General features: G+C 40.9%; 38 protein-coding genes and 10 tRNA genes. 19 read left to right on the top strand and 29 right to left on the bottom strand.

Translation table 11 applies throughout. From position 1 onward, the window contains the following. Window positions 1-596: 596 nt before the first annotated feature. On the top strand, window positions 597-2,258 hold the full coding sequence (locus H5154_RS18260; protein ID WP_182719191.1) for a tetratricopeptide repeat-containing response regulator: 1,662 nt from the start codon (window positions 597-599) through the stop codon (window positions 2,256-2,258). A gap of 156 nt (window positions 2,259-2,414) precedes the next feature. Here the strand turns inward: H5154_RS18260 and msrB are convergent, their stop codons facing one another. The 14 genes from msrB to H5154_RS18190 all read right to left on the bottom strand — a co-directional run bounded on the left by msrB (window position 2,415) and on the right by H5154_RS18190 (window position 18,718). Next, window positions 2,415-2,855 carry a peptide-methionine (R)-S-oxide reductase MsrB gene (gene msrB / locus H5154_RS18255; protein ID WP_145240697.1) on the bottom strand — a complete coding sequence of 147 codons (441 nt, stop codon included), beginning with the start codon at window positions 2,853-2,855 and terminating at the stop codon, window positions 2,415-2,417. Window positions 2,856-3,168: 313 nt separating this feature from the next. Then, window positions 3,169-3,609: a hypothetical protein gene (locus H5154_RS18250; RefSeq protein ID WP_149980697.1), complete on the bottom strand. Its 441-nt coding sequence runs from the start codon at window positions 3,607-3,609 to the stop codon at window positions 3,169-3,171. A 28-nt stretch (window positions 3,610-3,637) separates the two neighbouring features. Next, the gene (locus H5154_RS18245; RefSeq protein WP_149980698.1) at window positions 3,638-4,141 is read right to left on the bottom strand and encodes a DUF2919 domain-containing protein; all 504 of its coding nucleotides are present in this window, start codon (window positions 4,139-4,141) and stop codon (window positions 3,638-3,640) included. Next, entirely contained in the window at window positions 4,138-4,482 is a 345-nt protein-coding gene (locus H5154_RS18240) for a DUF3392 family protein (RefSeq protein WP_145240691.1), read from the bottom strand. The genes H5154_RS18245 and H5154_RS18240 overlap by 4 nt, the downstream gene beginning before the upstream one ends. Next, a complete protein-coding gene (gene ligA / locus H5154_RS18235) occupies window positions 4,475-6,496 on the bottom strand; it encodes an NAD-dependent DNA ligase LigA (RefSeq protein WP_182719190.1) in 2,022 nt (673 codons plus the stop codon). The genes H5154_RS18240 and ligA overlap by 8 nt, the downstream gene beginning before the upstream one ends. A 93-nt stretch (window positions 6,497-6,589) precedes the next feature. Then, window positions 6,590-7,342: a cell division protein ZipA gene (gene zipA / locus H5154_RS18230; protein ID WP_149980700.1), complete on the bottom strand. Its 753-nt coding sequence runs from the start codon at window positions 7,340-7,342 to the stop codon at window positions 6,590-6,592. Window positions 7,343-7,382: 40 nt separating this feature from the next. After that, a complete protein-coding gene (locus tag H5154_RS18225) occupies window positions 7,383-10,778 on the bottom strand; it encodes a chromosome segregation SMC family protein (RefSeq protein WP_182719189.1) in 3,396 nt (1,131 codons plus the stop codon). Window positions 10,779-10,858: 80 nt separating this feature from the next. Further along, window positions 10,859-11,590 carry an RNA methyltransferase gene (locus tag H5154_RS18220; RefSeq protein WP_149980702.1) on the bottom strand — a complete coding sequence of 244 codons (732 nt, stop codon included), beginning with the start codon at window positions 11,588-11,590 and terminating at the stop codon, window positions 10,859-10,861. Window positions 11,591-11,665: 75 nt separating this feature from the next. Next, window positions 11,666-13,702, bottom strand: a complete 2,037-nt coding sequence (locus H5154_RS18215; RefSeq protein ID WP_182719188.1) for an FUSC family protein — start codon at window positions 13,700-13,702, stop codon at window positions 11,666-11,668. Between the two features lie 9 nt (window positions 13,703-13,711). After that, complete coding sequence (locus H5154_RS18210; RefSeq protein WP_149980704.1) at window positions 13,712-14,572, bottom strand: HlyD family secretion protein; 861 nt, start codon at window positions 14,570-14,572, stop codon at window positions 13,712-13,714. A gap of 5 nt (window positions 14,573-14,577) precedes the next feature. Further along, entirely contained in the window at window positions 14,578-14,781 is a 204-nt protein-coding gene (locus tag H5154_RS18205; protein ID WP_149980705.1) for a DUF1656 domain-containing protein, read from the bottom strand. A gap of 279 nt (window positions 14,782-15,060) precedes the next feature. Then, window positions 15,061-15,984: an agmatinase gene (gene speB, locus H5154_RS18200; RefSeq protein WP_182719187.1), complete on the bottom strand. Its 924-nt coding sequence runs from the start codon at window positions 15,982-15,984 to the stop codon at window positions 15,061-15,063. 1 nt (window position 15,985) lies between these two features. Further along, window positions 15,986-17,899 carry a biosynthetic arginine decarboxylase gene (gene speA / locus H5154_RS18195; RefSeq protein ID WP_145240667.1) on the bottom strand — a complete coding sequence of 638 codons (1,914 nt, stop codon included), beginning with the start codon at window positions 17,897-17,899 and terminating at the stop codon, window positions 15,986-15,988. Window positions 17,900-18,256: 357 nt separating this feature from the next. Continuing rightward, window positions 18,257-18,718: an N-acetyltransferase gene (locus H5154_RS18190; RefSeq protein ID WP_182719186.1), complete on the bottom strand. Its 462-nt coding sequence runs from the start codon at window positions 18,716-18,718 to the stop codon at window positions 18,257-18,259. 297 nt (window positions 18,719-19,015) lie between these two features. On the opposite strand from H5154_RS18190, the gene H5154_RS18185 reads away from it, so the two are divergent. Then, a complete protein-coding gene (locus H5154_RS18185) occupies window positions 19,016-20,407 on the top strand; it encodes a hypothetical protein (RefSeq protein ID WP_182719185.1) in 1,392 nt (463 codons plus the stop codon). On the opposite strand, the gene H5154_RS18180 is transcribed toward H5154_RS18185, so the two are convergent. Both H5154_RS18180 and H5154_RS18175 read right to left on the bottom strand, forming a co-directional pair. Next, window positions 20,398-21,018, bottom strand: coding sequence for a sulfotransferase (locus tag H5154_RS18180; protein ID WP_182719184.1), 621 nt, complete (start codon window positions 21,016-21,018; stop codon window positions 20,398-20,400). The genes H5154_RS18185 and H5154_RS18180 overlap by 10 nt on opposite strands. Before the next feature lie 102 nt (window positions 21,019-21,120). Beyond that, entirely contained in the window at window positions 21,121-21,594 is a 474-nt protein-coding gene (locus H5154_RS18175) for a nuclear transport factor 2 family protein (protein ID WP_259398179.1), read from the bottom strand. A gap of 275 nt (window positions 21,595-21,869) precedes the next feature. Here H5154_RS18175 and cysZ point away from each other — a divergent pair, with 275 nt between their 5' ends. After that, window positions 21,870-22,580 (top strand): sulfate transporter CysZ, encoded by a 711-nt coding sequence (gene cysZ / locus H5154_RS18170; protein WP_220493291.1) that lies wholly within the window; start codon window positions 21,870-21,872, stop codon window positions 22,578-22,580. A gap of 58 nt (window positions 22,581-22,638) precedes the next feature. Here the strand turns inward: cysZ and H5154_RS18165 are convergent, their stop codons facing one another. From H5154_RS18165 to hemA, 13 genes are all read right to left on the bottom strand, one after another. After that, window positions 22,639-22,992 carry a YkgJ family cysteine cluster protein gene (locus H5154_RS18165; protein ID WP_145240659.1) on the bottom strand — a complete coding sequence of 118 codons (354 nt, stop codon included), beginning with the start codon at window positions 22,990-22,992 and terminating at the stop codon, window positions 22,639-22,641. A gap of 176 nt (window positions 22,993-23,168) precedes the next feature. Continuing rightward, complete coding sequence (rlmM, locus tag H5154_RS18160) at window positions 23,169-24,254, bottom strand: 23S rRNA (cytidine(2498)-2'-O)-methyltransferase RlmM (RefSeq protein ID WP_145240657.1); 1,086 nt, start codon at window positions 24,252-24,254, stop codon at window positions 23,169-23,171. Between the two features lie 38 nt (window positions 24,255-24,292). After that, on the bottom strand, window positions 24,293-24,661 hold the full coding sequence (locus H5154_RS18155; protein ID WP_179959144.1) for a DUF423 domain-containing protein: 369 nt from the start codon (window positions 24,659-24,661) through the stop codon (window positions 24,293-24,295). 25 nt (window positions 24,662-24,686) lie between these two features. Beyond that, window positions 24,687-25,325 (bottom strand): alpha/beta family hydrolase, encoded by a 639-nt coding sequence (locus H5154_RS18150; RefSeq protein ID WP_182719181.1) that lies wholly within the window; start codon window positions 25,323-25,325, stop codon window positions 24,687-24,689. A gap of 1 nt (window position 25,326) precedes the next feature. Beyond that, the gene (locus H5154_RS18145; RefSeq protein WP_145240653.1) at window positions 25,327-26,223 is read right to left on the bottom strand and encodes a transcriptional regulator GcvA; all 897 of its coding nucleotides are present in this window, start codon (window positions 26,221-26,223) and stop codon (window positions 25,327-25,329) included. Window positions 26,224-26,342: 119 nt separating this feature from the next. Beyond that, window positions 26,343-27,197 carry a 3-deoxy-8-phosphooctulonate synthase gene (kdsA, locus tag H5154_RS18140; RefSeq protein WP_182719180.1) on the bottom strand — a complete coding sequence of 285 codons (855 nt, stop codon included), beginning with the start codon at window positions 27,195-27,197 and terminating at the stop codon, window positions 26,343-26,345. 9 nt (window positions 27,198-27,206) lie between these two features. Continuing rightward, window positions 27,207-28,460, bottom strand: coding sequence for a DUF819 domain-containing protein (locus tag H5154_RS18135; RefSeq protein ID WP_145240649.1), 1,254 nt, complete (start codon window positions 28,458-28,460; stop codon window positions 27,207-27,209). Window positions 28,461-28,476: 16 nt separating this feature from the next. Further along, a complete protein-coding gene (locus H5154_RS18130) occupies window positions 28,477-29,304 on the bottom strand; it encodes a tetratricopeptide repeat protein (RefSeq protein WP_145240647.1) in 828 nt (275 codons plus the stop codon). Between the two features lie 124 nt (window positions 29,305-29,428). Then, window positions 29,429-29,803, bottom strand: coding sequence for a SirB2 family protein (locus tag H5154_RS18125; protein WP_182719179.1), 375 nt, complete (start codon window positions 29,801-29,803; stop codon window positions 29,429-29,431). Window positions 29,804-29,914: 111 nt separating this feature from the next. Further along, window positions 29,915-31,456: a response regulator gene (locus H5154_RS18120; protein WP_182719178.1), complete on the bottom strand. Its 1,542-nt coding sequence runs from the start codon at window positions 31,454-31,456 to the stop codon at window positions 29,915-29,917. Between the two features lie 50 nt (window positions 31,457-31,506). Then, complete coding sequence (gene prmC / locus H5154_RS18115; RefSeq protein ID WP_182719177.1) at window positions 31,507-32,349, bottom strand: peptide chain release factor N(5)-glutamine methyltransferase; 843 nt, start codon at window positions 32,347-32,349, stop codon at window positions 31,507-31,509. A 2-nt stretch (window positions 32,350-32,351) separates the two neighbouring features. Next, window positions 32,352-33,437, bottom strand: coding sequence for a peptide chain release factor 1 (prfA, locus tag H5154_RS18110; RefSeq protein WP_145240641.1), 1,086 nt, complete (start codon window positions 33,435-33,437; stop codon window positions 32,352-32,354). Between the two features lie 7 nt (window positions 33,438-33,444). Next, the gene (hemA, locus tag H5154_RS18105) at window positions 33,445-34,701 is read right to left on the bottom strand and encodes a glutamyl-tRNA reductase (protein WP_182719176.1); all 1,257 of its coding nucleotides are present in this window, start codon (window positions 34,699-34,701) and stop codon (window positions 33,445-33,447) included. An 83-nt stretch (window positions 34,702-34,784) separates the two neighbouring features. Between hemA and lolB the strand changes: the two genes are divergently transcribed. The 16 genes from lolB (at window position 34,785) to H5154_RS18025 (ending at window position 41,486) form a co-directional block, all read left to right on the top strand. Further along, window positions 34,785-35,372: a lipoprotein insertase outer membrane protein LolB gene (gene lolB, locus H5154_RS18100; protein WP_149980714.1), complete on the top strand. Its 588-nt coding sequence runs from the start codon at window positions 34,785-34,787 to the stop codon at window positions 35,370-35,372. A gap of 1 nt (window position 35,373) precedes the next feature. Next, window positions 35,374-36,231: a 4-(cytidine 5'-diphospho)-2-C-methyl-D-erythritol kinase gene (gene ispE, locus H5154_RS18095; RefSeq protein WP_257325560.1), complete on the top strand. Its 858-nt coding sequence runs from the start codon at window positions 35,374-35,376 to the stop codon at window positions 36,229-36,231. Window positions 36,232-36,331: 100 nt separating this feature from the next. After that, the gene (locus H5154_RS18090; RefSeq protein ID WP_145240635.1) at window positions 36,332-37,279 is read left to right on the top strand and encodes a ribose-phosphate pyrophosphokinase; all 948 of its coding nucleotides are present in this window, start codon (window positions 36,332-36,334) and stop codon (window positions 37,277-37,279) included. 160 nt (window positions 37,280-37,439) lie between these two features. Beyond that, a complete protein-coding gene (locus H5154_RS18085) occupies window positions 37,440-38,045 on the top strand; it encodes a 50S ribosomal protein L25/general stress protein Ctc (protein ID WP_145240633.1) in 606 nt (201 codons plus the stop codon). A 17-nt stretch (window positions 38,046-38,062) separates the two neighbouring features. Beyond that, a complete protein-coding gene (gene pth / locus H5154_RS18080; protein ID WP_145240631.1) occupies window positions 38,063-38,647 on the top strand; it encodes an aminoacyl-tRNA hydrolase in 585 nt (194 codons plus the stop codon). A 34-nt stretch (window positions 38,648-38,681) separates the two neighbouring features. Beyond that, complete coding sequence (gene ychF, locus H5154_RS18075; RefSeq protein ID WP_145240629.1) at window positions 38,682-39,773, top strand: redox-regulated ATPase YchF; 1,092 nt, start codon at window positions 38,682-38,684, stop codon at window positions 39,771-39,773. A 279-nt stretch (window positions 39,774-40,052) separates the two neighbouring features. Further along, window positions 40,053-40,129 (top strand) — tRNA-Met (locus H5154_RS18070). A 63-nt stretch (window positions 40,130-40,192) separates the two neighbouring features. After that, a tRNA-Leu gene (locus H5154_RS18065) sits at window positions 40,193-40,277 on the top strand. Between the two features lie 38 nt (window positions 40,278-40,315). After that, window positions 40,316-40,390, top strand: a tRNA-Gln gene (locus tag H5154_RS18060). A gap of 5 nt (window positions 40,391-40,395) precedes the next feature. Continuing rightward, a tRNA-Met gene (locus H5154_RS18055) sits at window positions 40,396-40,472 on the top strand. 167 nt (window positions 40,473-40,639) lie between these two features. After that, window positions 40,640-40,724 (top strand) — tRNA-Leu (locus H5154_RS18050). Between the two features lie 40 nt (window positions 40,725-40,764). Next, window positions 40,765-40,839: transfer RNA gene (locus tag H5154_RS18045), tRNA-Gln, on the top strand. 165 nt (window positions 40,840-41,004) lie between these two features. Continuing rightward, window positions 41,005-41,089: transfer RNA gene (locus H5154_RS18040), tRNA-Leu, on the top strand. A gap of 40 nt (window positions 41,090-41,129) precedes the next feature. Next, window positions 41,130-41,204, top strand: a tRNA-Gln gene (locus H5154_RS18035). Between the two features lie 84 nt (window positions 41,205-41,288). Continuing rightward, a tRNA-Leu gene (locus H5154_RS18030) sits at window positions 41,289-41,373 on the top strand. Between the two features lie 38 nt (window positions 41,374-41,411). Then, window positions 41,412-41,486: transfer RNA gene (locus H5154_RS18025), tRNA-Gln, on the top strand. Window positions 41,487-41,657: the final 171 nt, after the last annotated feature.

Genomic DNA, 41,657 nt, shown 5'->3' with positions numbered 1-41,657 from the left:
TTCTCGCATTAGGCTCTTTACGTGATAAAGCTAAAAGTTGCTTGGATTTTTCTAAGTTCAATTTAGTAAAAGTAGATAGGTATCAGTGTGCTAATTAGATCACATAATTTGGCAGATTGGTATAAAACCTTTTAATACCCTCAATCAAACCTTACGTTATATTCTTTAATCGATAATTAGCTCAGTTGAAAAAAAAGAGCATCGCCACCCTTTACAAATAATGGCGAGGGTCACTGGTACAAGTCCAGTATCACCCACCACATATAAAACCTCTTAGTAATTCTGTTAAAAATAAAATTCAAAAAGCCTCTAAATACGCTAATTCTTTTCCAAACCTGAAACTCTTTTAATGTGTTCCTCGATGGATAATTAAGTTTGAAAAGCATCAACCTAGGCGCTTTACAAAGCTAGGGTCTCCTATCTCTATAAAAATCCTCAAGCAATAACTAGCGCTACCTAAATTTGGATAATCAAGCTACTTGAAAATTCATAACTGATCAAATAAACGAAGTCTGCGGTATTAAATTTTAAATTCCCTTGTCAGCGACTAGACTGTTTATTATAGTCTCTGATACGTTCATGTGGTCACAAGTCTAATGCCAGCAAAGATTTTTTCTAATGCAAAAATACTTATAGTTGAAGAGCAACCTCTTGCTCAAAGCTATATGAAACAGTCGCTCGAAAAACTTGGCTTTCGACAGCTGCGCTTTGCTGAACATGCAAATTCGGCTAAAGAGCAGTGCACCAGTGAACAGTTTGATCTGATTGTTTGCTCTTTTAATTTAAGTAAGCAGCAAGACGGCTATCAGCTATATGAAGAGTTACGCGTTAAGCGTTTAATAAAAAACTCTACTGGGTTCATTTTTATTTCAGCTGAAACCAGTGGTTCTTTGGTACACAGCGTGCTTGAACTGCAACCCGATGACTTTTTAGTCAAGCCATTCACCATATATGATCTTAAAACACGTATAGAACGAATTTTGCTGCGTAAAAATCATTTACAAGCAATATATAATTTCATTGACGATGGGAATGACTCTAAAGCGCTAAAAGCAATCAATACTGCGCTTGATGAAAAAGGCAATGCTTATAGTGCAATATTATTGCGTTTAAAAGGTGACGCCCTACTTCGCTTAAAACGAGCAGATACCGCAAAAGCTTTCTTTAAATCAGTTCTTGATATTCAAAAATTTACATGGGCAAAGGTAGGTTTAGTTGAAGCATTAATTGCGAATAACGAGCATATTCTTGCGCAAAGAATGCTAAAAACGATGCTGCTACGTCATGAAACACGATTAGTCGCACTCGATTTACTTGGTAAGCTGGAGATTAAATTAAACCAATTTGAATTAGCGCAAGATTTTTTAAGCCAAGCCGTTGATATAGCTCCACGCAATATCGAGCGCCAAAAATCACTTAGCCATGTATCGCTGGTAAATCATGATTATGAAAAAAATTACCTTACACAAAAAGACATCGCCAACTTTGCCAAACATTCGATTCACGATCACCCTGACGTATATTTAAATGCAGCACGGGCGGGTATTGATTTTGCATTAACAACAGATCAAAGCGATCAAATTCAACGTATTTCAAGACAAACCAATAAATACTTAGCTGATTTAAAAAGCCAATTTCCAAATAGTCACAATCAGGCGCAAATAGATGTTTTAAATGCCCGTTTACACTATTTGAAAGATGAGCATCAAAAAGCGAAAATGTTGATTGAGCAGCTCGACGATGACGATAGCCACATTCGCTCTGTAGACGGCGCACTTGATAAAGCAAAGGCATTTCATGAACTGGGGTTTCACCACAAAGCACAGTCATTATTTAACCAAATTATTAGTCATTGTGAACGTCATCCAACAGTGAGTGATGCTGTTTATTTACGTTATATTCAACAACAACAAAGTGAACGCCGTGATATAAAAATGGGCCCTAAAGAGCTGAATAACCATGCAGTTACACAGTTTAACCGTGGTCAATTAAATACCGCTCTTGAAGCATTCACACAAGCATTTAGAGTAATGCCTCGTAATCCAAGTATTGCTTTAAATTTATTGCAGTGTCTATTTGATAGTTCCAAGCAAAATGGCCAAACGTTAAACCTAATGATGGCAAAAAAATGCTATGCGTTACTCAATACGACAACATTAGACAACGAGCAGCAACAACGCTTTAATAAAATAGTACAACAAGCAACGAGTATGGGGCTAACACTTGCTAATCTAGAAGAGCCAGGCAAAACCAAATAGAATAATAAATAGTTTAGATAAGGTGTTGTTTATAAGAATGAGGAATTCAAAATATCGCTGACAAGCGGTGATATGACTTTTAAAATCCAGCCTTACTGGAATCGGATTATGTAAATTCAGTAAGGCATTGGTTATTGTCAATTACGAGCTAATAAATTACACCTTCTTCAATGAGACCGCGTTTATACAATAACGCAGACCACTTGGCATTGGTCCATCTGGGAATACATGACCTAAGTGCGCATCACATACATTACATACAGTTTCTATTCTTTGCATACCATGGGTCTTGTCACCATTGTAAGCAATCGAGTTTAGTTGCGCGGGTTGAGTAAATGATGGCCAGCCAGTGCCGCTATCAAATTTTTCATCACCATCAAATAATAAGTTATCACAACATACACAGGCGTACTTACCAGGTTCAAACAAGGTGCAGCTATCTGAGCTGTGTGGGCGCTCTGTGCCTTTATTACGAGTCACATAAAAGGCTTCTTCGGTTAATTGTTCACGCCATTGCTGCTCGGTTTTTACTACTTTACGGCTCGGCTCTGGATTGCCTTTATTGGCAAAGTTTAGAATATCATTCCAATTCAACATAACTGACCTCATTGAGTAAGATGGGTTAATTTATTGCTATCCACATTATCATGGTATCGCGCTAATAACATTGTCAGCTTGGATTTATCCGCACTGCACAAAATGGTTTTGTAGGGGGTGAAAAATAATTTTGATACTGGCTACGGGAATGTTTAAACTCACTAGCTACGTTTATCTGCACTGTTAAACCAGCCATCTCAACAGACTCAACGCCTATTAGTGAGCTAAATAGCTTCAGTACACCAATGACAGCTTCTTACTAAGCCTATTTGCTGTTGCATACTATATATACCCTGTTGATCACTATTTAGTTTCATACAATGGTAATTAATTTTTTTTCATTTTCAGTCAATAGTGTATTAAAGTATTGTGTTAGCTCTGCTTTAGTTGCCGGTAAGCCTATTGAGCATTGACGCTGTTCGCTGGAGAGAATTAAAAATTGGTCATCATGGCACTGTATTTCCTTGATACTATCAATAAGTAGCCATTGTGGGCCGTGAGTACGGTCAAAAAAACCTGAAAGGGTAAATACCAAAAGGTGCTGTTGTTCGCGTCGAATAAACTTATCTAGGCTATTACGTGCTTTAAATAGTGGTGTTAGCCGATAACAGCATGAGCTAAATACAAATAGCCATACAGCTATTAACAATACAAACCACGCTTGCTGAAATAACATGGTAAATACACTCAACAATAATAACACGATACCGAAACAGCCGACGATCAGCGCCAGTAATTGATTAATTTTACGCATCAAAGACTCCTTGCAACGTTAACCTAAATTACTTACTTGCACTTTTTTCATCGGTTTCAGGATCGGGCCAATCATTAAAAAACACCGTTAAATAACGACTTTTTGCTAAATATAATAATACCCACAATACCGTCACCATTTGCAGCGCTAAAAACATCGAAAACTGATAATAACTATGAGCGGCTTGAATAATCAGCCAGCTTAAATCTATCGCTGCACATGCTAACAATGGCCACCGCATAAAACGCCACACTCGCGCTAACCATGCTGCACTGTCTGCGCTTTTTTGTGGCCTGCGCAAACAAAAAATTACGGCAGGAATAATGGCTATTGCACCAATAGCCAATGCACTGAAAAAGTCAGCTTTAGATCTAAACACTAATGACATTAAATCAAGCTCAGGACGCCTGCTCAGTGCCGCAATGATCCAAATAAAGTAGGCACGAAGTAATACCAGTAAACTCAAATGAAACGCGATTGGAGTGCGATAGGTGCCATATTTGTCCCAATACTCTGGTCCATAACGCTTCATAACTGGTTTTTCCTCTCGGCTACTACGCCAAGTAATATGAATGCTGCCACGGCTGTAACACCTAACCAGCGCACACCAAAGAACATCAGTAACTGGCTTAGTAATGGAGTGACAAATACTACTAACAAGCCAAAACCAAACCCGGTTACCAGTACAAATGCACATACTCTGAGTATAAAGTGGCGCCTTGCTACAAAGCGTTTCGTGGTTTTGATAATCTCATTTGCATACAAAGACACCAAACACACCACCAGTAACAATGCGATATTATATAAGTAAGGCTTTAGCCACTGACCAAAGGTCAGTGCTAAATCCTGAAAAAGCGTAATAATGCTATCCATTATGTTGCGCCAGTAATGCAATTAAATCATCTTCGGTCAGTATTTCAATGCCTAAATCTTGTGCTTTCGTGAGCTTAGAACCGGCTTTTTCACCCGCTATTAACGCATCGGTTTTAGCTGATACACTACCTGAAACTTTCGCCCCTAACTGCTGCAAGCGTGCTTTTGCATCATTTCGATTAAGCTCGTTCAAAGTACCCGTTAACACATAGGTTAAGCCTGCTAACGGTTGTGAGTCTTCACTTGGCGGCGTGAGTTCTGGCCAATGAATACCCTGTTCCAGCAAGGCAGTTACGACATCTAAATTATGTTGCTCAGCAAAAAAACCACGCACATGCTTGGCTACAATTTCCCCAACATCACTAACTTCGACTAACGCTTCAGTTGTTGCCGCAGTTACTTTATCTAGCGTTAAAAAGTGATTAGCTAAATTTTGCGCCGTCGCTTCACCGACTTCACGAATACCTAATGAGTATAAAAACTTAGCCAACGTCGTTTGTTTTGCATCATCAAGTGCTGCTACTAGGTTTTTCGCCGATTTTGGCCCCATGCGCTCAAGCGATTCAAAATGTCCTTGTTTAAGTATGAATAAGTCTGCTGGCGTTTTAATGAGCTCTCTGTCCACCAGCTGTTCAACAATTTTATCGCCAAGGCCATCGATATCGAGTGCTTTGCGTGAAGCAAAGTGTTTGATCGCTTCTTTACGCTGTGCTTGGCACACCAGGCCTCCTGTACAGCGCGCTACGGCTTCGCCTTCAATGCGTTCAATATGGGAGTCACAAATTGGACAAGTAGCCGGAAACTCAATCTCTTTGGCATCTGTTGGACGGCGCTCTAATACCACTTGAGTAATTTGTGGGATCACATCACCAGCACGGCGAATGATCACAGTATCGCCAATTTTTACCCCCAAACGCTCTATTTCATCACGATTGTGTAACGTTGCATTTGAAACCGTGACACCACCAACAAATACCGGCTCTAAACGAGCCACAGGGGTAATTGCGCCAGTGCGCCCTACCTGAAATTCAACATCCAGTAGCTGAGTGATTTCTTCTTGCGCAGGAAACTTATACGCAATCGCCCAACGCGGAGCTCGCGCTACAAAACCTAACCGCTCTTGTAGTGCTTTGTTATTTATTTTGATCACCACACCATCAATTTCATACTTTAAGCTGCTGCGGCGCTCAAGTATATCTTGATAGTAATCCAAAGCAGCTTGCTGGCCTTCGACTAATTTTGTTTCCGGGCAAAGTGGTAACCCCCAGTCAGTTAGCTTAGCCAATTGCTGGTAATGATCACTTGGTAATTCACCATTTGTTACTACGCCAATACTGTAGGCATAAAACATCAAAGGTCGCTTGGCGGTGATTTTTGAATCGAGTTGACGCAAGCTGCCTGCGGCTGCATTACGTGGATTAACAAATACTTTGTCGCCACGCTTTTCGGCTTCAGCATTAAGTTTGTCAAATCCGGCGCTATCCATGAACACTTCACCACGAATTTCAATTTCCTCGGGAAAGTCATCACCACGTAATTTTAGCGGTACATTACGAATCGTTTTAACGTTAGTGGTAATATTTTCGCCGGTGTGCCCGTCGCCACGCGTTGCCGCCTGCACTAACACACCATTACGGTATAAAATCGACACCGCTAAACCGTCAAGTTTTGGTTCACAGCAAAAGGTCAGCTCATTGTTATCCATCAAACGTTCTTTAATGCGGCGATTAAAAGCGCTGAACTCTTCTTCACTAAAAGCGTTATCAAGTGACAACATCGGCACTTGATGAGTGACTTGCTCAAACTTAGCAAGCGCCGCACCGCCTACTTTCTGGGTCGGTGAATCAGTACTCAAGTACTCAGGATTTGCTACCTCAAGCGCACTTAATTGTTGTAATAAACGATCATACTCTGCATCAGGAATGCTTGGGTTATCAAGTACATAATAATTATGATTGTGATCTTCTAACTGCTGACGAAGTTGCGTTATTTGCGCTAACACTAAAGTGGACATACTGACCTCAAAAAACATAAAAAAGCCACTTAAACGAGTTATCGCCAAGTGGCTTATAAAATTCTTAATTAATTAACTGTATATTGCAGGTGATTAAGCTGAAAAGCGTCTCACTTTTTCAACATAATTGCGCACACTATCAACGGTCATTTCTTCTCGTTGTGAGTCTAAAATAACGGCGCCAAATTCATCTGCTAACTTTTTAGCCGCACTGTGCAACATATTAAATGCAGCAAGCCCGTCACCATCACACGGCAAGGTCATAAACAAGCTAATTCCAGCGGTGCTAAATTGTTCCATATTATCTATATCAAAAGTACCAGGGTTGTACATGTTCACTAACCGAAACAGCACTGGACCATGACCAGCAGGATCTAAATGGCGATTAAAAAAGCCTTCTTCAGAGTACTTAAAGCCAAGTGTGTTTACTGCTGGCAATAATTTGCTGCCTTCCATACTCAAGCCTTCAGGCATTTGAATATGCACAATGATAAAATCACTTGCAGCCGGTTGCTCAGCTTCATCCTCTACGCTTGCATCTGTTGCAGTAGTCACATCATCAACCTCAGCGGCAGGTTCGTCATCTGACGCTGCAAAAGAGTGTGGTTGCTTTTCATCAGCACTGAAACTTAAATCCCCAAACTGCGGTTCATCACGCTCAGTATGAGATGCTGGCTCAGCTACGCTTTGACGCTCAGTAGGCGCTTGATCTGCAGGCTCAACCCGCTCATCATTAGTCGCAACGGGTGCATCTTTTTTACGAACTGACCATAGGCCATGTATTAATAATCCACCAATGACAATTACACTGATAATGATTAAAACCCATCTTAATTGTTCGGCCATCCCCTCACCTTTTATTATTTATCTACTCAAATATTAATATTTATGCATGTGCCATTTGCACCGCTTGTTCAATATCTACAGCGACCACACGCGAAACGCCCGGTTCAGCCATTGTTACACCCGTCAACCTGCCAGCCATTTCCATGGCAATTTTATTATGACTGATATAAATAAATTGCACCGATTGTGACATTTCTTCCACTAATCGGCAAAATCGCCCAACATTCGCATCATCCAATGGTGCATCAACTTCATCCAGCATACAGAACGGAGCTGGATTGAGCCTGAATATTGAAAATACCAATGATAATGCGGTCAGCGCTTTTTCTCCACCACTTAAAAGGTGAATTGTTGAATTTTTCTTGCCCGGTGGGCGTGCCATTATACTAACACCACTTTCCAGTAAGTCATCACTGGTTAATTCAAGATATGCACTGCCGCCGCCAAATACTTTAGGAAATAACTGACCAAAATCGTGATTTACTTGATCAAAAGTCATTTTAAAACGCGTTTTGGTTTCGCGATCAATTTTTCCAATTGCACCTTCAAGTGTCGTCAATGCTTTGCTTAAATCCTCGACTTGACGATCTAAATACTGGCTACGCTGCTGCGCTTGTTCAAACTCATCAATCGCCGCTAAGTTCACCGCGCCCAAGTCACTTAAACTTTGTCCTACTTTATTAAGCTGTCCTTGATAAGTGTTTATACTGGCGTTTTCAGGGAGCTGTGCCAATACTTCTTTCAAGTTTTGCTGTAACTCACCCAGAGGTTCAAGAGCTGCCTGTGCTTTAATTAATAAGCTCTGCTCTTCGAGGGCAAGTTGTTGTAATTGTTCTTGTAAAAGTACCAGCTCCCCCTGCGACGCTTTAAGCGTTGTTTGTTTATCTACAAGAGCTGTTTTAGCTTCCGTCAATGCACTTTGCAAATTTTTGAGTTCAATGTCACTTTGTTGATGTTGCTCCAACAATAATATTATTTGCTCTGCGACCTCTTCTAATGGGATCACCAACTCTTCAATTTGCGCGGTTAACTCACTGACAGCTTCACTGGCGGTTTCGCTGGCGGTCGTTGCATGCTGTAATTTAGTGTCACTGAGTTGGCATTCACTGCGCGCTTTTTGCTCACTTAGTGTCGCCTGATGGGCAAGCGTTTTATAGTGTTCAAGCTGAGCGTTTGCCTGTTTATATTGCTCATCAGTGTGTTGCTGCTGCACTTGAGCATCATTAAGCGCAACACTTATTTCATCACGCTGTTTTGCCACACTTGCTATATGTTGCTGTTGTTCAGCCACTTTATTCTCTATGCTCGTGTGTTCAACGTTTAACTGCTGTAGCTTCGCTTGTAATTTATGTTGTTGATTCTGAAACTGCTGTAATTGCTCTTTGAGCATATCGCGACGAGTGCTTCCTGAGGCCACTTGTTGAGCAAGCTGATGTACCGCTGCTTTTAACTCTTCGCTTTGTGCCTTCAATTGCTCACAGACTCGCTGTTGTTCTGTAAGCTTATTGCTTTGTATAGCTAGTTCGTCACTGAGTTGAGATGCTAACTGCGTTGCTTCGGCCAACTGTTTATGTTTGATCAGCAACGAATTTTCTGCACTTTTACTGGCTTGTTGATACCAATTGCGGCCCTGAATATTACCTTGGCGATCAATCACTGCAAGCCAATACTCATCCGCTAAATCATTATGTTCAAAATCATTTTTATACTTAATGCGATGTAATAAATCAGGGTAAACCCCTTGCTCTATAAACACCGCTAATGAGCTTTGCGGTGCGGTGTCGGTAGTTGGCCATACTCCGTTAGGTGTTGCTATAGATGTCACATTTAATTGTTCAAGCCCTTGTAATGCTTGTTCAACCACATGCTCAAATCCAGTACGTACAACTAACTGTGCCAAAACATCGCCACTACCTTGCGCTGGAGTATCTGCGAGTATTGTATTCAAGCCTGCTATTTTGGCTTTATTCTCGTTTTGTTGTTGTGCTAGTGTTTGATGTGCATCTTGGCAGGTGCGTAACACGCTTTGAGCTTGTTGATTATTACTATTTACTTTGTTTAAGGCAGTTTGTTTTGCTGCTAACTCTTGCGTTAGTGACTGCATTAACTGCTGCTGCTGCGCTACTTGTTCAGCAATTGGGTTTTCTGCCAGCTCTATTAATTCGCTTTCTAATGCCGTTTGCTGGTTTTTAATATAGTGCAAATTTTGCAGCTGTTGATCGGCTATATTTTGTTGCTTGCTATATTGCGTATTAATAGCCTGAAACTGTTCATTAACTCGTTGCCAATCAGTAGCACTGCGCTGCTTGGCACTGTGCAACTGTGCCACCGCGTCGGCCATCTCAGTGACTTGTTCTGTACATATTAAAGTATGTTCAATTGCCTCTTGTAACGCATTTTGTAGCTCATCAGTATGGTCTTTTTGTTGTTGTTGCAGCTGCTGATTTTGTAACTGCAACTGTTGCTGTTTGATCAGATTGTGACTAAACGCTTGTTGTTGTTGTTTTAAGTTTATTTGCTGTTGCTCAGCACGAGTCAATTCAGTGTGCGTTTGGTGCTGGGCTTGCTGCGCATCATTGAGTTTTTCAAGTTGCAATTGCACTTGGTTTTCAAGGCTTGCTAGTACATCGTCATGACCTGAATGAGCAGTTTTAAAAAAGCTAATTTGCTCATTCAGCTTGGCCATTGTGTCGGCTTTAGTCACTTGTTGCTGATGTAGCTTTTGCCATTTTAAGACCGCTAGTTGCCCTTTTAAAGTGCGCTCTTGGGTTTTTAACTCGCGGTATTTTTTTGCTTCAACTGACTGTACTGCCAGTTTATCAACTTGTGCTTGCAGCTCTTGGCGAACATCGAGTAAGCGTTCAAGGTTTTCGCGGGTACTTTTGATCCGGGTTTGCGTTTCACGACGGCGCTCTTTGTATTTTGAAACGCCTGCTGCTTCTTCTAAAAACACCCGTAAATCTGCCGGTTTACTCTCAATTAAACGCGAGATCATGCCCTGCTCGATAATCGCATAACTACGCGGACCAAGACCTGTGCCTAAAAATATATCGGTAATATCTCGTTTGCGGCATTTACTGCCATTGAGAAAATACAGCGATTGCCCGTCGCGTGTTACCAAACGTTTAATAGCCACTTGATTTCGATCGGCAAAAGTATTCGGTAAGTGCCCTTGGGTATTATCAAAAATCAACTCAACCGACGCTTGAGAAATAGGTTTGCGATTGGTTGAGCCATTAAAAATAACATCGGTCATGGCATCGCCACGCAGATTTTTAGCAGAGCTTTCGCCAAGCACCCAACGCACAGCATCGATGACATTAGACTTGCCGCAGCCGTTTGGGCCAACGACACAGGTCATTTGATCTGGGAATGGAATTTTAGTGGGCTCTACAAAAGATTTAAAACCCGCTAATTTTATGGTGCTCAAACGCATCTAATTGGTTTACCGATTGTTATTGTTATAGCTTGAGTATTTAATTTAACCGTTCTTGACGATAAAAGTAAGTACAGGGATTAAGCTTGGCGTTTAAAATTATCTAAAATAATACCCGTTGCCATGGCTACATTGAGAGATTCTGCACCACCAAAAGCGGGGATGGTTATTTTATCTGTTACCAATGCTGCGCAAGCTTGACGTATTCCATGAGACTCACTACCCATTAACAAAACACCTTGGCCTGTAAATTGAGTTTTATGCACGCTTTTTCCATCTAAAAAAGCGCCATAAATAGGTAAGTTTAAACCACTTAAGTACGCAGGCAACTCAACTTGACTCACTGAGACTCTAACAAACGAGCCCATAGTGGCGCTAATAGTTTTAGGGTTATAAGCATCGGCACTATCTGTGCTGGTGACAATATGCTTGATCCCATACCAATCAGCTACTCTGATAATGGTACCTAAATTGCCTGGATCAGATACGCCATCAAGGGCTAAGATTAAACCGCTTGCCTGCGGTGCACTCGCTGTTGGCATGTCAACTATCGCAATAGCGGCATTATTACTCACTAAAGTACTTGCTTTAGTTAACACATCTTCATCGGCTTCAATCATGTTTACGTGAGTAAACTGCTGCTGGAACTGCGCAATAAAGGCTGCTGTCGCAAATATATCAATAATTGTTAAACCACTTGCCAATAACTCAAGTACGTTTTTTTCACCTTGCACAAGGTATTGATTATGTTGCTTTCGGTACTTTTTTTGACCTAATGCACGAATTAACTTGAGTTGGTTTTTTGAAATCATAACAGCCCCATAAAATGATGGGCACAGTATAGCAGATTTAACATCGAGTTCTGAACTTGAAAAAACCTCACAGGATCAATTAATGCTGTTTGCGCTGCGTTCAAAAGTCATATTAATACGGATAAACATACCTTTAATGGCTTCAAGCTGATATGTATCACTCACATGTATCATCAGTTCGTTGTAAAGCTCATCACAAGCCATTGTAAACGTATCATCGCACTGGCCTTTTGTAGCCAGCAAAAAGGCTCTAGCCAGTGAGCTTTGCCACCTTTGTAAATATTTAAGCTGATTATCACCCACTGCCTGTTGGCAAATTGAGTGTAAACGCACCGACGCATGACCTAGATTAAGCCCAGTTAAAGCAAGATCGGTAATAGCACGTGATTCTGAGCCTTGATCATAATTGGTTAAACGCAGTAACCGATCAGCCATACGTCGGTTATACCAAAGAGCGGGTGAGCTATGTTGATGAATTTCTGATAAATCTTTATAGGTTGCTTTAAACACGCGATGCACTAACAACTGCACACTCGGACCTGTAAATAGTTGGAAAATCCAAAATAAAATACATACTCCAAGAAAAATAGCCAAAGCTGAGCTGAGCGTATAATTGATTGAAAACGCAAGGCTCATGTCATTGCTGGGCTTAACTAAAATCGTAAATGGAATACAGAACCCTAGCCCGTAAGGTAACGTTTGCTGATCGCCTAGTAGCAATAAGCCAATAAAATATGGCCCAGCTAACACCAACAATAATATTTCAAGTTGCCCACCACTTTGTGATAATAAGTTTAAAGCATAAAAAATAGCCACAAACGAGGCTACCACAACACCAACTAACAATCGCTTCATAACTATTTGTAAAATTGCCAGCGGGATACGAGCCAACATAATCGAAAAAATAACGGGTAAAATCATGATCAATAATGCAGCGGATGATCCAGTATTAACCCAAATAAATGCCCCGATTGAAAATACCAAGCTGGTTCGAAAACCAACAATAATACCTGCTAATGGATCTCGGTATGTCAACATGCTCGGAGCATTAAGCAGTGTTTTATCTCGTTGCTCTAATGCTTTATATGCCCGCAATAAAATTGTTAATTCATTCGCGATATCTAAACTGACATTTAAAATATGTGATTCAAATGGCAGCTCACAGGTTTGTTGCGCCCGGTGATCAGTTAATGCGCGCCGCAACTGTTTTACTTCTTTAGCACAGTATTCAAAACAGTCTGATTTTTCTATTAGCGTAAACATATCTTTTAATTGCTTGATTAACTGAGTAATCTTTGGTGTGATTTGCTCAGGATGATTACGCTGTAAGCGCCCCATTATTTGTACTAAGGCAAGAAGAGATAAAACTTTTTGTGCGATTTGATTGGCAGCCCGTGAACGCCCTGGACCTTTTGGCCCTTCGTAGCGAACTGCACTTGAGTCTTCACTAATACTGCCAAGCGTTGCCATTATGCGATCTATTTGCTGATGACGGTTTTCAGAAGAGCCCGCTTTATCAAGCTCAGTTACCAAATAATGTAACGTTTGATTAATGACAGACTTTGCCTGCGTTTGTAAGAGCTGCTTGACCTTAACAGGCCATAATAGATGGCTCACTAACCCTGCGCATACCGAACCGACTATAATTTCACTTACTCGTGATTGCGCCACCGCGAAGATACTTTCACTACTGACCGTTGCTGGGTTTACCATCACTAACAAAATAATGATAGCAGCCGTTACGCCGGCCATAGCAAATGCGTAAACAAAATTTGCTTGGCGCACCATAGCTGACAATGCAGAGTTTAAACCGAGCCAAAAAGCCAATCCACCCAGCGCTAAATAAGGGTAAGCACTGAGCTGAGTGAGTACTAAAATACCAAATAGGCCACCCACCAAAGTGCCTACAATCTGACAAAGCGCTTTTTCAATAACGAGACCACTTTCAGGGCGGATCTGTAAAAACACCGCAGAAACAAGTGCCCAATAAGGTCGATCTAGATTTAAATAAATGGCAATTGTCAACGACATTGCCATGGCAATCACCCCTTTTAATGCAAACTTGATAGCCTGTTCTTTGGGGCATAGAAGATTATTTAAAACAAGATGCAAAACTAATACCTATTCCGTAGCAAGGTGAATAGTCGCTGTCATACCTGCGCTTAGCTGGATCCCTTCTGGCAAAGCATCTAGCTTAATATCAACTGGAATACGCTGCGATAAACGTACCCAATTAAATGTCTGCTGCACTTGAGGTAAAAGTTGGTTATTACTTTGCGTATTGATATTCGCGATTGCTTTGCCAATACTCACTACCTGACCGGTTAATGGCTTTGTATCGCTCAGTAATTCTATTGTCGCTTTTTGATTGGTGTGGATCAGTGGGATTTTGGTTTCCTCAAAATAGCCTGTTACATAAAATGAATCTGATTGAACAATAGCAAACACAGGCGTGCCCTGTGCAACATAATTGCCTTGGCGTAGATTTAAATTAATAATTTGCCCGGCAACTGGAGCCGTAACTTGCGTGCGAGATAAATTTAATTGCGCCACCGTTTGATCCGCTTTCGCTAAGTCGTAATTTGCTTTGGCAATTTCAGTACTAATGCGGGTCGCTTCTAAGCTTTCCTCACTGATAGCTTGTTGAGTATTTAATGCTTTACGTCGTTCATACTTATGTTTAGCCAGTTCCCAGCTATATAAACTATTGTTAGTATTTGCTTTACTTTTATCATAAGCCGCCTGATAACGTTGTTGGTCAACACTAAAAAGCAGTTCACCTTTTGCAACTTGCTGCCCATCTTTGACATTTAATTTTGTTACCCAGCCTGATACATCTGGCACAATAGTAACAATATCAGCTCGAATGCGACCATCGCGAGTCCAAGGCGTGTGCATATAATCAGTCCATACCCAACGGCCTGCAAAAATAGCCGCGATAATAACGACGATAGTAAGCATAATACGTAAATATCTAACCATTCTATTTATCTTCCACTTAATAAAAAGACACTCAAGGCGAGAAAACACATAAATAAAGACACTTCAAACCAGGCCACTTTCCAGATGCGATCATGCCAATCCAAACGATGTAAAATAAAGCGAGTCAAAGCGGTTAAAATAAATGCCATTGGGAAATAAATCACTAACGGGCTAAATTCTAAGCCGCCAATAACTACAGCGTGGTGCATAATCAATCCCCTGTTATATGTACTTTGACAACAAACTAAAAAGCATCACAAGTAAAATTTTTGCGACAGTGTCTATCAATATAGTAGCACCTAATTATCACATTATCTTACTTAACATGCTGTTAATAGCGGTAATCGTTACACCATACTCAGCAAATTAATCAGTCGCGTTATATTATTAAGTTAAGCTTTAAGCAAAATATTGAGGATAATAAGAATCTGGTAAATAAAAAAACGTGCCTAAAGCACGTTTTGAGGGATTACTACTGGAGCTATTGCTCAGTATTTATTTTTATAGGTCCATAAATGCAGTAGCTCACTGGCAATGGTGGCTGCGGCAATCGCAGTAAGTTCACTTTGGTCGTACGACGGTGATACTTCAACTACATCCATACCAATCATATTAATGCCTTTAAGAGCACGTAATATTTTAAGCACTTTGTCGCTGCTCAAACCGCCACATACTGGCGTACCAGTACCTGGTGCAAATGCTGGATCTAAGCAATCAATGTCAAAAGTGATATACACAGGTAAATCACCTACTCTCGCTTTAATCTGCTCAGCAATCGTTTGCGCCGATAAATCATTGGCCGCCATCGCATCAATCACTGCAAACTCGTGTTTGCTTTGATCAAAATCAGTACGAATACCAATTTGGATACTATGATCAACATCAATCAGCCCTTCTATCGGCGCATGGTAAAACATAGTGCCGTGGTCATAGCGTGAGCCATTGCTGTACGTGTCTGTGTGAGCATCAAAATGTACCAGCGCCATTTTGCCAAAGCGTTTAGCGTGCGCGCGCAGTAAAGGTAAGGTTACAAAATGATCGCCCCCTAAACCTAAAATTGCTTTACCTTGGCTTAAAATACCCGCAGCAGCTTGTTCAAGCTTAGCGGTAAAGTATTCAGCGTCACCGACAGGGTAAGTAAAATCTCCAGCATCAGCCAGTTTTAGGCGTTCGAACAATTTGAACGTCCATGGGTATTTTGTTTCTTCCCATGCTAAATGCACTGATGCACGACGAATCGCATCAGGGCCTAAACGCGCACCTGGACGTCCTGAGGTTGCCATATCAAATGGCAAACCTAACACCACAACATCAGCATTGATGTCAGTAATATTTTGTACCATTGGCTGACGTAAAAACGTCATGCCATTGGAATACAATGAGTGATCTGGATGATCAAACAAAGTGGTCATATTAAAGCTCTTCTAAATAAGTATAACCGTCTAAACCTGCTTGCAATTCATCAAGCACACTTTGCTGCTCATCTGCTGGTAATTTTGCAGCCACTAGCTGTGCGTACGATGATTGAAAACCTTCTACATCAAGATGAACATAGCGCATCATGTCAGCTACAGTGTCACCTTGGTTTATTTCTACAATGCTTGCGTCGCCTTGCTCATCCATGTGTACCATTGCACTGTGGGTGTCGCCAAATAGGTTATGCATGTCACCTAAAATTTCTTGGTATGCCCCCACTAAGAAAAAGCCCATTAAATAGGGTTTTTCAGCACTAAATGCCGGCACTGGTAAGGTACTCTCAATGCCTTGCCCATCAACGTAATGATCTAGTGCACCGTCAGAGTCACAGGTAATATCTAACAATACTGCGCGTCTTTGTGGTGCCTCAGTTAAGCCACTTAATGGCAATACCGGAAATACTTGGTCGATCCCCCACGCATCAGGCAATGACTGAAACAATGAGAAATTAACAAAAAACTTATCCGCTAAACGGGCATTAAGTTCATCTATTATCGGGCGATGAAAACGGTTTTTGTTATCCATGTGTTTATTAAGCTCATAACACACACGTAAATTTATTTGCTCAGCCCAGGCGCGTTGAGTTAAATCTAATAATCCCATCGCAAACTGGTTATGTGCTTCAGCTAAATCACCTTGGCTATCATGATATATCTCTATTAATGCACGGTCGTCTGTCAGCACATGAAGTTGCTGCCACGACAGCCACATGTTATTGAGCAATAATGGCGCGTCATCTGCTGGCGCTTGAATTTCTTCAGGCTCATAACTTTCAGTGCCAATCACATTAGAGATAAGCACTGCATGATGCGCTGTTAATGCACGCCCAGACTCAGAAATAATAGTCGGGAATGGTTGCTCGTACTGCTTACAAATATCACCAATGGTGTAGACAATATTATTTGCATACTCAGCTAAGCTATAGTTCATCGAGTTGTGAGACTGGCTCCGAGTACCGTCGTAATCAACCGCTAAACCGCCACCGACATCTAAACATTCAATTTGTGCACCGAGTTTGCGTAGTTCACAATAAAAACGCGCCGCTTCGCTAACACCTAAACGCACATCGCGAATATTCGCCATTTGCGAGCCTAAGTGAAAATGCACCAACTGAACTAAATCAAGTTGATCAGTCTCTTTTAAACGATTAACAACATGTAATACTTGTGAAGCGGATAAACCAAATTTTGATTTTTCACCGCCGCTAGCTTGCCATTTTCCTTTACCCTGCGACGCTAAGCGCACGCGAATACCAATACGCGGTTTTACGTTCAGCTCTTTAGCTTGGCTAAGTACCATGTCCAGCTCAGAGAGTTTCTCAAGTACGATGTACACTTTATGGCCTAACTTTTCGCCAATTAATGCTAAGCGCACATATTCTTTGTCTTTGTAGCCATTACAGACAATCACTGCACTGGTTTTTTCAGCTAATGCCAATACTGTTAATAGCTCAGGCTTGCTGCCCGCCTCTAAACCAAGTTGTTTCTTTTCTACGTTCGCTTGGCTTGCCACAATTTCTTCGACCACTTCGCGCTGTTGGTTTACTTTAATTGGATAAACAAGCAAGTAATCTTTTGGATAACCATAGCTTTCAATCGCAGTATTAAATGCAGCACATAAGCTGTGCACGCGGTGATGCAAAATTTGTGGAAAACGAACCAACGCAGGTAAACTCAAGCCTTTATCTTCAAGTTGTTTTGCAATATCAATAAGTGCGATGGTTTGCTCTGGGGCATCAGCCTTGGGCGCAACATACACATCACCTTGATCATTAATACCAAAAAAACCTTGGCTCCAATGACGAACATTGTAACTCGTGCGAGCTTGTTCTAGTGATGTTGTCTCTTTCATTTATCTTTCTCTTTTATTTGATGAATGCCTTGCGGCTGTTGCGCGCATTAAAGGAAAAATAGCTTATCAAGTCCAACAAGTATTTTTGCTCGTAACGAGTGAGTTTTAGTGTCGATAACAACGCCCCTTTTAGTTGTTGGGCACTGGCGTATTTAGTATAAAAAATAGAAGGCTTAAAAGGGAATATATATAAAAAAGTTAGCCGAAAACGTGACTCTCAATGATAAAATTGGCGCTGACCAAGGCCATTTACGACTTATATCCGTGTATAAGCCGTAGTTGTGTAGGAGATAAAATCGATGAAGTACGCAAAAACTAAAACACAAAGCGTAGCCAGTTTCTAGTCACTAATTAGCCTTATTGACTGAGCCCTAACTCCATAAACAAGCTATGTGGATTATCGGTATAATTACCAAAACTTGCACAGCGTTGAAAACCTAAATTTTCATACAGACTAATCGATTCAGCCTGTTTCGGGCCTGTTTCTAACCGGATCAAAGGGATCTCTTCTTCGCCAGCATGATGCAATAAAATTTGCATTATACGCCGAGACAAGCCTTTACCACGATGACTTGGTTTGACATACAGACGGCGAATTTCACCATAAGGTACTGTGTCAAACTGTCTGACAATCGCACCACATGCAACAATACCCTCCTCGCTTTTTAAGCCAATGGCGTAAACATTAGCTTGACCAAGCTCACTCACCGACAGCGATTGTGCCGTGGCTACTGGGTACAGAGAATTTATAAGCCTATCGATATCAGAAAAAACATTAATCACATCCGGATCATCAGGGGTTAAGTCGACTAACTGCATAAAAGCTCTAATTATATTTATTGTTTGATAACAAACTATACCGAATTGTTGCAAATGAACAACCCAGAACTTTGGATTTTTCATTTATTTGCTATCTTATTAGTCACAACTTTGTCGTATGTCAAAATAACAACACTTAGCTATTTTCTAAAAAGTAGCAAGCACGTCAAAATAATAGTTTGCTGTGGTGTTAAACGTTAGCACCTTTTATAAAGTACGGGTTAAAAAATAGATTAACGACTAAAGTTTTAACGCCCTGCGTCGATAAATAACTAAGTTAACGTTAAAGGAATAACAATGAAACTCCCCAATCTTGGTCAAGCGCAGCAAATAGCTTTGCAAACGGTGTCGGCTAATCGCGCCACGGAGTTTAAAGCCGCCGCATCTCTTGTCGAACCACACGATCACCTTTCAACACTCGAAGACGCAGCAAGTACACCCCTTGATAATCCATTTAAAGGCCGCCAACTTAATCAAGATTACACCCCCTCTTCTTACATTGGTATGAACCGTTATAGAGTCACCTCCAGCACCACCATTAACATAGGTGAACCGATTAAAGAGCCGACCTATCGCTATGGTGACTTTACAGATCCCGATGATATAAATGCTTTTTTAGATCAAGTAGACCGGCTTGAAGGCGAACATAAATTTATGTTCCAACACCTAAAACCAACACAAGAACTACTTGATTTGGTGCAAAAAATGAGTGATGAAGAGCTTGCTGTATTTAGTCAATTTGTTGTTACAACATCTAGTTATCACTTTGGCACAGAAAACAACAACAGCAGTGCACAGTTAATTTCATCTTTAAGCAAACTGTCAGATGATGCCTTGAGCAGTACTCTTGCAACAATGGATAAATTATTACAACAAGGGAATGATTATAAGAAGCCGATGTCACCATTAGGTGAAAATGAGCATGGTAATGAAAGAGTCGAAATGATCAGTATGCCTGAAGCCATAAACTGGTTTAAATCAAACTATAAGGCTAACAGTGCAAAATATGAATTGGCAAATGATTACACCAATTTATTAATAGAAAAAAACCTCAGCGAAGATCAACTTATGCAGTTAAATGACCACTTATCTGACAGTACGCTTACACAAAGCAGTGGTATCATCGACATGATGAGCTTAGTTAAAAACCACCAAACGGATGATGTATTGGCAATGCTCAATGAAGTTGATAAAGACCAAGAACCTAACTTATTTAGTTACCTTGCACAGCAAACTAATTATCAAGCCAATAAGCAGTATTACCAAATGGATAATGGTAAGTTTGTTGCACAGCAAGATAATATTAGCTCTGACTCTAATAGACGTGAGCTTTATAACAATATCCTAAACGCCTATAACGACATTGGCATGGGCTGGATAAACGATGCGCTAGAGCAATTCACAGGGAGTCCCGCACAGATCCAAAACGAATTATGGCAAACACTACTTGATGATAAAGAAAAAATGCCCGAGCAGTTTACTCGCTCAGATTCAGTTGAGGCATGGGCAATAAATAATATTGCTCGGATAGAAGGCGCATTCCACGTAACACAAATGAATAAAATTTATGATTATAATAGCGAGCGACTAGTTCCTGAATTAATCGGTGATCTTACCTTTTACAGCAGTGGCAACATTCGTAGTTCAGTAGATAGTGAAGAGCCACAATCAGCTGAAAATCAACCGTAATTAAAGAACGTACAGTGCTCTGCTCCGGCTAAGTTGGCATTCACCTTATTAGGGTGTTTATACTCACGCCAGTTTGCCACATTACGGCCAACATTTAATTTCGCAAAGTCAGTATCGCCATCTGGCGACATTCCCAAAAACTGTTTTAGCTTCAACAGGCCGCCAGGTTCGCTCACATCTAGCGATAAGAAATCATCACGATCTTTAAAATACTTAAATACCGCCTGCTGATGTTTAGTATAACAAGCAGCCAAATCGCGCTCACTCAACGGGTAAATAGAGGGAAACGTTTGATGAAAGCTGCGCTTTAGAACCGGGCTAAAGTGCCCTGTTTTAAGATCAAGATGTGGCGCCATTTTTTCAAGCAGCATCGTGATGGATGGCAACCATGCTTTTAGGTCTCGGTTTAAATAAATAAACTTAGCACCAGGAAATAACCCGTCTAAATGCATATAGTCACTAAAACACGGTGCGTCAGATATAGCATCAGCTATTTCAAACGCTTTTTTAGTAAACGCGGTATGCGCAACCAACAAGCCCATTTCTAACAACGCAACACTGATGCTCGTGGTGCCGGTTCGAGGCAGACCGATAATAAATATCTTAGACATCTAACGTCACTCATTTTTAAAAGGCTGCTAGTATATACCTAAATGACAGCATCACCCACAGAGCAACAACATAGTTAAGCGGTAGTTTAACCGCAAGCTCCCTTATTTATTATCCATATTACTACGGTGCCCATAACTCAATACTCGAGTAATTTCTAATTTGTCGCCTAAGTCATGCCAAAGCATCACAAAATCAGCTTTACCGTCACATTTATTGCCGCCATTTTGACAGAATATGTGAGTTCCTTTGGTCATCACACCAAAATCTTTAATGGTAAACACTTCAAACGTGCCGCTGACCAACTCCCGCGTATACTTGCCACATGCATATTGTTTAGTATTAGCTATCATGGAATTGCGATCCCAGGTAACTCCACCGTTATCATGATAAAACTCAACACCTTCTGCGAAGTAGCTAGCGTGCTTAGCAAGTTGTACTGGGTTATTACAATGATTAAAAGAATCAAAAAGTGCTGTATCTAAACGCATCATTTTACTTTGCAAATCAGTAACATCAGCCTGACTTACCAGCGGCATTAGTAACAATGCAAACAGATATAACTTTTTCATAGTCATTTAAAGCTTCCTGCGTAATAAACGAGCCGATAACATCTCTCGTTTAATTTATTATTGTTGATATATAAACCATATCCCAGTGTTTGTTGCGATTCAATCAGTAACTCCGATTTTTCTATCAATATAAAGATAATGCTTTTTAGACCATACACTCTATTGCTCATTAGATATTAAACACTTTGTTACGCAAAAATACTGTTCAAAATATCTGAGCAATTTATACTGAGGGCAATGTCGATATGATCAGAGGTTTTAGCGTGCAGTTTACACAAGGTATGGAATATTTTTTTTCGGGCTTCAAATTAATTACCCAAAAAGGCTTGAAGCGATTTGTATTTATTCCTTTATTAATCAATATCGTGCTTTTTGGTAGCTCATTATTCTTTTTATATGGCTGGCTTACCGATGGGTTTGCTTATTTAAATGATCTATTACCAACGTGGTTAAGTTGGCTGGAGTGGCTGATGTGGCCTATTGCAGTATTAGTGATTTTATTTAGCTACAGTATGCTGTTTTCGGTGATCACTAATTTCATCGCCGCGCCCTTTAACGGCTTACTCAGTGAAAAAGTAGAGCTGTATTTAACAGGTCAAAAAATTAATGATGATGGCTTAGCGGAGATAGTGAAAGATGTGCCACGAATGCTTGGCCGTGAGTGGACTAAGTTGTGCTATTACCTACCACGTGCCATTGGCTTTTTTATCTTACTGTGGATATTACCTGTTATCGGCCAAGTGTTATGGGTGATGTTTACCTGTTGGATGTATGCCGTGCAATACAAAGATTATCCGTTTGATAATCACAAAATTTGCTTTAAAGAAATGAAAGAAGACTTAAAACAAAAACAAACTCTCTCGTATGGATTCGGCTTAGCCGTATTGTTGCTTACAGCCATTCCTATCGTGAATTTAATTGTTATGCCAGTCGCTGTGTGCGGCGCAACTCGCTTGTGGGTTGATCAATACCGCCCTAAGTATCGCGAATAAAACGCTCAGAGGGGACGACAATATAAGCCATTATTAAGTCCCCTATTTGCAGCACTATTTACACTAAAACTTGCCGTGTATTAGCGATGAAATGATGCACTTCGCGCTCAATTTTAGGATCAACTGGCTGCTCTGGAGCGCGATCATTTGGGCATGGCATCCTTGGAGTTGTGCCAAACAAACGACAAATTAATGGCCGTTCATCATATACAGTGCATCCCTTTGGACCTAAGTGTACACAATTAAATTCATTTAATGCCGCTTCGTGCTCTGCATCGCTTTTTACCGGTAATCGAGACATTTCTTCAGATGATGTTGTCACTGGACCGCAACAATCATGACAACCTTCAACACATTCAAACGATGGAATGTTAGCGCGTAATCGCAAGATTACTTTTTGGTTTTTGTACATTTATATTTACCTTTTATAATGCAGTGCACTCATGCCGCAACTTAACTAATTCTCCATAACCCCTATATTACGCGTTATATGCTGTAACTTGCAATGCTATGTTAGTGCAGACTTACGCCATAACGTAAAAGCACAGCTAATGCTGTGCTTTTATATATCTAAACTTTGCAAGCTTATTAACTATATAGACTTTGTGGCACTTTAGTGACGTTCAAATGAACAGTTACTTCTTCCCTATCGTGATAAAGATGCTTAGCTTGTAATTCATAGCTTATACCGTATTTATTAAGCTCTTCTTTGATCATCGTTAAGCACTCATACACACTGTCAAAGCGCTTTTTCATTGGCAGCTTTAAGTTAAAGATAAGTTCTTTCGCGTATGCGTTGACCGCCCAATCAATCATAAGACTGGTTACTTTGGTTGGTTTTTCTACCATATCGCATACTAACCAAGTAATATTTCTTTTCTCAGGGCGGTATTTAAAACCATCAACACGGAAGTGCTTAACTTGACCTGTTTGCATTAAATCATCATTCATTGGGCCGTTATCAATGGCACTAACAAACATACCGCGACGCACTAGTTGATACGTCCAACCACCTGGGCAGGCACCTAAGTCAACACTGCGCATACCGGCTTGAACCCGCGCTTCACGATCTTTTTCCGCAATAAACACATTAAACGCTTCATCCAGTTTTAAGGTCGAGCGACTCGGTGCATCACTTGGCATTCTTAGTCGTAATATTCCCATAAAAAATGGGGAATTATTATAACTATATGAATGACCGACAAACGCGGTGTTATTAGTTAAAAACATGATGTGCATTACGGGGCGATTGGCTTTAGGTTCGCGTAACACGGTGTTTTGTTTCTCTAAAGCCTTTTTAAGTGGGGTAGAGATTTTTTTGCAGAAAGTTAACAACTCTTTGCCTTCATTGGTATCGGGTGTTTCTACCCGTAGCTCTGAGCAAAGTGGAAAATCGACCGCTGCTTTTACTATTTCGCCAACACGGTCTTCGACGGGCATGTTTTCAAGTAAAGTGCCGGCAAACCACTGACGGGCAAATACCATATTTTTGAAATCAACCTTTTTGATGATTTCATCACTATGCTGCGCTTCAAAACATTCGTAAATAACATAGCCGGTATTTGGCTTTGCTTTTACATACCCAGCAAAACCTTGCTCTGCGGCATGAAATGTTATTTCTGCAGCGGCATCATTTTCAAAACCACTACGGCAGTAAATCACTACACTTGACATAAAAACCCTTTAATTGCTCTTTTGAGCGATATTCTCTATTAAAATTTAAACCGTGCTACTTGCACTAATAAAATAGTCCAACCAATAATAAAACATAAACCACCAACGGGTGTGATGGGGCCAAGCCACTTATAACCTGTGATTGCTAATAAATATAAACTGCCACTAAACAACAAAATACCAGCAATAATAAACCAACCAGCCGATGTGAGATTAATTCCCCATTTTATTAAAATGGCAATCGCAATTAACGCAAGGCCATGCACCATCTGATACTCTGCCGCAGTTTTAAATACGCCAATAGCATATTCAGAAACACGGCTTTTTAAACCATGAGCCGCAAAGGCGCCCAACACCACTGATAGCATGCAAAATAAACTGCCAGTCATTAAAAATAGTTTAATCATGATTTTTTTCCTGCTAAAGATGCCTTTAAATATGCTGTTTAATAAAACTAGCAGCGTACTCAGCGGCAGTTTGCACATTACCTAACTCTGTAAAGCCACTGCGTTTGCGTGGTATTAAGGAATGATCGCCATCAGCTAGCCACACAAACTCTGGGCGTTTATCCAGTTGTAGCTGTGTTAATTCGTCACGGGTACCAAATGTATCGCGCTCGCCTTGGAGCACCATAAACGGGCATGGTATTTTACCAAAATGATCAATGCGTAATTTATCAGGCTTGCCTGGTGGATGAAATGGATAGCCAAATGCCAATACGCCTGAAATTGGTGGCATTGTTACTCGCTCTTCACTGACAAGCATTGATGCCATCCGCCCGCCCATTGACTTGCCACCAATAAATAACGGTAAGCTTGGCTGTACAAAGGTTAATATATGTGCAAAGTATTGCAGTAATTTAGGCGCACGATCTGGCGGGCAACGCTTATTGTTTTGCTTGGCTATTTGCATATATTCAAAGTCAAATAAGCCAACATCAATACCTTTTTCTGCCAGCAAGCTTGCCATTTTCTGCATAAATTCTGAATCACTAGCGGCTCCAGCACCATGGGCAAAAATAAATTGTGCCAAAGCGGGTTGTTGGTCACTTTTAATCCATTCGATAGTCATATTAATACTCTTGCTCTTGTTCGACTAAACTCAGCATCCACTGCTTAAACGATACTATTTTTCCTAATTCAGATTGCGTTTCACGACTTACTAAATAGTACGCATTTTTACTTTCTAAACTGTGGTTAAACGGAATAACTAAACGTCCTGCATCAATATCAGGTTTAGCAAGCACACTGTTACCAATAGCAACCCCTTGACCATGCACAGCTGCTTGCAGCACCATTGATGAGTGACTGAATATTGGTCCTTGGTTTACTTGCACATTACGTACACCGGCGGTTTTCATCCACGTTTTCCAGTTCTTACGGGTGGTATCGTGTAATAAAGTATGGTTTGCCAAATCACTTGGCTGATCCAGCGGCTTTGGCCCTGTTAATAGCATAGGACTACACAAAGGCACTAAGTATTCGGTATGCAGTTTATGCGTTTGCACGCCACTCCAATGACCACGGCCATAATAAATAGCCACATCAACATCATCGGTGAGTGAGTTTTCGTCTTGATCTTGGGCTTTTATTCGTACATCTATCTCAGGGTGCAGTTCGTTAAATAAGCTCAAGCGTGGCACTAACCATTGAATAGCAAAGCTGGGCGTTAAACTCACGGTTAATGAACCTTTTGCACCACGGGCTAATAGCTTTTCGGTAGCATCAATTAGCTGAGTAAATATTTCTTTAATATCTAAAAAGTAACCTTGGCCTTCTTCGGTGAGTAATAAAGAACGGTTTTTTCGCAAAAATAGTTTTAAGCCAAGATGCTCTTCTAAAGTTTTTATTTGATGACTTACCGCCGCCTGTGTGACGTATAACTCTTCAGCCGCTTTAGTAAAACTCAAATGGCGAGCAGCAGCTTCAAATGCTTTTAATGCGTTTAGTGGCGGAACACGTCGAGACATAGTGATCAAACTTAGAATTAGTTTTTCTTATGGATAAGATTATATACACATGCCAAGGAAGTGTATATTCAAGACATAAAAAAAGCGACTTTCGTCGCTTTTCTTATCACGCTTTGCGATTACAAGTCGCTGGCGCTGGTATCCAATGGGCCAAAGCTTTTAACTAAATCATCCACGGCTTTCATTTGACTTAAATAGCCTTCCAACTTACTTAATGCAAGTGCACATGGGCCATCACATTTAGCTTCATTAGGATTAGGATGCGCTTCAATAAATAAACCCGCTAACCCTAATGCCATGCCGCTGCGAGCAAGTTCTGCCGCTTGTGCACGACGACCATCGGCAGAATCACTGCGCCCACCTGGACGTTGTAAAGCATGAGTGGCATCAAAAATAACCGGAGCCATTGGTTTCATGTCATCCATACCCAGCATATCAACGACTAAGTTGTTATAACCAAAGCTTGAGCCACGCTCGCACAATACAACATTGTTATTACCCGCTTCATTAAATTTAGTAATGATGTGGCGCATTTCGTGCGGGGCTAAAAATTGTGGCTTTTTAACATTAATAATTGCGTCCGTTTTCGCCATTGCGACCACTAAATCTGTTTGGCGCGCCAAAAATGCTGGTAATTGGATCACATCAACCACTTCTGCCACAGGCGCTGCTTGATGCGGCTCATGGACGTCAGTGATCAAAGGAACATTAAACGTTTTTTTGATTTCTTCAAAAATCCTTAAGCCTTCTTCCATGCCTGGACCACGGTATGAATTAATTGATGAACGGTTTGCTTTATCGAATGACGCTTTAAACACATAAGGAATATTAAGCTTTGTGGTCACTTCTACATAATGCTCAGCGATACGCATTGCTAAATCACGAGACTCAAGTACATTCATGCCACCGAACAATACAAACGGTTTTTCGTTTGCCAGTTCAATATCATTAATTTTAATTAAATGGTTGTTCATTTTTATTCCTTAAGGTGCAACTGCTTGCATCATTAAACCACAAATATATGCCATATACGTGCCTACGCCATAGCCCAGAACGGCTAATAATACCCCAACTGGCGCAAGCGATGGATGAAATGCCGAAGCAACCACTGGTGCCGATGCCGCACCGCCCACATTCGCTTGTGAGCCAACGGCCATATAAAATAGCGGCGCTTTAATTATTTTTGCCACAATTAACATTAAACTGGCGTGGGTAAGCATCCAAATTAAGCCAATGACGAAATACATAGGCGATTCAAATATAGCCGTAATATTCATATGAAGGCCAATTGATGCCACTAAAATATATAAAAAGCTGGAGGCTACTTTAGATGCGCCAAAGGCTTCAATATGACGTACTTTAGTAAACGACAATGCAATACCTATGGTCGTCGAAATAACAATTAACCAAAAGAACTTGCTGTTTAAGCTATATTCTTGTGCCCATGGAAAGTTAGCGCCAAAGTAAGGTCCTAAAAAGTCTGCACAAAAATGCGCAAGACCGGTAATACCAAATGCAATTGCAATGATCAGCATATAATCATTGAGTGTTGGCAGACGTGCGTGCTCGGCTTGGTATTTTTCAACGCGATTTTTTAACTCTTCAATCGCGCTAGTATCCGCGCCTGTTTTCGCATCAATGGCTTTATGGTTGGCAGCCATTAACAGTAATACTGCCATCCATAAATTAGCGACAATCACATCTACCGTAACCATTGCTGAGAATATATCTCCGCCAACTTCAAACATTTCTTTCATCGATGCTTGGTTTGCACCACCACCAATCCAGCTTCCAGCAATCGTGGTCATGCCACGCCATACTGCATCGGGGCCATGACCACCGACTGCTTCTGGATACACTGCGCTCATGATCAAAATGGCCAACGGGCCGCCGATCACAATACCCGCAGTACCGGTTAAAAACATAATTAATGCTTTCGGACCAAGATTAATAATGGCACGTAAATCAATACTAATGGTCAGTAAAATTAAGCACGCCGGAAGCAAGTAACGTGATGCTACAAAGTACACATTAGATGAATGACCATCAACAATGCCAAAAGTATTCAATAGTGAAGGTAAAAAATAGCACAGTAATAATGCTGGGACATATTTGTAAAACTTTTTCAGTGCGCTATTTTGACTGTTCGATGTTTTAAAAATAAAGCCTAATATTACTGCTAATAAACCAAAGACAACCGCGTCATTGGTGATCAGGGCAGTATGGGCGTCAGCCATGTAAATTCCTTAAAAGTTAATGGTGAGTTTTGTGATTATCTTCAAGTTCTTCAAGTTGATGCTGAATAATATCAATTGCAGGATCATCTGGACACTCATCGATAAAAAATTGTAAGTCGTCACGTGCCATTTTCGGACAATCAAGCTGGTTAAGTAAATAGCCTCTGTCGCGTCTTTCGTACGGGTCATCGCCTATTAGCTCCATCAGCATCTCAACACAGCTCAAAGCATGACCAAATTTATTACTGCTAATAAAGGCCCACTTTTGTTGTGCTAGATAAAGCTTATACACTTCTTCGTCAAAAATGAGCTCAAGCGGCTCTTGCTCATCACCATTTTCTTCACTGGCGTTTTCAGGAATAATATACCAACTTTGTTGACCTGAACTCGGCTCAAGTAAATAACCTTCCTCATCGCTAATAGCAACATGGACATTTATTTCACTATTATTAATCGTTACATTTGCATCAAAACCTGCATGGTTCAGCAAATGGCATAATAAAATACCCAGTGTTGTTTCAGAACCACTGCGCATACTCAGCATATAGCTAAAGCTATTTAAGGTGTATTCTGGGACTTTTAAACTGGATACGCTAAATAACCACTGAGTAAAAAACATATCAACTAGCGCATCAAACCGTTCGTGAATATCAGGGTATTGTTGGCATAGTTCGGTGACTTGATTTTCAAAGTCGCTCAGTGTGGCAAAGCTATCACTTAAATCAGCTTGAGGATCCCACTTCGCTTCAGCGCTTATACAACGATACAACGCTTGGGGAACGAATGTGTCAAAAGCCTCATCTTGATAGGATTCATTTTGATCTTCAAACCAAGGGGTGGTCATTAATACGGCAACATCTTTAATAGAAAATGAATGACTAGTTTACCTATTTTTTTACACAGATACCAACGTAGCACGTTAGATTAACGTTCAAAGACTGTTTAGTGCAGCCTTTGAACACCTTTAGTTACAAAATAAACGCTGTTTTGGCAACCGCTAGCTTACCAATGAAGGCAATGACCACAGTCGTAACAACTAAAAACATAATTTTTATACTGGTTTTTTGCTGTTTACTGGCAATAATACCCAGTGCAATATACGCCACTACAAGAATAATCTTTTCAAGCAGCCAGGTTTGTTCTAGTGGATTAATTTTTGCAATAGCCATCAGCGCGAAGGCTGAAATAAGTAAAAACGTATCGGTTGCGTGACTACCAATAAATACCAATTTATTTTTAGCGATTGCACCACTGCCGAGGCGAGAAAATGAACGTAGATAAAATAGAACAATGCTTAAAACTGCAATTGCCATGTGTGTGTGTTTGACTGCTAAATAATCCATATGCCCCTAACTACTCATTAATGTTAAAAAAGAAATTGTACCAATGTTGTTAAACATGCCTATTCTAATGCGTTAAATAACTCACCAGTTCAATGCACTGGGTATTATTTTTTAATCTGGAAAACGCATTAAAATTTCTTCAAGCTCCGCTAGGTTGTCGTTAAATGCATCGACCAGTTTAGGCTCAAAGTGTTTGCCTTTTTGCTGATTGATTTCATTAACGACATCATCAAGCGTCCACGCTTCTTTGTAACAGCGTTTATGGCGCAGCGCATCATACACATCGGCAATCGCCACTATACGGCCAAAAATATGAATGTCTTCTCCTTGGATCCCTTGTGGGTAACCTGAACCATCCCATTTTTCATGGTGATCACGTGCAATTTGAGCACCTGCATTAACGATTTCACGACGAGAATCTTGTAAGATGAGGTAACCTTTTTGAGTGTGCGTTTTCATGATGTCCCACTCTTCGGAGGTCAATTTACCCGGCTTATTTAAAATAGCATCAGGAATACCCACTTTTCCAACATCATGAAGTGGCGACGCTAAACGAACTAAGTCAGCCTCACGTTTCGATAAACCATACGCCAGTGCTAAAGTATGACATATATGCGAAACCCGCTTAACATGATTGCCCGTTTCGGTTGAACGCTGCTCCAGAGCTTCGCTTAAACGAAGCACTAATTCTTGCTGAGTTGCTTCGACCTCGGATTGTAATTGCACATTCTCATACGCTAACTGTACATTTTGCGAAAATATTTCAATCAAATGGCGCTGTGTATCCGATAAGTCGTGTGGAATACCGGATATAAAAAGCATTGAATTATGATTATGTTCGCTACAACAGTATGCAAACAAATAATTGTCTTTATAAACAATGTTTTTATCTCTAAATGCTTGTTTACATGCTGATAGCTGCTCGGTATTTAATACCTCTTCAATTGCTTTACCTTCGCTGCGTTCAAAATCGCCTCGCCCAGAAAATACCACTAATTTATGCTGATTATCTTGTGGGTTACCTGCCACTAAACTGGTGGCGTACATTGCTTGATCAACAGTGCCGAGCAACGATGTTAATTGTTGCATCACCCCTTCAATAAAATGATCAAGTGAGTGCGCTGAAAAAATATCTCGAGATGCTTTAATGATTTTTTCAAGCCCTTGACGAGATTGTTCAATCGATAAAATATCGCGATAAGAACGTAAGCTCGACATCACTACAGTAAATAGTTTTTGTGCGGTAAGTTCAGTTTTTGATTTGTAGTCATTGATATCATAATTAACAATAACTTGGCGCTCTGGCGCTTGGCCGGGTTGACCAGTACGAAGGATAATACGGATATGATTATTTTTAGCGACTTCACGAATATATTGCGCGACTTTTAAGCCTGCATCGTCGGTTTCCATCACTACATCGAGCAGTACGATTGCAGCATCGGGATTATTATCTATTTGTACTTTAGCCTCAGCCCCTGAGTATGCACTAATAAACTCTAAACGCTTGTCTTGAAACTCAAAATCACTTAATGCCAATTTCGTGACAGCATGAACCTCAGGCTCATCATCAACAATGATGACTTTCCATGTCCCCTTAACTACTTCACTTTCTACTTCTTGTGGTTCATCCGAAAACAAAAAATCATCCATCATACTGAGTCCTCAAAGGCGTTTATTTTGCTCTCGCACTGTAATTTTTATAATTATCCCGGCCACTGTGCGAGCGTTACACGATCGTTATTTGCTAAGTCTTTAACTGTAAGTATATTTGTATACGCCATTTGTGCAAAAAAACTATGCACTTTAGTACTTTGTTGATAACCATGCTCAATGACAAGGTAACCATTTGACGTTAAAAAATTGCGTGCTTGAGTAATAATATACTTTATATCAGCCATACCGTCATCATCGGCAACTAACGCAGAAAGTGGTTCAAAACGTACGTCACCTTGATTTAAGTGAATATCATCATATTCGATATACGGCGGATTACTAACTATTAGATCAAACTGTTGTGCTGTAACTTGGCTAAACCAATCACTTTGCACAAAGTCTACATTAATAAAGCCTAACCGCTGCTTATTTGTATTCGCAAGCGCTACAGCATCAGTAACCCTATCAACCCCTGTGATTTGCCAAAGTGGCATTTCGCTGGCAAGTGCAAGCGCAATTGCACCAGTCCCAGTGCCTAAATCAAGCACTTTAGCGGCCACAGGTAAAGGCAAACTGAGCGTATATTCAACCAGTGTTTCGGTATCTGGGCGAGGGATCAGCGTAGTGGGATTAACCTGCAGTGGCAAACTCCAAAATTCACGCGTGCCCGTTATATGAGCCACTGGCTCACCTGTTAAGCGACGTTGACAATAACTTTCAAATAGCTGTTGTTGTTGCGGTGTTAACTTTTGTTCTGGCCAGCTAAATAAGTAGCTACGTGGTTTTTGTAATACGTCGAGCAATAATACTTGCGCGTCTAATTTGGCACTATCGCTGCTACTTTGCAGCAGCAAAGTAGCACGCGAAACAGCACTTTCAATCGTGTCGGTCACGATTACTCATCACCCATAGCGGCTAGTAAATCAGCCTGATGCTCTTGCATTAGCGGCTCAATCACACAACCTAAGTCGCCGGCAACTACCTCATTTAAACGGTATAAAGTGAGATTGATACGGTGATCTGTAATACGTCCTTGCGGATAGTTATAAGTACGAATACGTTCCGAACGGTCACCGCTACCGACTAAGTTACGACGCTCTGATGCTTCAGCCGCGTGGCGTTTCTCATCTTCCGCTTGTTGTAAACGTGCAGCAAGCACTGACATCGCTTTCGCGCGATTTTTATGCTGTGAACGTTCATCTTGACACTCAACTACTACACCTGTTGGTAAGTGGGTAATACGAATTGCCGAGTCAGTTTTATTAACGTGCTGACCACCGGCACCTGAGGCACGGAACGTATCAACTTTAATATCAGCGGTATTAATTTGAATCGCTTCAGCTTCTGGCACTTCAGCCATTACCGCAACAGTACACGCAGAGGTATGTACTCGTCCTTGCGATTCAGTTTCTGGCACACGTTGTACCCGGTGAGCACCTGATTCAAACTTCAATTGCCCGTACACGCCTTCACCACTAATGTTAGCAATGACTTCTTTGTAACCACCGTGCTCACCTTCATTGGTGCTCACAATCTCTACTTTCCATTTTTTAGTTTCAGCATAACGGGTATACATACGGAATAAATCACCAGCAAAAATGGCCGCTTCATCGCCTCCCGTGCCGGCACGTACTTCTAAAAACACATTATTATTGTCGCGCGGATCTTTTGGTAGCATCAACACTTGTATTTGATCTTCGATAGCAAGGATTTGCGCTTTGGCTTCTTTGTATTCTTCTTGCGCCATCTCACGCATATCAGGATCCGAATCCTTTAGCATTTCTTCTGCTGTAGCAACATCATCTTGTGTTTGCTGATAGCCTAAAAATGCTTTAACAATTTCTTCCAACTCAGAATATTCTTTTGAAAGCGCACGAAAACGATTTTGGTCGCTAATAACTGACGGATCACTTAGCAGCGCTTGTACTTCTTCATAACGCTCTACTAAGGTTTCTAACTTACGATAAACGGACTCTTTCATGTAACTGCTATTCCTGATCAATACCTAACATTTTCTTTAATTGGCTTAACTGAGCAACTTCACCTTTTTTAGCCGCATCTTGAATTGCACGGGTAGGCGCGTGCATTAGGCGGTTGGTTAACTTGTTGGCCAGCTCTAAAATAATTTTTTCTGCGTCTTTACCAGTGTTTAATTGGCTTATTGCCTTATCAACCAGCTCAGACTTAATATCGTGTACATCTTGGCGATAAGAGCGGATCAGATCGACAGAGTCGAGTGAACGCATCCACATCACAAATTCCGCACAGCGCTGGGTAATAATCACTTGCGCTTCATCGGCGGCTTGTTCTCTTGAAGCGATATTTTCGCTTACTATTGCCTGTAAGTCATCAACCGAATACAAATAGGCCGCATCTAATTCACCAACTTGGCTTTCAATATCGCGCGGTACTGCAATATCAATAAATAACATTGGCTTATTACGACGTTGTTTTAGCGCTTGTTCAACTACCCCTTTACCAATAATTGGCAAAGTACTTGCTGTCGAACTGATCACTATATCCGCCTGATGTAAGCGTTCAGGTAACTGCGCTAACGCAATAACGTCGGCATTAACATCTTCTGCCAGTAGGCGTGCACGCTCTATGGTGCGATTCGCCACGGTGATCTGTTGTGGTTCATTTTGATATAGATGTTTCGCTACCAGCTCAATTGTTTCCCCGGCACCAATTAATAGCACTTTGGTTTTATCTAACTTGCCATATATATGTTTAGCTAAATTAACCGCAGCATAAGCAACAGACACCGCACTGGCGCCTATATCGGTTTCCGTTCTTACTTGTTTTGCTACCGAAAAGGTTTTTTGAAATAACCGGTCAAATACCACACTCACCGAATTGTGATTTTTGGCGCTATTATAAGCTTGCTTTATTTGACCAAGAATTTGCGGTTCACCTAGCACCAAAGAATCTAGGCCACATGACACACGCATTAAATGATTGATAGCATCATTATCTTGATGACAATATACATTACTGCTCAGTTCGTATTCATCCAAACCGTGGAAACTAGCTAACCATTGCAACAGTATTTGGGAATTTTGCTGAGCGAGGCTACAATAGATTTCTGTTCGGTTACATGTGGACACAATAACCGCTTCATTAAACTGATCGTGATCGCTCAGTTGCTGTAATGCTTCTGACAATTGCTCAGGCGAAAAGGCAACCTTTTCGCGTAATTCTACAGATGCGGTTTTATGATTAATACCAAGTGCTACTATGGTCATATGTGCCAAATATTGCTAAGCCGTGCTCGAAAGACGATAATTTTACCAAAAATCAGCGGAATATGGAAAGTAAGGAACGACATTTGATTCGACTATATTTGATTTTACTCATATTTTTTTTATTTTTAAGTGGTTGTGCGCAGCAAATTAGCCCTCAAACAGCTCTTTATGACGATTGGAAGTCGCAATTATCACAACAAACCAATTGGCAAGTTGAAGGAAAACTGGCTTTTATTAGTCCAGATGAACGCCAATCAGCAAACTTAAATTGGCAACAACAAGAACAGTTAAACCAACTTATTTTAACGAGTTTTATCGGTACCCGTGTTTTAGCATTAACACAAAATACTAACGGCGCTGAACTTGAATACGATGATCACATTTACCATGACATTAATGCATCGCGCCTGCTTGCTAGGCTCACTGGTTTTAATATACCGATGGACAGCGCCGATAATTGGTTAAAAGGCACTGTTGACGATCCAAGTTTGCAAGTTGATGAACTAGGCCGAGCAAAAAATGTAACTTGGCACGCACCCGATGGCGATCAATGGCAAATAAGCTATGCTGATTACCAACAATACGCCGGATTTTGGTTACCTAAAAAGCTCACGTTAAAACACCAAGATATTAAAATAAAAATTCAACTTTACGAGTGGCACTTTAACTAACATGACTACGCACACTATGACTTCATTTTCGTTATTGGCTCCTGCCAAACTCAATTTATTTTTACACATTAATGGCCGTCGTGAAGATGGCTATCATGAACTGGAAACCTTATTTACTTTTTTAAATTATGGCGATCAACTCACATTTACTTTGACTGAAACAACTGAAATTGAAGTCACTGGTGACACCACCGATATCCCCCTAAAAGATAATTTGATCTATAAAGCGGCCGTTTTATTACAAAAACACACAAATTCCCTTTTTGGCGCAAAAATAAATTTAACTAAAATATTACCAATGGGAGGCGGCGTTGGTGGTGGTTCTTCAGATGCGGCCAGCACACTTTTAGCGCTTAATAAATTATGGCAATGCCAGTTATCACTATCTGAATTAGCAGCGCTTGGCGTGCAGTTAGGCGCAGATGTGCCGGTGTTCATTAACGGCAAAAGCGCCCTAGCTCAAGGCATTGGCGAGAAGTTAGTGAATGTAGAGCTGCCGTCAAAATGGTATTGTGTAGTGCATCCAAGTGAACATGTCAGCACCGCGAAAATTTTTACTCACCCAGATTTAAAACGCAATACACCGAAGCTAAAAGGCCACTGGCAACAACAAACATTAGCCAACGATTGCGAGCCTTTAGTTAAAAAGCTCTGCCCTGAGGTTGAAAAGACCCTCCAGTGGTTGCTAAAATACGCTCCGTCGAAGATGACTGGCACAGGTTCATGCTGTTTTGTTGAATTTGCCACGCAAAAAGAAGCGCAACATGTTCTTGAAAATCTCCCCCATAACTGGGACGGTTTTATTGCCAGCAGCGTTAATATCTCTCCTGCTCATACGCAGTTGGACGCTATACATTGAAGCAATGAAGTAATGTACAAGTAAATAAAGTTTAAGTTAATAAGCTATACTTTTTTTATCGCTTATTAGTCCAAAAATTCAGTGCCTGAGGAACCCTACCGTGCCTGACATGAAGCTCTTCGCTGGTAACGCAACACCTGAGTTAGCTCAAAAAGTTGCAAAACGTTTATATATTGAAGTTGGCGATGCTGTTGTTGGCCGTTTTAGCGACGGTGAGATCAGTGTTCAAATTAATGAAAATGTTCGTGGCTCGGATGTTTTTATTGTGCAATCAACCTGTGCCCCTACTAACGATAACTTGATGGAGCTTATTGTAATGGTTGATGCCTTACGTCGTGCATCTGCAGGTCGTATAACAGCCGTCATTCCTTATTTTGGTTATGCACGTCAAGATCGCCGCGTGCGCTCTGCTCGCGTACCAATCACAGCAAAAGTTGTTGCTGATTTCTTATCAAGTGTAGGTGTTGACCGAGTTCTAACGGTTGATTTACACGCTGAGCAAATCCAAGGCTTCTTTGATGTACCAGTTGATAATGTGTTCGGTAGCCCAGTGCTACTTGAAGATATGAAAGAGCGTCAATTTGATGATGTTGTTGTTGTATCACCTGATATCGGCGGTGTAGTTCGTGCCCGTGCTATTGCTAAGTTATTAAACGATACCGATCTTGCCATTATTGATAAGCGTCGCCCACAAGCGAATGTTTCTCAAGTAATGCACATTATTGGTGACGTTGAAGGCCGTGACTGTATCATCGTTGATGATATGATCGATACTGGCGGTACCTTATGTAAAGCAGCTGAAGCACTTAAAGAACACGGTGCTAAGCGAGTATTCGCTTACGCTACTCACCCTGTACTTTCTGGCCAAGCATTAGAAAACATTCGTAACTCAGTAATTGATGAAGTGATTGTAACTGACTCAATTCCACTGTCTGCTGAATTAAAAGCAATTGATAAAATTAAAGTGTTAACACTTGCAGACATGCTAGCTGAAACAATTCGCCGTATCAGCAATGAAGAATCTATTTCAGCGATGTTCGAACACTAAACTTGGTTTAGTTAAAATATCCTGATGTAATAAAGCGCCTCATTGGCGCTTTTTTTATGTATCGTGTTTCTTTTAATTAGTCGCGGTGGTATGATAGCGCGCCTTTTGGCTAGGGACCTTGGTCGCAAAGGCCCTACACTATTTAATTATTGGAGACATCATGTCTAACGAAACATATACATTTAATGCAGAATTACGCACAGCTACGGGTACAGGTGCGAGCCGCCGCCTACGTCGTGAAGATAAAATCCCTGCGATCCTTTACGGTGCTGACAAAGAAGCTGCATCACTTACTTTTGAACACAAAGATATTATCAAAGCACAAGAAAGTGAAGGTTTTTACACTCACATCCTTACTCTTGATATCGCTGGTGAAAAAGTTGAAGCTATCCTTAAAGATATCCAACGTCACCCGTTCAAGCCTAAAATCACTCACCTTGATTTTCAACGTGTAGATGCTACTCACAAACTTAACACTAAAGTACCAGTTCACTTCATCGGTGAAGAAGCGGTAACTAAAGCGGGTAACACTGTAGTTCACCAATTAACAGAAATCGAAATCACGTGTCTTCCTAAGTCACTTCCTGAATTCGTAGAAGTTGACGTAGCTGGCCTAGTTGCTGGTGACTCAATACACATCTCTGACGTTAAACTTCCAGCAGGTGTTTCATCTGTTGATTTAGCGAAAGGTGCTGATCACGACCAGTCTATCGTAACTATCAAAGCTAACAAAGCTGCGCCAGTTGAAGACGAAGCTGCAGAATAAATTTTAAGGTTTGCACCTTGAATTCTATTCAAATGCTTGTGGGCCTGGCTAATCCAGGCCCCGAATACGCAAACACACGCCACAATGCAGGTGCTTGGTTCATCGAGCAACTCGCTGCACGCTACAACTGTACGCTAAAACACGATCCTAAGTATCACGGCCTTACCGGCAAAGTGATCATCCAAGGTCAAGAATTCAAATTACTGATCCCTACTACTTATATGAATTTAAGTGGTAAAGCTGTCGGTAGTTTAGCCAACTTTTTCAAAATTCCTGTTGAGAGCATCCTAGTTGCCCATGACGAAATGGATTTAGAACCCGGTGTTGCCAAATTAAAAAAAGGTGGCGGACACGGTGGCCATAATGGCTTAAAAGACATTATTGCAAAGATGGCAAATCAAAAAGATTTCATGCGTTTGCGCGTTGGCATAGGTCATCCAGGACACCGTGAAATGGTGACCGGATGGGTGCTTGGAAAAGCAGCCAAAGAAGACCAAGAGAAAATGGATGCCGCAGTAGATGAAGCAGTTCGTTGTATGGAAATACTTGCAAAAGACGGTGTGTTAAAAGCACAAAACAGACTACATTCGTTTAAGCCATAATTGGTTAAGCGGATCTAAACAAGGTATCTTAACTATGGGTTTCAAATGTGGCATCGTCGGTTTGCCTAATGTTGGTAAATCAACACTTTTCAATGCATTAACCAAAGCGGGTATTGAAGCCGCTAACTTTCCTTTTTGTACCATCGAGCCAAATACGGGCGTGGTACCGGTGCCAGATCCTCGTCTAGACGAACTTGCAAAGATTGTAAAGCCACAACGTATTCTTACAACGAGTATGGAATTTGTGGATATTGCAGGTCTTGTAAAAGGCGCATCGAAAGGGGAAGGTCTTGGTAACCAGTTTTTAGCTAACATTCGTGAAACCGATGCAATTGGCCACGTAGTGCGCTGCTTTGAAGATGACAACATCATTCACGTTGCAGGTACCATTGATCCTGCTGATGATATTGATGTGATCAACACCGAGTTAGTACTTGCTGATATGGATAGCGCTGAAAAAGCCCTTTTCCGTAACGCGAAAAAAGCCAAAGGTGGCGATAAAGACGCAAAAGAACAAAATGCCGTACTTGAAAAAGTAAAAGTACACCTTGATGAAGGCTTAACTTTACGTTCTTTAGCATTAACTAAAGAAGAAAAAGCGGCTATTAGCTCTGTTAACTTCTTAACAATCAAACCAACTATGTATATTGCTAACGTAGCTGAAGATGGTTTTGAAAATAACCCATATCTTGACCGTGTACGCGAAATTGCTGCTGCTGAAGATGCTGTTGTTGTGCCTGTATGTGCCGCGATTGAATCTGAGCTTTCGGAACTAGATGAAGAAGATAAACTTGAGTTTATGGCCGATCTTGGTCTGGATGAGCCAGGTTTGAATCTAGTGATCCGTGGTGGTTATGAGTTACTTCATTTACAAACCTACTTTACTGCAGGTGTAAAAGAAGTACGTGCATGGACAATCCCAGTAGGTGCAACTGCGCCACAAGCTGCAGGTAAAATCCACACTGACTTTGAGCGTGGCTTTATCCGTGCACAGACCATCGCTTTTGATGACTACATCGCCTATAAAGGTGAAAGTGGTGCAAAAGAAGCAGGTAAGATGCGCCAAGAAGGCAAAGAATACATAGTTAAAGATGGCGATGTAATGAACTTCTTGTTCAATGTTTAACACCATCCCAGTGTGACCTATCACCTTTAGTGATTTTTAAAGGCTCGTTTTTACGAGCCTTTTTTATTTTTGCACTATCATTAAATATCAGCTGTTGTGAATAAGTCACAATAAAGCAGTTAAAAAAACACCATTTTTATTAAAATTTAGCCTGTTAGCCTATTTTTCCCGCAAACAAACCAAGATACGTGTTTTTTTGCAAAAAAGGTGTTGACGGATTTGGGTCATATCAGCATAATACGCCCCGCACTCAGCGATGAAGTGCTAACAAAAAAAGATGGCTAAGTAGCTCAGCTGGTTAGAGCACATCACTCATAATGATGGGGTCACAGGTTCAAATCCCGTCTTAGCCACCATTATTTTTTGTTGCTCAATGAAGAGTTTAAAATAACTACCTAGTGTTTTATTACACAACGTATGCGGGAGTGGCGGAATTGGTAGACGCGCTGGATTTAGGTTCCAGTATCTTAGGATGTGAGAGTTCAAGTCTCTCCTTCCGCACCATGTTCTTGATAAGAATTAAAATTATCAATTGTTATTGTTGGGATATCGCCAAGCGGTAAGGCACCAGGTTTTGATCCTGGCATTCCCAGGTTCAAATCCTGGTATCCCAGCCAACAATGGCTAAGTAGCTCAGCTGGTTAGAGCACATCACTCATAATGATGGGGTCACAGGTTCAAATCCCGTCTTAGCCACCATTTCTTTTGAAATGGCTCTGTAGGAGTATAAACTACACTCAATAAAGAGTTTAAAATAACTACCTAGTGTTTTATTACACAAAGTATGCAGGAGTAGCGGAATTAGCAGTTGTCTTGAATTAGGCGCTGGATTTAGGTTCCAATACATTGTTACCTGTATGTTCGATGCGGGAGTGGCGGAATTGGTAGACGCGCTGGATTTAGGTTCCAGTATCTTAGGATGTGAGAGTTCAAGTCTCTCCTTCCGCACCATGTTCTTGATAAGAACTAAAACTATCAATTGATTCTTTGTTGGGATATCGCCAAGCGGTAAGGCACCAGGTTTTGATCCTGGCATTCCCAGGTTCAAATCCTGGTATCCCAGCCAACTTCTTCTACCAAAGAATGTTGCTAAAGAATAACTCTAGCTACGAGTATAAACAGCAAAAACGTATATAATTATACGGATTATGCAGGAGTGGCGGAATTGGCAGTTATCTTGAATTAGACGCTGGTTTTAGGTTCCAATACATTAATACTGTATATGCTCGATGCGGGAGTGGCGGAATTGGTAGACGCGCTGGATTTAGGTTCCAGTATCTTAGGATGTGAGAGTTCAAGTCTCTCCTTCCGCACCATGTTCTTGATAAGAATTAAAACTATCAACTTTTTCTTTGTTGGGATATCGCCAAGCGGTAAGGCACCAGGTTTTGATCCTGGCATTCCCAGGTTCAAATCCTGGTATCCCAGCCAACTTCTTCTACCAAAGAATGTTGTTAAAGAATAACTCTAGCTACGAGTATAAACAGCAAAAACGTATATAATTATACAGAGTATGCGGGAGTGGCGGAATTGGTAGACGCGCTGGATTTAGGTTCCAGTATCTTAGGATGTGAGAGTTCAAGTCTCTCCTTCCGCACCATGTTCTTACCTAGAACTAAAACTAATAAAATTTAAAGTTGGGATATCGCCAAGCGGTAAGGCACCAGGTTTTGATCCTGGCATTCCCAGGTTCAAATCCTGGTATCCCAGCCAATTTTATAAATATCCTTCTCTATCTTTTATCTTTTATCTTTTATCATATACCACTGTGGGGCAGAGCCTAAAAAATTCTTAAAAATTGCATTGAAAACACTCTGTTGCATAGGTGTTCCTTATTATTGTACATTTAAGTATAACTGTTGTTGGTTAAGTTAATTCAGTCTA

The organism is Pseudoalteromonas sp. SR44-5 (genome assembly GCF_014163675.1).
GTDB lineage: Bacteria > Pseudomonadota > Gammaproteobacteria > Enterobacterales > Alteromonadaceae > Pseudoalteromonas > Pseudoalteromonas rhizosphaerae.
This window is presented reverse-complemented; position numbering and strand designations above follow the sequence as displayed.

What these genes read in the sequence shown, in the direction of transcription:
- H5154_RS18260 (WP_182719191.1), top strand. Translation starts at nt 597, where the DNA reads ATGCCAGCAAAGATTTTTTCTAATGCAAAAATACTTATAGTTGAAGAG.
- msrB (WP_145240697.1), bottom strand. Translation starts at nt 2,855, where the DNA reads ATGTTGAATTGGAATGATATTCTAAACTTTGCCAATAAAGGCAATCCA.
- H5154_RS18250 (WP_149980697.1), bottom strand. Translation starts at nt 3,609, where the DNA reads ATGCGTAAAATTAATCAATTACTGGCGCTGATCGTCGGCTGTTTCGGT.
- H5154_RS18245 (WP_149980698.1), bottom strand. Translation starts at nt 4,141, where the DNA reads ATGAAGCGTTATGGACCAGAGTATTGGGACAAATATGGCACCTATCGC.
- H5154_RS18240 (WP_145240691.1), bottom strand. Translation starts at nt 4,482, where the DNA reads ATGGATAGCATTATTACGCTTTTTCAGGATTTAGCACTGACCTTTGGT.
- ligA (WP_182719190.1), bottom strand. Translation starts at nt 6,496, where the DNA reads ATGTCCACTTTAGTGTTAGCGCAAATAACGCAACTTCGTCAGCAGTTA.
- zipA (WP_149980700.1), bottom strand. Translation starts at nt 7,342, where the DNA reads ATGGCCGAACAATTAAGATGGGTTTTAATCATTATCAGTGTAATTGTC.
- H5154_RS18225 (WP_182719189.1), bottom strand. Translation starts at nt 10,778, where the DNA reads ATGCGTTTGAGCACCATAAAATTAGCGGGTTTTAAATCTTTTGTAGAG.
- H5154_RS18220 (WP_149980702.1), bottom strand. Translation starts at nt 11,590, where the DNA reads ATGATTTCAAAAAACCAACTCAAGTTAATTCGTGCATTAGGTCAAAAA.
- H5154_RS18210 (WP_149980704.1), bottom strand. Translation starts at nt 14,572, where the DNA reads ATGGTTAGATATTTACGTATTATGCTTACTATCGTCGTTATTATCGCG.
- H5154_RS18205 (WP_149980705.1), bottom strand. Translation starts at nt 14,781, where the DNA reads ATGCACCACGCTGTAGTTATTGGCGGCTTAGAATTTAGCCCGTTAGTG.
- speB (WP_182719187.1), bottom strand. Translation starts at nt 15,984, where the DNA reads ATGACCACTTTGTTTGATCATCCAGATCACTCATTGTATTCCAATGGC.
- speA (WP_145240667.1), bottom strand. Translation starts at nt 17,899, where the DNA reads ATGAAAGAGACAACATCACTAGAACAAGCTCGCACGAGTTACAATGTT.
- H5154_RS18190 (WP_182719186.1), bottom strand. Translation starts at nt 18,718, where the DNA reads ATGCAGTTAGTCGACTTAACCCCTGATGATCCGGATGTGATTAATGTT.
- H5154_RS18185 (WP_182719185.1), top strand. Translation starts at nt 19,016, where the DNA reads ATGAAACTCCCCAATCTTGGTCAAGCGCAGCAAATAGCTTTGCAAACG.
- H5154_RS18180 (WP_182719184.1), bottom strand. Translation starts at nt 21,018, where the DNA reads ATGTCTAAGATATTTATTATCGGTCTGCCTCGAACCGGCACCACGAGC.
- H5154_RS18175 (WP_259398179.1), bottom strand. Translation starts at nt 21,594, where the DNA reads ATGACTATGAAAAAGTTATATCTGTTTGCATTGTTACTAATGCCGCTG.
- cysZ (WP_220493291.1), top strand. Translation starts at nt 21,870, where the DNA reads ATGGAATATTTTTTTTCGGGCTTCAAATTAATTACCCAAAAAGGCTTG.
- H5154_RS18165 (WP_145240659.1), bottom strand. Translation starts at nt 22,992, where the DNA reads ATGTACAAAAACCAAAAAGTAATCTTGCGATTACGCGCTAACATTCCA.
- rlmM (WP_145240657.1), bottom strand. Translation starts at nt 24,254, where the DNA reads ATGTCAAGTGTAGTGATTTACTGCCGTAGTGGTTTTGAAAATGATGCC.
- H5154_RS18155 (WP_179959144.1), bottom strand. Translation starts at nt 24,661, where the DNA reads ATGATTAAACTATTTTTAATGACTGGCAGTTTATTTTGCATGCTATCA.
- H5154_RS18150 (WP_182719181.1), bottom strand. Translation starts at nt 25,325, where the DNA reads ATGACTATCGAATGGATTAAAAGTGACCAACAACCCGCTTTGGCACAA.
- H5154_RS18145 (WP_145240653.1), bottom strand. Translation starts at nt 26,223, where the DNA reads ATGTCTCGACGTGTTCCGCCACTAAACGCATTAAAAGCATTTGAAGCT.
- kdsA (WP_182719180.1), bottom strand. Translation starts at nt 27,197, where the DNA reads ATGAACAACCATTTAATTAAAATTAATGATATTGAACTGGCAAACGAA.
- H5154_RS18135 (WP_145240649.1), bottom strand. Translation starts at nt 28,460, where the DNA reads ATGGCTGACGCCCATACTGCCCTGATCACCAATGACGCGGTTGTCTTT.
- H5154_RS18130 (WP_145240647.1), bottom strand. Translation starts at nt 29,304, where the DNA reads ATGACCACCCCTTGGTTTGAAGATCAAAATGAATCCTATCAAGATGAG.
- H5154_RS18125 (WP_182719179.1), bottom strand. Translation starts at nt 29,803, where the DNA reads ATGGATTATTTAGCAGTCAAACACACACACATGGCAATTGCAGTTTTA.
- H5154_RS18120 (WP_182719178.1), bottom strand. Translation starts at nt 31,456, where the DNA reads ATGATGGATGATTTTTTGTTTTCGGATGAACCACAAGAAGTAGAAAGT.
- prfA (WP_145240641.1), bottom strand. Translation starts at nt 33,437, where the DNA reads ATGAAAGAGTCCGTTTATCGTAAGTTAGAAACCTTAGTAGAGCGTTAT.
- hemA (WP_182719176.1), bottom strand. Translation starts at nt 34,701, where the DNA reads ATGACCATAGTAGCACTTGGTATTAATCATAAAACCGCATCTGTAGAA.
- ispE (WP_257325560.1), top strand. Translation starts at nt 35,374, where the DNA reads ATGACTACGCACACTATGACTTCATTTTCGTTATTGGCTCCTGCCAAA.
- H5154_RS18085 (WP_145240633.1), top strand. Translation starts at nt 37,440, where the DNA reads ATGTCTAACGAAACATATACATTTAATGCAGAATTACGCACAGCTACG.
- ychF (WP_145240629.1), top strand. Translation starts at nt 38,682, where the DNA reads ATGGGTTTCAAATGTGGCATCGTCGGTTTGCCTAATGTTGGTAAATCA.